We start from the raw sequence: 55,976 nt of genomic DNA on the forward strand, positions 1-55,976 counted from the left end.
ACACCATGATCGAGTCGCCTCGTACGACATCGCCGCCGACCACGGAGGCGCCGGCCACCTGGCACTCGTCGCGCAGACCGTCCATCAGCTCGGTCGCCCAGGTCACGGGGAGGTCGGCGGGCACGACGAGACCGAGCAGCAGGGCGGTCGGCACGGCGCCCATGGCCGCGATGTCCGCGAGGTTCTGCGCGGCGGCCTTGCGGCCGACGTCGTAGGCGGTGGACCAGTCACGGCGGAAGTGCCGGCCCTCCAGCAGGATGTCGGTGCTCGCCACGACCCTGCGGTCGGGCGCGGCCACCACCGCGGCGTCGTCGCCGGGGCCGACCCGGACCGCCGGGGTGGTGGTGAGACGGGAGGTGAGCTCCCTGATGAGCCCGAACTCCCCCAGCTCACCAACAGTGCCCTTCATTGCCCTTACGCCCCTTCTGTCCCTGTCCGTGCCCGGTCGCGTGTCTCTACTGTCCTCGATACGGTCGAGGAGACCGTCAACCACTGTCGTGCCTGCACCCCGGCGCGGGACCCCCGGCCCCCGCGGGTCTCCCCGCGACGAGCGACGACGCGATACCGTGGCGTTCCTTTTCCCCACATGATCCTCGTGGCCGCCCTGGAGGTTCCGTGGTACAGGCGTACATCCTGATCCAGACGGAGGTCGGCAAGGCGTCGACCGTCGCCGAGACGATCAGCAAGATCCCTGGAGTCATCCAGGCCGAGGACGTGACAGGACCGTATGACGTCATCGTGCGCGCGCAGGCCGACACCGTCGACGACCTTGGCCGCATGGTGGTCGCCAAAGTCCAGCAAGTGGACGGCATCACGCGCACCCTGACCTGCCCGGTCGTCCATCTCTAGCCCCCGTTTACCCTTGGCCGGTGAACTCTTCGCGTCACCGGCTCATCGGTCTGCCCGCGCTCGTGCTGTCGATCACCGTCGCGGGCTGCTCCTCAGCAGACGACGGCACGTCGGCGGCGGTTCCCTCGCCGGGGGCCGGGGCCACCGAGTTGTGTCAGAACCTGGACAAGGCGCTGCCTGCGAAGGTGGCCGGCAAGAGCCGCCAGGATCCCGAACCCGCGTCCGCGTTGACCGCGGGCTGGGGAAACCCGGAGATCATACTGCGCTGCGGTGTGCCGCAGCCGCCGAAGATGATCGATCCGAAGGTGGCCGAGGGGCGGGACGCCGACGCGGTGGCCGGTGGTGTGAACGGCGTCGACTGGCTGATGGAGCGGCAGGAGGGCGGGGCGTACCGCTTCACCTGCGCCAATCGCCAGGCCTACGTCGAGGTGAGGGTGCCGGAGGGGGTGGACAGCTCGGCGGCGCTGATCGATCTGGCGTCGGCCGTGAAGAAGGCGATCCCCGAAGGAATCGCCTCCTGAGACTGCCGGAACCGGCTCAGCGCAGGCCGGTCGAGCGGCGCAGCGCCGCCTGGATCAGCCGGTCCACCAGTTCCGGATAGCCGATCCCGCTCGCCTGCCACATCTGCGGGTACATCGAGATCGGCGTGAAGCCCGGCATCGTGTTGATCTCGTTGATCACGAACTCCCCGTCCTCCGTGAGGAAGAAGTCCGCGCGGACCAGGCCCTCGCAGGAGGCGGCCTCGAAGGCGTCCACGGCGAGGCGCTGGACCTCGGCAGTCTCCTCCGGCGTCAGCGGCGCCGGCACGATGCCCGGGGTCGAGTCGATGTACTTGGCCTCGAAGTCGTAGTACGCGTGCGCCTGCGGCGGCGGGATCTCCGCGGGCACCGACGCCCGCGGGCCGTCCTCGAACTCCAGCACCCCGCACTCGATCTCACGGCCGCGCAGGGCCGCCTCGACGAGGATCTTCGGGTCGTGCCGCTGGGCCTCGGCGATGGCGTCGTCCAGGCCGGACAGCTCGTCGACCTTGGTGATCCCGATCGACGAACCCGCGCGCGCGGGCTTCACGAAGAGCGGCCAGCCGTGCTCCCCGGCGAAATCGACGATCTTCTTGCGGGCGGCCGACTCGTCCTGCTCCCACTCGCGCGGCCGGATCACCACGTAGGGACCGACCTTGAGCCCGAAGGAGGTGAACACCCGCTTCATGTACTCCTTGTCCTGGCCGACGGCCGAGGCGAGCACGCCCGAGCCCACGTACGGGACGCCGGAGAGCTCCAGAAGGCCCTGCAAGGTGCCGTCCTCGCCGTAGGGGCCGTGCAGGACGGGGAAGACGACGTCGACCTCGCCGAGGGCCTTGGGCACCGAACCCGGCTCGCTGTAGACGACTTCGCGGTTCTGCGGGTCGACGGAGAGCACCACCCCGCCGTCGCTCGACTCGGCGAGCTCCGCGACGTTGGGCGTACGGCGCTCGGTGATCGCCATCCGCTCCGGTTCGTCGGCGGTGAGCGCCCAGCGGCCGTCCTGGGTGATGCCGATCGGCAGGACGTCGTACTTCGTCCGGTCGACGGCCTTGAGGACGGCTCCGGCGGTGACCACGGAGATCCCGTGCTCGGAGCTGCGGCCGCCGAACACGACGGCCACACGCGGCTTGCGAGGCGGCTGCTGAGGGCTCTGGGGGAGGTTCTCGGTGCTCATATCGCGTTGAGAGTACCCGTTGGTACTGGCCTGATACAGCGCCGTGGACCTGGCGTCGCTCAGCGTCGTTCCGGCTTCGCGCTGCGCGACATCAGCTCCTTCACCGCGACCACCGGGGGCTTGCCCTCGTGCACGATGGCCACGACCGTCTCGGTGATCGGCATGTCGACGCCGTGCCGGCGGGCCAGATCCAGCACGCTCTCACAGGACTTGACGCCCTCGGCGGTCTGCTTGGTGACCGCGATGGTCTCCTGCAGGGTCATGCCCTTGCCGAGATTGGTGCCGAAGGTGTGGTTGCGGGACAGCGGCGAGGAGCACGTGGCCACCAGGTCGCCCAGGCCCGCGAGTCCGGAGAAGGTCAGCGGGTCGGCGCCCAGCACGACACCGAGCCGCGCGGTCTCCGCGAGGCCACGGGTGATGAGCGAGCCCTTCGCGTTGTCCCCGAGCCCCATGCCGTCCGCGATGCCCACGGCGAGCCCGATGACGTTCTTCACGGCTCCGCCCAGTTCGCAACCGACCACGTCCGTCTCGGTGTACGGCCTGAAGTACGGCGTGTGGCAGGCCGCCTGGAGCCGCCGGGCCACGGACTCGTCGGTGCACGCCACCACGGCGGCGGCCGGCATCCGGGCGGCGATCTCGCGGGCGAGGTTGGGTCCGGTGACCACGGCGACCCGGTTCGGGCCGACCTTCGCGACGTCCTCGACGACCTCGCTCATCCGCATCGCGGAACCGAGTTCGACGCCCTTCATCAGCGAGACGAGGACGGTGTCCGGGGCGAGCAGCGGTCGCCACTCGGCGAGGTTGCCGCGCAGCGTCTGCGAGGGGATCGCGAGGACGGTGAAGTCGGCGCCGTGCGCGGCCTCGGCGGCGTCGGTGGTGGCGCGCAGGTTCTCCGGGAGTTCGACGCCGGGGAGGTAGTCGGGGTTCGTACGCGTGGAGTTGACCGCTTCGGCGAGTTCGGGGCGCCGCCCCCACAGGGTGACCTCGCACCCCGCGTCGGCGAGCACCATGCCGAAGGCGGTACCCCATGATCCGGTGCCGAAGACGGCCGCCTTGACGGGCTTGGTCACTTGGCGCTCTCCTCTTCGTGCCCTGTCTGCGCCTGGCTGCGACGGCGCTGCTCGATCCGCTCCTGACGGGGGTCGTAGGGCGTGACGGGCGCCTTCTCCCCGCGCAGTTCCTCCAGGTGGCGGGTGATGGCCGCCATGATGACCTCGGTCGCCTCCTTCAGCAGGTCCGGGGTCATCTCCTTGTCGTAGAAGCGCGACAGGTCCACGGCCGGGCCCGCGAGGACGTGGGAGGTCTTGCGGGGAAGGACGTTGAGCTTCTTCGCGTAGGGCGGCAGCAGTTCGTTGGCGCCCCACTGCGCGACCGGGATCACCGGGCACTTGGTCTGCAGGGCCACGCGCGCGGCACCGGTCTTGCCGGTCATGGGCCACTGGGCGGGGTCCCGGGTGATGGTGCCCTCGGGATAGAAGGCGACGCATTCGCCGCGCTCCACCGCCTCGATCGCGGCCCGGAAGGCGCTCAGCGCGTCCGTGGTCTCGCGGTAGACGGGGATCTGCCCGGTGCCGCGCATGAAGGCACCGACGAATCCCTTCTTGAAAAGTCCGCTCTTCGCGAGGAATCGCGGAACGCGGCCGGTGTTGTACTGAAAGTGCGCGTAGGCGAAGGGATCGATGTGCGAATTGTGGTTCACCACGGTGATAAATCCGCCGCGGGCCGGAATGTGCTCCATTCCGCGCCAGTCCCGCTTGATCAGTACCACCAGCGGTGGTTTGGCGATCACCGCTGCCAAGCGATACCAGAAGCCGATTCTGCGGCGGGGCACGCGGACACCTTCCTCTAGGGCCTGGGGGCCGCACAAGTGTCGCCCCGGACCGACCGTCTGTCGAGAACACCGTACGCCCCAGACCCCGGACCGCCAGATGGCCCATGTGAAAGCCGGGTGACAATGGCCGCGACAAGAGAGGTACGAACACTCGTGCAGTGGACCTTGGTCATCCCTCTGAAGCCTCTGGCGCGGGCCAAGAGCAGGCTCGCGGGCACCGCGGCCGACGGCCTGCGCCCTGCCCTCGCGCTGGCCTTCGCGCAGGACACTGTGGCGGCCGCGCTGGCCAGCGCCGCGGTACGCGATGTGGCAGTGGTCACGGACGACGCCCTGGCCGGCCGGGAGCTCGCGGCACTGGGCGCGCGCATCGTCCCCGACGCCCCCCTGGCGGGCCTGAACGCAGCCCTGGCGCACGGGGAGGCGGTCGTACGCGCCCACCGCCCGGATTGCGCCGTGGCGGCTCTGAACGCGGACCTTCCGGCGCTGCGGTCCATGGAATTGACTCGGGTCCTGGACTCGGCCGCGGAATTCCCGCGCGCATTCCTCCCGGACGCGGCGGCAATCGGCACGACTCTGCTGACCGCGACGCCGGGAAGGAAATTGCTCCCGGCATTCGGCTCCGATTCCCGGGCCCGCCATCACGCGTCGGGAGCGGTGGAACTCCGGCTTGCCGAGGTCGATTCGGTACGACAGGACGTGGACACCGGCGACGACCTGCGCGCGGCGCTGGCCCTCGGGGTGGGCCCCCGTACGGCGGCGGTGTCGGCCCGGCTGTCGACCGACAACGGATCCCGGCACGACCTGCGCGGCGTACGCTGACCGCTATGCAGGCAACCGCATACACGTACGACCCCGAAACCCGCAGCGGCCAGGTCCTCCTGGACGACGGGACCCCCGTCCCCTTCGACGCCGCGGCGTTCGACGCGGGCGCGCTTCGGCTGCTGCGCCCCGGACAGCGCGTGCGCATCGAGACCGAGGGACCGAAGGACAGGCTCCGCATCACCCTGGTCACGCTGCAGACCCTGTAGGACGCCCGGACACGCCGCGGGCCGGACTCCCCAGGGAGTCCGGCCCGGCGCGTGAGTACCCGTGCGCCCCTACCTCTTGCGGGCGGTGGTCTTCTTGGCGGTGGTCTTGCGGGCCGTCGACTTCTTGGCCGGGGCCTTCTTGGCGGTCGCCTTCTTCGCGGGGGCCTTCTTCGCCGTGGCCTTCTTGGCCGTGGTGGCCTTCGTCGCCGTGGTCTTCTTCGCGGCCGCCGTGGTCTTCTTGGCGGTCGTCTTCTTCGCCGTGGTCTTCTTCGCCGCGGCCGTGGTCTTCTTGGCCGTCGCCTTCTTGGCCGTGGTGGCCTTCTTGGCGGTGGTCTTCTTCGCGGCGGCCTTCTTGACCGTGGCCGCGGCACCACCGGTCAGGCTGCCCTTGGGGGCCTTCTTGACGGCGACCTCGCCGCCCCGCGGAAGCTTCTTCGTGCCGCTGACCAGGTCCTTGAAGCCCTGACCGGCGCGGAAGCGCGGAACGGAGGTCTTCTTGACCCGAACCCGCTCGCCCGTCTGGGGGTTGCGGGCGTAACGGGCCGGACGGTCGACCTTCTCGAACGAACCGAAGCCGGTGACCGAGACCCGGTCGCCCGCGACGGTCGCGCGGACGATGGCGTCCAGGACCGCGTCGACCGCGTCGGCGGCCTGCTGGCGGCCGCCCAGCTTGTCGGCAATCGCTTCTACGAGCTGCGCCTTGTTCACGTCTTCCCCTTCGGAGACATCGCCAGAACGAAAGTGTTCAAGCTTTTTCGCACGTTAGGCAGATATATACCGCAAATCAAACACGAAACGGGCTTATCACCCTTGTGCCGCAACGAACTCGACTGTCTCTGGAGCCCTTCAGCGTTCCTCGTCAGGGAATCGATCGGAGAATCGACCCGCGTCGAGGTCCGCGTTGAACGCCTCCAGACGCCTTGCCGCATCGGCGAGATCGTGCTTGGCCGCGGCCGTAATGACCAGCAGCTTCCGGGTCAGCGCCATCCGTACGCCCTCCGGGACTTGCAGTGCGCGCACTCTTGTGTGCGCTTCCTTGAGTTGGTCCGCGACCGCCGCATAGAGCTCGAGTTGGCCGTCGTGTTCCATGCACAGATTGTGCCATCTGGGGCGAGTTGTCGCCTGCTCAGGGTGCAACTGCCGCCTCAAACGGCCGTCCGGGCACCGGCGGGAGCCGTGGACACGAGAACCGGCTACCCCGACAACAGCCGTCCTAACGTGGGAAGTTGAGGTCACCGACCGAGGCCCGCGGGGGCCGTTCGGGTGCAGAAACGGCTGTACCCCCGATCGGGCTGATCGGGGGTACAGCGGGGGTGTTGGGGTGGCCGAAACTCGACCTGTTCAGTTGCTCCGGGGGGCTCCCGGGGTCACGCCTGGAGCGTCTGCGGCTTGTACGACGGCCGCTTGGCCTCGTAGGCGGCGATGTCGGCCTCGTTCTGGAGGGTGATGGAGATGTCGTCCAGGCCGTTCAGCAGCCGCCAGCGGGAGTTCTCGTCCAGCTCGAAGGAGGCGGTGACGCCCTCGGCGCGGACCTCGCGGTTCTCCAGGTCGACGGTGATCTCGGCCTCGGGGTTCTTCTCGGTGACCTCCCACAGCGCGTCCACGATCTTCTGCTCCAGAACCACCGTGAGCAGGCCGTTCTTCAGCGAGTTGCCGCGGAAGATGTCGGCGAAGCGGGAGGAGATCACGGCCTTGAAACCGTAGTTCTGCAGCGCCCAGACGGCGTGCTCACGGGAGGACCCGGTGCCGAAGTCGGGACCGGCGACCAGGACCGTGGCGCCCTGCCGCTCGGGCTGGTTGAGGATGAAGGTCTCGTCCTTGCGCCAGGCCTCGAACAGACCGTCCTCGAAGCCGTCCCGGGTCACCTTCTTGAGCCAGTGAGCAGGGATGATCTGGTCGGTGTCGACGTTGGAGCGGCGCAGCGGGACGGCCCGGCCGGTGTGCGTGGTGAATGCTTCCATGACTTCTCAGACTCCAGCGGGCGTACGGGTCTCGGCGTCGGACAGGTCGGCCGGGGAGGCCAGGTGGCCCAGCACGGCGGTCGCGGCCGCGACCTGCGGCGACACCAGGTGCGTACGGCCGCCCTTGCCCTGCCTGCCCTCGAAGTTGCGGTTGGAGGTGGACGCGGAGCGCTCACCGGGGGCCAGCTGGTCGGGGTTCATGCCCAGGCACATCGAGCAGCCCGCGTGCCGCCACTCGGCGCCGGCCTCCTTGAAGACCACGTCCAGACCCTCGGAGACGGCCTGCAGACCGACCCGGGCGGAGCCGGGGACGACCAGCATCCGTACCCCGTCGGCGACTTTGCGGCCCTTGAGGAGCTCGGCGGCGTTGCGCAGGTCCTCGATGCGGCCGTTGGTGCAGGAGCCTACGAAGACGGTGTCCACCTTGATGGAGCGCAGCGGCTGACCGGCCTCCAACCCCATGTATTCCAGGGCCTTTTCGGCGGCGAGGCGCTCCGAAGCGTCTTCGTACGAAGCCGGGTCGGGGACGGACGCCGAAAGCGGCGCGCCCTGGCCGGGGTTGGTGCCCCAGGTGACGAACGGCGACAGTTCGGCGGCCTCGATGACGACCTCGGCGTCGAACTCGGCGTCCTCGTCGGTCTTCAGCGTCTTCCAGTACGCGACGGCCGCGTCCCAGTCCTCGCCCTTGGGGGCGTGCGGACGGCCCTCGAGGTAGTCGAAGGTGGTCTGGTCGGGGGCGATCATGCCCGCGCGGGCGCCGGCCTCGATCGACATGTTGCAGATGGTCATCCGGGCCTCCATCGAGAGTTTCTCGATGGCCGAGCCGCGGTACTCCAGGACGTAGCCCTGGCCGCCACCGGTGCCGATCTTCGCGATGATCGCCAGGATCAGGTCCTTGGCGGTGACGCCGTCGGGCAGCTCGCCGTTGACCGTGATCGCCATGGTCTTCGGGCGGACCAGGGGCAGCGTCTGGGTGGCCAGCACGTGCTCGACCTGAGAGGTGCCGATGCCGAAGGCCAGACCGCCGAAGGCGCCGTGGGTGGAGGTGTGGGAGTCACCGCAGACGACGGTCATGCCCGGCTGGGTCAGGCCCAGCTGCGGGCCGACGACGTGCACGACGCCCTGCTCCACGTCGCCCAGCGGGTGCAGGCGCACCCCGAACTCGGCGGCGTTCTTGCGCAGCGTCTCCAGCTGGACCCGGGAGACCGGGTCGGCGATGGGCTTGTCGATGTCGAGGGTGGGGGTGTTGTGGTCCTCGGTGGCGATGGTCAGGTCGAGCCGGCGCACCTGGCGACCGCTCTTACGGAGGCCGTCGAAGGCCTGCGGGCTGGTCACCTCGTGCAGCAGGTGCAGATCGATGAAGAGGAGGTCGGGCTCGCCCTCGGCGCGCCGGACGACGTGGTCGTCCCAGACCTTCTCCGCGAGTGTCCTACCCATCGCTTTCCCTCCGGCCGGCATACGGTCCACCGGCCCAACTAGAGATCTTGAGGAAGCAGCGCCCGCCGCCCCTGTTCGGGCGTCCGCCACCGGGCCCGTTTGTCTGCGGGCCGCTTTGCCTTCGTGACATCCAGAGTGGCGCGTTCCACGGAAAATTGAACTTGCGTTTCACAGAGTGAGACGCGAGTATCGTTTCATGGACAACAGTAGCGGCGTCGGCGTTCTGGACAAGGCAGCCCTTGTCCTGAGCGCCCTGGAGTCCGGTCCGGCCACCCTCGCGGGTCTGGTGGCGGCGACCGGGTTGGCACGACCCACGGCCCACCGGCTGGCCGTGGCCCTGGAACACCACCGCATGGTGGCGCGCGACATGCAGGGGCGGTTCATTCTCGGCCCGCGCCTCGCGGAGCTGGCCGCGGCCGCCGGTGAGGACCGCCTCCTCGCCACGGCGGGCCCGGTCCTCACCCACCTCCGTGACGTCACGGGCGAGAGCGCGCAGCTCTACCGCCGCCAGGGCGACATGCGCATCTGCGTCGCCGCGGCGGAGCGCCTGTCCGGACTTCGGGACACCGTCCCGGTCGGCTCGACGCTCACGATGAAGGCGGGCTCCTCCGCCCAGATTCTCATGGCCTGGGAGGAGCCCGAGCGGCTGCACCGCGGCCTGCAGGGCGCCCGCTTCACGGCGACGGCCCTGTCGGGCGTACGACGCCGCGGCTGGGCCCAGTCGATCGGCGAGCGCGAGCCGGGCGTCGCGTCCGTCTCCGCGCCCGTGCGCGGCCCCTCCAACCGCGTGGTGGCCGCCGTCTCGGTCTCCGGCCCCATCGAGCGCCTGACGCGCCACCCGGGCCGGATGCACGCCCAGGCGGTCATCGACGCCGCCGCGCGCCTCTCCGAGGCCCTGCGCCGCACGGGCTGACCCCCGGGGCACGCCGAGGAGGGCCCGCCCCAACGCCGCGGCAGGCCCTCCTCGCTCCCCCGACTCCCCCGTTCACCTGGCTTCTTCGGCTACCGCCGCCTTCGAGCGGTAGGCGAACCGGTCCTTCGCGGAGCGCCCTCGCCGCTCCAGTGGCACCTGACCGTGCGCGGCCGCGAGTCCGAAGGCCGGCATGTCGAAGTAGATCGACTCGTACGAGCCCTCGGGCACGACGTACGCCTCGTGCCACAGCCCCACGTGCTGCCGGGCCTTCCCCGCCTTCTCCCTGCGGTTCAGAGCAGCCCAGGCCTTGCGGTGGAACATCTCCGGAGAGTGCGCGTAGGCGTAGAGCTTCTCCTTGGACTCCCAGTACTGCACGACGTAGTACGTCCGCGGCGAGGCCGTGAGCAGTACATGGCCGAGCAGTCCGCGCTCCGGGTCCTTCGCCAGTTCACGCAGCATGCGCGGCATGCCGAGCGCGACCGGCAGCCAGTGGCGCACCGCCCAGAAGGTGTTGATGCGCATCCCGATCAGCAGGACGACCACATCCCCCTCGGCGGACGCGGTGGTCCGGCCCGGCACCGGCTTGGCGAACATGACGGCCCCCTGGTTCCCCGATCGGATAGCGGCACTATCCTTTTAGGTGGTGCTTGGATAGTGGCACTTCCCAAGGAGAGGCGCAAGAGATGAGGCTGGCCGAACTCAGCGAGCGCAGCGGTGTGTCCACCGCGACGATCAAGTACTACCTGCGCGAAGGGCTGTTGGCGCCCGGCCACCAGATCAACGCGACGACCGCGGAGTACGACGAGGAGCACCTGCGCCGGCTGCGGCTGGTCCGCGCGATGATCCAGGTCGGCAAGGTGCCGGTGGCCACGATCAGGGAGGTGCTGGGGCATGTCGACGACGACTCGCTGCCCCGCGCGATCCGCCTGGGCTCGGCGGTCTGGGCGCTGCCGCAGGTGCCGGAGCCGGACGCGGAGGACGAGTTCGTCCAGGGCGCCAAGGCCGCGATGGAGGAGTTGCTGACCTCGTTGGGGTGGTCGCACGCGCAGGACATGACGACCGTCTCCCCCTCGTTCCGCTCCCTGGTGGTGGCGGCGGCCGCGCTGCGTCGCCTCGGCTACGACTGGAGTCCCGAAACCCTTGTTCCCTACGCCCGGTTGATGCACCAGGTGGCCGAGCTGGACATGGACTTCATGGAGTCGCACGTGTCGGAGGCGGAGAAGGCCGAGGTCGCTGTGCTGGGCGTGGTGCTCGTGGAGCCGATGCTCCAGGCACTGCACCGGCTGGCCCAGGAGGAGGAGACGGCACGGCGTTACGGCCTCGGGTAACGCCGAAGGCCCCCCACCTAAGTGGAGGGCCTTCGCCTTGTGGTACCCCCGACCGGATTCGAACCGGCGCTACCGCCTTGAGAGGGCGGCGTGCTAGGCCGCTACACAACGGGGGCGTGGAGCCTGCGTTTCCGCAGGTCCGAGCTGGTCTACCTGGACTCGAACCAAGACTAACTGAACCAGAATCAGTCGTGCTGCCAATTACACCATAGACCAATGTGGTTTAGACCAGTGCGTACCCCCGACCGGATTCGAACCGGCGCTACCGCCTTGAGAGGGCGGCGTGCTAGGCCGCTACACAACGGGGGCCCTAGCGATCATCCAGAAGAAGATCACCGTACCCCCGACCGGATTCGAACCGGCGCTACTGCCTTGAGAGGGCAGCGTGCTAGGCCGCTACACAACGGGGGCTTTGCAGATAAGCTCTGCGAGCTGGCCTACCTGGACTCGAACCAAGACTAACTGAACCAGAATCAGTCGTGCTGCCAATTACACCATAGGCCACTGGAACGCAAGCCCCGAAGGGGATCTTGTTCTAGCTTGCGCCTCCGGTTCCCGGCCTTTCGGCCCGCTCTCCGGCGGCGCAGGAAGAACATTACCCGAAGGTGGACGGGGCTCCAAAACGGGTATCCGCGCCGAGGATCGCGGGGAGTTCGGCGAGGGTGGCGATGCGGTGCGGGCCGACGGGGGCGTCGGCGCCCGGGGACAGGGTGCCCCGGTCGATCCAGACCGACAGCAGCCCGGCGTCGGCGGCGCCCCGTCCGTCGATCTCCGGGTGGTCCCCGACGTACGCCACCTGGTGCGGGGGCAGACCGAGCGCGTCGCAGGCGGCGAGGAAGGCGGCGGCCTCGGGCTTGGAGACCCCGAGCTCCGCGGCGCACAGGATCACCTCGAACCGGTCGTGCACCCCGAGCACCCGCAGCTTGCGGTCCTGGACGTGCAGGCTGGAGTTGGACAGCACGGCATGCCGGTGACTGCCGGCGAGGCCGTCCAGCACGGGCAGGACGTCGGGGAAGAGCGCCCAAGCGGCCTCGTAGTGGCCGATGTAGCGCTGGAACCACTCGTCGGCCTCGTCGTCGCTCAGCGGCTCACCCAGGAACGACCGCACGCGATCCCGCCGCTGCCCCTCGAAGGACGCCTCCCCGGCCGCGAACCGGGCCCAGTGCAGGGCCGTGAACTCCCGCCAGCACGCGAGAGCCTGCTCGACGCTGTCGTAACCGCTCAGGAGGCCCTCGGCGGCCAGGTGCGCCCGCATGCCGACCCGGTCGGCGGTGGTGTAGTCGAAGATCGTGTCGTCGACGTCCCAGACCACCGCGCGAATGCTCATGGTCCGACCGTATCCCGGGGGTGGAGCAGGCGTCCCGGGAACGCCGGAGGGGCGGTACCCGGAACCGCCGGGTACCGCCCCTCCGAACGCGTGGGACTTACGCCGCGAGCTTCGCCAGCGCCGCGTCGACGCGGGCCAGCGTCTTCTCCTTGCCCAGGATCTCCAGGGACTCGAACAGGGGGAGGCCGACGGTGCGGCCGGTGACGGCCACCCGGACCGGGGCCTGCGCCTTGCCGAGCTTCAGACCGTGCTCCTCGCCCGCGGTGAGGACGGCTTCCTTGAGGGACTCCGGGGACGTCCAGTCCGCCGACTCCAGCTTCTGCCTGGCCGTACGGAGAAGGGCGTCGCTGCCCTCCTTCATCGCCTTCGTCCAGCTCGGCTCGTCGAAGACCGGCTCGGGCAGGAACAGGAAGTCGACGTTGTCGGTGATCTCGGACAGGACCTTCAGCCGGGTCTGGGCGTGCGGGGCGATCGCCTGCCACTTGGTCTCGTCGAAGTCCTCCGGCGCCCAGGGGGCGAACGGGGCCTGCAGCCACGGCGCGCAGCGCTCGGTGAAGTCCTTCACCTCGAGCATGCGGATGTGGTCGCCGTTGATCGCCTCGCACTTCTTCAGGTCGAAGCGGGCCGGGTTGGGGTTCACGTCCGCGATGTCGAAGGCCGCGACCATCTCGTCCATCGAGAAGATGTCCTGGTCCGCCGAGAGCGACCAGCCGAGGAGGGAGAGGTAGTTCAGCAGGCCCTCGGGGAGGAAGCCGCGCTCGCGGTAGAGGTTCAGCGACGACTGCGGGTCACGCTTCGAGAGCTTCTTGTTGCCCTCGCCCATCACGTACGGCAGGTGCCCGAAGGACGGGATGCGCTTGGCCACGCCGAGCTCCATCAGCGCCTTGTACAGGGCGATCTGACGGGGCGTCGAGGAAAGCAGGTCCTCGCCGCGCAGGACGTGGGTGATCTCCATCAGGGCGTCGTCGACGGGGTTGACGAGCGTGTACAGCGGCGCGCCGTTGGCTCGTACGATCCCGTAGTCCGGGACGTTCTCCGGGGTGAACGTCAGCTCGCCGCGGACCAGGTCGGTGAAGGTGATCGTCTCGTCCGGCATCCGGAAGCGGACGATCGGCTCGCGGCCCTGGGCCTTGTACTCCTCGACCTGCTCGGCGGTCAGCGCGCGGCAGTGGCCGTCGTACCCGGACGGCTTGCCGGCGGCGCGGGCGGCCTCGCGGCGGGAGTCCAGCTCCTCCTGGGAGCAGTAGCAGCGGTAGGCGTAGCCGGCCTCCTGGAGCTGCTGGGCGATCTCGACGTAGACGTCCATGCGCTGGGACTGGCGGTACGGCGCGTGCGGGCCGCCGACCTCGGGGCCCTCGTCCCAGTCGAAGCCCAGCCAGCGCATCGAGTCCAGCAGCTGCTGGTACGACTCCTCCGAGTCGCGGGCCGCGTCGGTGTCCTCGATGCGGAAGACCAGAGTGCCCTCGTGGTGCCGGGCGAACGCCCAGTTGAACAGGGCGGTGCGGACCAGGCCCACGTGGGGGTTGCCGGTCGGCGACGGGCAGAAACGGACGCGGACGGGGGAGGCGGGTGCGCTAGCCACGCTTGACAACCTTGTTGGTGAGAGTGCCGATGCCTTCGATGCTGACGGAGACCTCGTCGCCGACAGCGAGGGGGCCGACCCCCGCGGGGGTGCCCGTGAGGATCACGTCGCCGGGGAGCAGCGTCATGGCCTCGGTGATGTTGACGATCAGATCCTCGATCGGGTGGATCATCTCGCTGGTGCGGCCGAGCTGCCGCTGCTGTCCGTTGACCGTGAGCTGGACGGTCAGGTCGGAGGGGTCCAGGTCCGTCTCCACCCAGGGGCCCAGCGGGCAGGACGTGTCGAAGCCCTTGGCCCGGGCCCACTGCTTCTCGCGCTTTTGGACATCGCGGGCCGTGATGTCGTTGGCGCAGGTGTAGCCGAGGATCACGTCCTTGACGCGCTCACGCGGGACCTCGCGGCACATCCGGCCGATCACGACGGCCAGCTCGGCCTCGTGGTGCAGTTCCGCCGAGAAGGAGGGGTACTGGATCTCGTCGCCGGGGCCGATCACCGAGGTCGACGGCTTGAAGAAGGCGAAGGGCGCGTCCGGGACCTCGTTGCCCAGTTCCTTCGCGTGCTCGGCGTAGTTGCGGCCGAAGGCCACGACCTTGTTGGGGAGCACCGGGGGCAGCAGCCGGACCTTGCTCAGCGGGACCTTGGTGCCGGAGAGCTCGAATTCCGCGAACGGGATGCCCTTGATGATGTCGAGGACGAGCTCGTCAGGCTTGTCGCCCTCGACCGCGCCGAAGGCGACGTTCCCGTCGATGGAGAATCTGGCGATGCGCACGGGGCCCCTTTGCAGCGGCTGGAGTCTGACGCTCCAGGCTAACGTGGGCCGGCCCTCACGCCTGTCGGTATTACTCCGCGACGGTGGCGGCGACCGGCATCTCGTCCAGGACCGTGCGGCGCGGGTTGGCCGTCTGGGCCGGAAGATCGACGGAGTGCTCCTGCTGGACCGCGGTCTGCAGCAACTCGGCGTCCTCGAGGTGGGCGAGCGTCGTGCGCCGCGGGTTGGCTATCGTGCGGATCATCGTCGTCTTCACGGTTGTACGTAACCCTGTCGTGTCCGGTGGGCAGAGAGTTGGCAGATCGCGCCCTCTTGTAAAGCGCCAGGCTAAACATCCGATTCCCCGGGGAAGACGTGAAGACTCCATGATCTCCGTGTGAGTTTGCTCACGAGCCCATACTCAAACCGGTCAAATCAGGCCCACAAGCCACCGCAACGAAACGGACATTGGCCCACTGAAGCCATCATTCCGCTCCTGATCATGGCGACTGGGACACCCCCCGCACCTTGGTGACTCGCTCAGATATGCCCGTTTTGGGGCAGATCACTTTCTACGTCCGGTGACCCACCCCTCACAAGGTGTCACCTAGGTCACGGCTCGGCTCACGGCCCTTGTTGGAGATCCTGCACTGTGCTGGAATTCCACGGACCGCCGCGGGATCGTGCCGGCGCACAGGGCGCAACAGAGCGCCGAGCGGCGGCGGAGGGGGGAGCCAGCGCCGGTCACTCACGACCATCAGGGGACGTAATTCAGGGCGTCCCCTAAAACGCCGACACCGTCCTCTCCGTTCACGCGGAAGGACGCCTGGTCCAGAGGTTGCGACGCTAGTGCAGGGACGTTTCAAGAGGGATGGCAGTGCTTCGGCGGAGCCGGAGCTGCACGGCGGGACTGGCCCCAATGCCGGCAGTCCCTCGCCCCAGCACGCCCAGAACCCGGGCCAGGGTCCGTCCGGTGACGGCACGGCCGCCGCGGGTCCGGCGGGCCCCACGACCCCGGCGGTCAAGCCGCCGAAGGGTGCCACCAACCCCGGCCCGCGAATAGCTCTGCGCAACTGGCGTATCTCCACGCGCCTGGTGTCGCTGCTCGCTCTCCCGGTCGTCGCGGCCACCTCGCTGGGCGCCCTGCGTATCAGCGACTCCATGGACGACATGCAGCAGCTCGACAACATGAAGCTGCTCACGGACATGACCAAGCAGGCCACCGAGCTGGCCGCCGCGCTCCAGGAGGAGCGCGACCAGTCGGCCGGTCCGCTGGCGCACGGCGCGAAGGCGACCGACTACACGGTCAAGGGCTACCGCGACAAGACCGACCGGCTGCGCGAGAACTTCATCGAGTCCGCCGAGGAGGTCGACACCTCCGACGGCAACCTCCAGGGCGTCCACGACACCCTCGTCGGTGTCGTCCGCGACCTGCGCACCCTCAGCAGCATCCGCCGCGACGCCTATCAGGCCGAGGACAACTCCACGCAGTCCGTCGAGGCCTACCACCGGCTGATCGAGCACCTGCTGGACCTCTCCCAGGACATGGCCGAGGCGACCAGCAACCCGGACATGATCCAGCGCACCCGCGCGCTCGCGGCCTTCTCCTCCGCCAAGGAGTACGCCTCCATCCAGCGCGCGGTGCTCGCCGCGGCCCTGCCGGTGAACACCAAGTCCTCCGGCAACCTCTCGGACAACGACCGGCTCTACGCCCAGTCGGCCCTGGCCAGCGGTACCTCCGAACTCGCCAGCTTCAAGGCCATCTACGGCGGCGAGGACGCCGCCGAGCTCCTGAAGCCGGTGGAGGCGGGCAACTCGACCATCCAGGCCACCGACACCTACGGCGACCGCGCCATCACCAGTGGCCTGGCCACGGTGGACCGGCGTTCGTACAAGGACTGGGTGGACGACAGCTCGATCAAGATCGAGCAGATGACCAACATCGAGCGCACCCTGCTCGAGCAGATGGAGCAGAAGGCCCGCGAGCTGCGCAACGAGTCCGAGCAGGACGCGATCATCTCCGGTGCGCTGATCCTCCTCGTGCTCGGCGTCTCGCTGGTCGGCGCCTTCGTGGTGGCCCGCTCCATGATCCGCTCGCTGCGCCGGCTGGAGGAGACCGCCACCAAGGTCGCCTCCGACCGACTGCCCGAGCTGGTCAAGCAGCTCTCCGAGTCCGACCCGCAGGACGTCGACACGTCCGTGGAGTCGGTCGGTGTGCACTCCCGGGACGAGATCGGCCGGGTGGCCGCGGCCTTCGACGACGTGCACCGCGAGGCGGTCCGCCTCGCCGCCGAGCAGGCCCTGCTGCGGGGCAACGTCAACGCGATGTTCACCAACCTCTCGCGCCGCTCCCAGGGCCTCATCCAGCGTCAGCTCTCGCTCATCTCCGAACTGGAGTCCCGCGAGGCCGACCCGGACCAGCTGTCCTCGCTGTTCAAGCTCGACCACCTCGCCACCCGCATGCGCCGTAACGGTGAGAACCTGCTGGTTCTCGCCGGTGAAGAGCCCGGCCGCCGCTGGACCCGCCCGGTCCCGCTGGTCGACGTGCTCCGCGCCGCCGCCTCCGAGGTGGAGCAGTACGAGCGCATCGAACTGGCCTCCGTGCCGACCACCGAAGTGGCCGGCCGCGTGGTCAACGACCTCGTGCACCTGCTCGCCGAGCTGCTGGAGAACGCCACCTCCTTCTCCTCGCCGCAGACCAAGGTCAAGGTCACCGGTCACGCGCTGCCCGACGGCCGCGTCCTGATCGAGATCCACGACACCGGCATCGGCCTCTCCCCCGAGGACCTCGCGGCGATCAACGAGCGGCTCGCCTCGCCGCCCACCGTGGACGTGTCGGTCTCCCGCCGCATGGGTCTGTTCGTGGTCGGCCGGCTGTCCCAGCGACACGGCATCCGCATCCAGCTGCGCCCGTCCGACTCCGGTGGTACGACCGCGCTGGTCATGCTCCCCGTCGATGTCGCCCAGGGTGGCAAGAAGCCCGCTCCCGGCAAGCCCGGCCAGGGCCCCGGTGCCTCCGGCGGTCCCGCCGCCGCGCAGGCCGCCGCCGGTGCCGCCGCCGCCCGCCGCTCGGGCGGTGCCGTCGGCGCCGGTGCCGCGAGCGCCGGTGCCCTCGGTACCGGTGCCCCCGCCGGAGGCCGGCTCGGTGCCGGTCAGGGTCCGCGGGCCGCGCTGCCCGGACGGGACGGTGACGGCCGGCCCGGCGCCCCGCGCGGACCGCAGGCTCCGGCCGGGCCCCCGCAGAACCGCCAGGCTCCGCCGTCCCCCGCGAACTTCGGCCAGGCGCCCGGCGCCCCGCAGGGCATGCAGCCCACGGGCCCCGGTGCGCCGCAGGGCCAGGACGCCTTCGGTGGCGGCCGACCGGCCCAGGCCGCGCCCAAGGAGCAGAGCGGCGGTGGCCGCCGGGCCCGTCGTCCGCAGTTGCCGGGCGGCCGCGGTGGTCCCCGGGCCGAGCTGCCGGGCGCCGGTGCCGGACAGCAGCGGACCCCGAGCTGGAGCGACGAGAACGCCCAGCCGCCGGTGCCGCGCGCCTCGCTGGACACCCCGCGCGGCCATGACGAGCAGGACCCGGCGCAGACCTCCCGGATGCCGCGGATCGACGACCGGCAGGGCCCGGCCCACACGGCCGAGATGCCCGCGGTCCCGCGTGACAACGGCCGCCAGGTCCCGTCGTACGACTCCCCGCAGAACACCGGCCAGTTCCCGCGGCCGAACGTTCCGCAGGGTCAGAACTCCGGCGACTTCGCGCGTCCGGACGTCTACGGATCGGCGGGCAACCAGTCCACCGGCCAGTACCCGGCTCCGCAGGGCTACGACAACGCCGGTCACCAGACCGGGCAGTTCCCCGTCCCGCAGGGCTACGACAACGGCTCGACCGGACAGCACGCCGTGCCGGGTCGGCAGAACCCCTCCGGCCCGGGGCAGTTCGAGCGGCCCCAGGGCGCTCAGCGTCCGCAGGCTCCGCAGCGTCCGCAGCAGCGGCCGAACCGTCCCGAGCCCGAGGCGCTGCCGCCGGCGGCAGGTCCCGGCGACGGACGGACTCCGCTGTACGACACGCTGGAGACCAACTGGTTCCACGGCCAGCAGGGACAGCAGGGTCAGCAGACCCAGCAGCAGGCCCCCACGCCTGCCCCGCCGGCCCAGGCACCGCAGGCTCCCGCTCCGCAGCGGTCCTCGAACACCGGTACCTGGCGCAGCTCGCCGAACGACGACCTCGTACGGCAGGCAGAGCGGGTCCGGCAGCCGGCCGCGGGCGGAGTCACCACCTCCGGCCTGCCGCGCCGAGTGCCCCGGGCGAACCTCGTCCCGGGCACGGCTCAGCAGCAACAGCACCAAAGCGGTCCGCAGGTCTCGCGCGCGCCTGATGACGTGCGTGGGCGGCTGACCAATCTCCGTCGGGGTATCGCGCAGGGTCGCCAGGCCGGCACCGGCCAGACCGGCAGCTTCCCGAGCCCCACTCACCAGCAGGAGCGTTAGTTGAGCCCGATGAGCCAGGCGGCACAGAACCTCAACTGGTTGATCACCAACTTCGTGGACAACACCCCCGGGGTGTCCCACACCGTCGTCGTGTCCGCCGACGGTCTCCTGCTGGCGATGTCGGAGGGATTCCCGCGCGACCGTGCCGATCAGCTCGCGGCCGTCGCGTCCGGACTGACCTCGCTCACGGCCGGCGCCTCCCGGATCTTCGAGGGCGGCAACGTGGCACAGACGGTCGTGGAGATGGAGCGAGGGTTCCTCTTCCTCATGTCCGTCTCCGACGGCTCGTCCCTGGCCGTGCTCGCGCACCCCGAGTGCGACATCGGCCTCGTCGGCTACGAGATGGCGCTGTTGGTCGACCGGGCGGGTGCGGTACTCACACCCGACCTGCGTGCCGAGCTGCAAGGCAGTCTGCTCCACTGACCCACCTCGGATCCACCCGCCTCACCAAATCACCGTCAGGCCGACACAGTCCCCCCACCGGCCCCCGTCAGACGGCACGACTGACCAACTTGCTGTCCCGCCCGGAGGATTCATGACCCCGCCCAACGCCTCTCATGATCCGTACGCGGAGCCGTACGAGGATGAGGGCGACCAGCCGCTGGTACGTCCTTACGCGATGACCGGTGGCCGGACCCGGCCGCGCTACCAGCTGGCCATCGAGGCCCTGATCAGCACGACGGCCGACCCGGCAGCGCTCATGGGGCTGCTCCCGGAGCACCAGCGCATCTGCCATCTGTGCCGTGAGGTCAAGTCGGTCGCCGAGGTCTCGGCGCTGCTGGCGATGCCTCTCGGTGTGGCCCGGATCCTCGTCGCGGACCTCGCGGAGGCCGGCCTGGTCGCCATCCACCAGCCGGGCGGCGACGAGAACAACGGCGGCGCTCCGGATGTGACGCTGCTCGAAAGGGTGCTCAGTGGACTTCGCAAGCTCTGACGGAGGCCGGGCCACCACCTCCGCGAAGATCGTGGTGGCGGGCGGATTCGGCGTGGGCAAGACGACCTTCGTCGGCGCCGTCTCCGAGATCAACCCGCTGCGCACGGAGGCCGTCATGACGTCCGCGAGCGCGGGCATCGACGACCTCACCCACACCGGGGACAAGACGACCACGACGGTCGCCATGGACTTCGGTCGCATCACTCTGGACCAGGACCTGATCCTGTACCTCTTCGGTACGCCCGGCCAGGACCGCTTCTGGTTCATGTGGGACGACCTCGTGCGCGGCGCCATCGGCGCGGTCGTCCTGGTCGACACCCGCCGCCTGGCCGACTGCTTCCCCGCGGTCGACTACTTCGAGAACAGCGGGCTGCCGTTCGTCGTGGCCCTCAACGGGTTCGACGGACACCAGCCGTACGCGCCCGAGGAGGTGCGCGAGGCCCTGCAGATCGGCCCCGACACCCCGATCATCACGACGGACGCCCGGCACCGCTCCGACGCCAAGAGTGCGCTGATCACACTGGTCGAGCACGCCCTCATGGCACGGCTGCGATAGTCGATCAAGTAAGCACTCGCGTACGGCAGTTGTCGTAGATGTCCCGGAGCCGGCTGTGGCCTTTGACACGGTCGGCTTCGGTGTTCATAACGTTTCGGCAGAGGAATCGGGTGGTACCGCCACGCGTCGCGGTCATCCGGTCTCGCTGCGCGCACGAAGGCCCCGCCTTTTGGCGGGGCTCGCTCTTTATGACCGTTTTATCTGGGGCTTACATCACGTCCAAACAGCGCTTTCCAGTGTTTGGAAGTGCGCAGGTCCACGTGCTGGAATGCCTGAACTGCCCAATAGTCAATGACGTACTCATCAGTCGATCAGGTACTGGGCTCTGAGACACTGCGGCACAACGTAGGTGCCGACCGCCGGAAGGTTGTTGGTCGAGTGAGGCGAAGCAAGAACGGTCCCGAGCCGTCGGCCCGGGGCAACTTCACCCCGCCGCCGCGCGGAGCGGCGCCCGCCCCTGTGCCCGGTTCGGAGCCGACGGCCACCCCCGCGCCGAGCGGCGGCCGTCTCTCCCCGCGCAACTGGCGGGTGCCGACCCGGCTGAACGCGATCCTGCTCATACCCGTGCTGGTCGGCCTGGTCATGGGCGGCTTCCAGGTGAAGAGCTCGATCGACACCTGGCAGGAGGCCGAGGACGCGGAGAAGACCGCGCGTCTGGTCCGGGCCTCCCTGAACTACGCGGACGCCCTGTACAAGGAACGCGACATCACCGCCGCGCCGCTGCTGAAGGGCTCCGCCCAGACCAGCGAGGACAAGGCCACCGTCGCCGCGGCCCGCAAGGCCACGGACGAGGCCGCCGACGCCTTCGACGAGGCGGCCCAGAGCACGCCCGACAAGCCGGGTCTCGAACGCCGTCTGTCGCAGTTCCGCAAGGTCGAGCCCGACCTGGCGACCCTGCGCGAAGAGGCGTACACCACCAAGCGTCCCGGTGTGGAGACCGAGGAGGGCTACGTCGACGTCGCCCACCCCCTCACCGAGTTCGCCAACGAGCTCGGCCTCGGCACCGGCAACATCACCTCCTACGGCCGCACGGTCTACGCGATCGAGCTGACCAAGGGCGCCCTGTCGCTCCAGCGCTCCATCGGTATGCACATGCTGGTCAACCCCGGCCCCGGCGCCGGCAGCTTCGCCAGCCAGAAGGTCGCCCTGTCCTCGTACGCCTACCTGGAGGGCATCGCCGTCCAGGAGTACATCGGCGGTGGCACCGAGGCCGACGTGCAGAAGCTGAAGGACGCCGAGGCCGACGTGAAGGCCAAGGGCGCGGCCATGGCCAAGGAGGCCGCCCAGAAGGCCGCCGCCGCGGGCGAGACCTACGTACCGCCGCCGTCCAAGTCCACCGACATGGTCCGGGGCATCGCGGGCCTGAAGACCACCGACCCCGCCGAGCGCCAGGCGCTCGCCGCGGACGGCATCACCGCCGAGAACTGGTGGGCGGTCAACACCCTCAAGTACGACGCCTACGGTCAGATCGAGTCGGACATGGCCGACAGCGCGGTGAGCGAGGCCGCGACGATCGCCGACGACGCCAAGCGTGACGCCTTCATCGTGGGTGCCGCGGTCGTGGTCGCCCTGCTCGCCGCGTTCATCCTGGCCGGCATGGTCGCCCGCCAGATGAGCCGCTCGATGCGCCAGCTGCGCAACGCCGCCTTCGGCATCGCCGAGCAGCGGCTGCCGATGCTGGTCGACCAGCTCTCGCGCACCGACCCCGGCCGGGTCGACACCCGGGTGGCGCCGATCCCGATCACCACGACCGACGAGATCGGCGAGGTCGCCCGCGCCTTCGACCAGGTCCACCGCGAGGCCGTCCGGCTCGCCGCCGAGCAGGCCCTGCTGCGGGGCAACATCAACGCGATCTTCACCAACCTCTCGCGCCGCAACCAGTCGCTGATCGAGGGCCAGCTGACCCTCATCACCGACCTGGAGAACAACGAGGCCGACCCGGACCAGCTGGAGAACCTCTTCCGCCTGGACCACCTCGCGACCCGTATGCGCCGCAACGGCGAGAACCTCCTGGTCCTCGCCGGCGAGGAGCCCGGCCGCCGCTGGGACCAGCCGGTCCCGCTGGTCGACGTGCTGCGCGCCGCCTCCTCCGAGGTGGAGCAGTACGAGCGCATCGAGCTCTCGGGCGTCCCGGAGGCCGAGATCCACGGCCGCGCCGTGACCGACCTCGTGCACCTGCTGGCCGAGCTGCTGGAGAACGCCACCACGTTCTCCTCCCCGCAGACCAAGGTCCGCGTCACCGCGACCCGTCTTCCCGACGGCCGCGTGATGATCGAGATCCACGACAAGGGCATCGGCCTCACCGCCGAGGACTTCGCGGACATCAACCACAAGCTGGCCAACCCGCCGACCGTGGACGCCGCGATCTCGCAGCGCATGGGTCTGTTCGTGGTCGGCCGACTGTCCGACCGGCACGGCATCCGCGTCCAGCTGCGCCCCTCCGGCGAGCAGGCCGGTACGACCTCGCTGGTCATGCTGCCCGACGCGATCACCCACGGTGGTGGTGGCGAGGCGGCCCCGCTGCAGGACGAGTTCACGGTCTCGCAGATCATCCCGGAGCAGCAGTTCCAGGGTGAGGACTTCAACCGGCAGCCGATGCGGACGGCGGCCGAACTCGGCTTCGACGACAGTCGCTACACCGAGGTCCCGGACGACGCCCGCGAGCTGGACCCGGTAGGCCGCTCGCTCATGCGCGAGGAGCGCCGCGCGGCCCTGGAGGCCCAGACCCACGGCCAGGAGGCCCCCGAGGGCCAGGGGTACGACGAGTTCACCCCTCAGGGCGGCTACGACAACGCCGGCCCGAACGGCCACGGCGGCTTCCCTGAGCAGCAGGGGGCGTACGACCCGCAGACGACGTACGAGGAGCAGCAGCGTCCGTCGTACGAGGAGCCGTACTACGCCCAGAACGGCGGCCTGCCGCAGAACGACACGTTCTCGTCCGGCGGCGGTTACCCCGAGCCCTCCTATGCGGAGCCCGCTCAGGAGGAGCCCGCGGCCGCGCACGCCTCCGCCCCGGAGTCCTTCCCGGCCTTCGAGGAGCGGCGCTACCAGGACGACTGGCCGCAGCAGGACGACTACCGCAACGGCTACTCGGACCAGTACGCTCCGGAAACGGAACCTGTGCAGGCCGCTGACGCAAGTGAGCGCGACCGCGTAGGCTTCGACCGTCCGGGACCGGCCCCCTCCGCCGCCCACGAGCTGACCGACGCCGGGCTCCCCCGCCGCGGATCCACCGCGAGCGGCACGAACGGCGACCGGCCCGTGCGCCAGGAAACGCCGGCCCCCGCGGAGAACCCCGCCGACAACGGCTGGCGCTCGGCGAACGACGATCGCTGGCAGCAGGCGGCGCAGCTCCGCAAGCCCAAGGCGGGCGGAGTCACCTCCTCCGGTCTGCCCCGGCGGGTGCCCAAGGCCAACCTGGTCGAGGGAGCCGCCGAAGCCACCCCCCAGGGCGGCCCACAGGTCTCCCGCGCTCCCGAGGACGTCCGGGGCAGGCTGAGCAACCTGCGCCGCGGTGTCCAGCGGGGTCGCAGTGCGGGAAGTGAAACGAACGGCCAGGGCTTCGGTCCTGACAGCACCTACAACCAGGAGCGTTAGTGTGAGCCCGATGAGCCAGGCGGCACAGAACCTGAACTGGTTGATCACCAACTTCGTGGACAACACCCCCGGGGTGTCCCACACGGTGGTGGTCTCCGCCGACGGACTCCTTCTGGCGATGTCCGAAGGCTTTCCCCGCGACCGCGCCGACCAGCTTGCGGCCGTCGCCTCCGGTCTGACCTCGCTGACCGCCGGTGCCTCGCGCATCTTCGAGGGCGGCAGTGTGAACCAGACGGTTGTGGAGATGGAGAGGGGATTCCTCTTCATCATGTCCATCTCCGACGGTTCGTCGCTCGCGGTTCTCGCCCACCCCGAGGCGGACATCGGCCTCATTGGGTACGAGATGGCCCTCTTGGTGGACCGCGCCGGTACGGTCCTGACGCCGGATCTGCGTGCGGAGCTCCAAGGGAGCCTTCTCAACTAACAGACAGACGGTGCGTTTTGGCGTCCCGGGGCCGTAAGGTTTCGGGACGCGGCTTCCACGTGATGGGTGCCAGGCACAGTCGGAGGAGGAGAGAAAGTGGCAACACCCCCAGACGGTTCGTCATCGGGCAATTGGTCGTACGGCCCTGCCCAGGGCCAGAACGACGGTTCCCAGAACCGGTACAACTTCCCCTCCGCGCCGAGCCAGCGGCGCCAGCAGCCGTACGCGCCGCAGGGCCCCGGGCCGTACGACCAGCCGCAGGCACCGCGCATCCAGCCCGTGCAGCCGCACCGACGTGCCCCTGAGCCGACGCCCGCCGGGGCGTCGAACAACCCCTTGGTGCGCCCGTACGCCATGACCGGCGGCCGGACGCGCCCGCGCTACCAGCTCGCCATCGAGGCACTGGTGCACACCACCGCGCAGCCGCACCAGATGCAGGGCCAGCTGCCCGAGCATCAGCGGATCTGCAACCTCTGCCGGGAGATCAAGTCGGTGGCCGAGGTCTCGGCCCTCCTCACGATCCCTCTCGGCGTGGCCAGGATCCTCGTCGCCGACTTGGCGGAGGCGGGCCTGGTCGCCATCCATCAGCCCGGCGGCGACGAGAACGCCGGCGGCCAGCCAGACGTGACACTGCTCGAAAGGGTGCTCAGTGGACTTCGCAAGCTCTAGCGGCGGTCCTTCCCGCTCCACCACCTCGGCGAAGATCGTGGTGGCGGGTGGCTTCGGCGTGGGCAAGACCACGTTCGTCGGGGCCGTCTCGGAGATCAACCCGCTGCGTACCGAGGCCGTCATGACGTCTGCTTCGGCAGGCATCGACGACCTCACCCACACCGGAGACAAGACGACCACGACGGTCGCCATGGACTTCGGTCGTATCACCCTGGACCAGGACCTGATCCTGTACCTCTTCGGTACGCCCGGCCAGGACCGCTTCTGGTTCATGTGGGACGACCTCGTGCGCGGCGCCATCGGCGCGGTCGTCCTGGTCGACACCCGCCGCCTGGCCGACTGCTTCCCCGCGGTCGACTACTTCGAGAACAGCGGCCTCCCCTTCGTCATCGCGCTGAACGGCTTCGACGGCAACCAGCCGTACAACCCGGACGAGGTCCGCGAGGCCCTCCAGATCGGCCCGGACACCCCGATCATCACCACGGACGCCCGCCACCGCGCGGACGCGAAGTCCACCCTGATCACGCTGGTGGAGCACGCGCTGATGGCGCGTCTGCGGTAGCCCTCCGGCACGAATCGCTTACGGCCCCCGTTCCTCCTGTGGGAGGGATGGGGGCCGTAGCGCGTTGTGCGGACGGGGTACGGAGATGACCACGGAAGTGGCGGCCTTATGGCTCGGCGGGAGGCGACGCGAACAGGAACGGCACCTGTCCCTGGAGGAGCTGGCACGGACGCCCAGCCGGCCGAGCTGATCCGGCGGATCACCCGGACGGTACGGCCGCCGGTGGGCCTCAACGAGGTCGAAAGCAGCCTGTAAGAGCGGCTGTTCACCGAGTGCGTGGAGTACTACGTCCGGATCGTGCGCACTCTGCCGGTGTTCGAGGAACGGGCGGCGGCACACCCTGAGCCGCGCAGCCTCACGCTGTCCGGCGACATGGCGTTACGGCACGCGGACGTACTCGGCGAGCTGGCGGAGTTGAGGCAACATGATCGCCGCGAGGCCCGGACTGCGCCTGGCCCTTCATGGCGTCGACGTCGCCGCCTGGCTCGCCTCCCCGGACTTCGTACCACCCGAAGTCCGCAGCCTCGGCCTCTACGGCTGCCTGATGCCGGACGACCCCGGCGCCCTGGACTTCCCAGGTACCGAGGTCGTCGTCGAATGAGGCCCGTCGGGCTCAGCGCCAGCTGTGTGGGGCCCTGAAGCCGGGCTCGCGTTCCAGGCGGCGCCAGCCGGCGCGGGGGCGGGCTCGGTGGGTGGGGTCGGGGGCGCCCTGGGCGGCCGCTCGGGCCAGCAGGATGGCCGTGAGGGCGGCTACTTCCTCGGGTTCGGCGTGGCCCTTTTCGACGCGGATGTCAGGCACGTTCATGGGTGTCAGTCTCCGTGAGAGAAGTTTCCGCAGCGGTACCTGTGGGTTACTGCGGGGGGTTGCCGTGCTTGCGGGACGGCAGGTCGGCGTGCTTCGACTGCAGCATCGCCAGCGAACGGATCAGCACCTCGCGGGTCTCCGTCGGGTCGATCACGTCGTCCACGAGGCCGCGCTCGGCCGCGTAGTACGGGTGCATCAGCTCGGACTTGTACTCCTTCACCATGCGGGCCCGCATGGCGTCGGGGTCCTCGGCCTCCGCGATCTGACGCCGGAAGATGACGTTGGCGGCACCTTCGGCGCCCATGACGGCGATCTCGTTCGTCGGCCACGCGTACGTCAGGTCCGCACCGATGGACTGGCTGTCCATGACGATGTAGGCACCTCCGTACGCCTTGCGCAGGATCAACGAGATCCGGGGCACGGTCGCGTTGCAGTAGGCGTACAGCAGCTTCGCGCCGTGGCGGATGATTCCACCGTGCTCCTGGTCTACACCAGGCAGGAAGCCGGGCACGTCCAAAAGGGTGAGAATCGGGATGTTGAAGGCGTCGCACATCTGAACGAAACGGGCCGCCTTCTCGGAGGCCTCGATGTCCAGGACGCCCGCCAGGGTCTGCGGCTGGTTCGCCACGATGCCCACCACCTGGCCGTCCAGCCGGGCGAGCGCGCAGATGATGTTCCGCGCCCAGCGCTCGTGGACCTCCAGGTAGTCGCCGTCGTCGACGATCTCCTCGATGACCTTGGCCATGTCGTACGGCCGGTTGCCGTCGGCCGGGACCAGGTCCAGCAGGACGTCACCGCGCCGGTCCGCCGCGTCCGTGGCCTCCGCGCGAGGCGGGTTCTCCCGGTTGTTCTGCGGGAGCATCGACAGGAGGTAGCGCACCTCCGCGATGCACGTCTCCTCGTCGTCGTACGCGAAGTGGCAGACGCCGGAGGTCTCCGCGTGGACGTCGGCGCCGCCGAGGCCGTTCTGGGTGATCTCCTCGCCCGTCACCGCCTTGACCACGTCCGGACCGGTGATGAACATCTGCGAGGTCTCGCGGACCATGAAGACGAAGTCCGTCAGGGCGGGGCTGTAGGCCGCGCCGCCCGCGCACGGGCCCAGCATCACCGAGATCTGCGGGATCACCCCGCTCGCCTTGGTGTTGCGCTGGAAGATGCCGCCGTATCCGGCCAGGGCGGAGACGCCCTCCTGGATACGGGCGCCCGCGCCGTCGTTGAGCGACACCAGGGGCGCGCCCGCCGCGATGGCCATGTCCATGATCTTGTGGATCTTCGTGGCGTGGGCCTCGCCCAGCGCGCCGCCGAAGATGCGGAAGTCATGGGCGTAGACGAAGACCGTGCGGCCCTCCACCGTGCCCCAGCCGGTGATGACACCGTCGGTGTACGGCTTCTTGGCCTCCAGGCCGAAGCCCTGGGCCCGGTGCCGGCGCAGCTGCTCGACCTCCTGGAAGGTGCCCGGGTCGAGCAGCAGCTCGATCCGCTCCCGGGCGGTCAGCTTGCCCTTGGCGTGCTGCGCCTTGGTCGCCTTCTCGCTGGGACCGGCCAGTGCCTGGGCACGGATCTCGTGCAGCTCGGCGACCCGGCCGCGCGCGTCCGTGGGCTCACCCGTCGTCTCTTCCAAAACGGTCATGTAGTGACCTTACGAAGCCCGCGAAGGAAAGCGGGCCGTCGACTCCGTACAGTCTCCGACCCGTTTTCCTGGTACCCCTGAACAGAACCGTGACGGCATGCAGCCGTTCCGACTGCTCAGGGGGCGTTGGGCTTGTAGAGGTCACACAAAGCCGTCAGCTGAGAGCCACCTCACATATATGGCTGGCACATGCCATCCCAGGAGTGACACGTACGCGCAGACGGCGGCCTGTGGAGATCACCTCGACCGACTCGTCGGCCCGGATCACCGAGCGCACCGGTCGGTCCCAGACGATCTCCAGGGGTGTTCCGGTGCGGGGCGGCTCGCTCACCGAGAGGGTAGCGGTACGGCCGTGGCGGCGGACCAGGACGGCGGCCGGCGCGGAGGCCGTGAGCGGGCCCGCGGTGCCGGCCCGCCAGAAGTTCGCCGCCGTCAGGCCGAGGGAGGGCACCCGGACCGCCTGGCGGCCGGCGTCGTTGGCGAGGACGGACAGCCAGTGCCGGTCCGCGGCGCGGGCGGCGACCGCTCGGCGGGAGGCACCGGGCATCAGGACGTACCGGTATCCGGCGTCCCTGGGGTCCGTGCCGTGGTCCAGCCAGAGCGTCTGCCAGCGCCGGGTGCGCCGCTCGGTCGTACTGGTGCTGTTGATGTCGGACCAGGCGCCGGAGCGGTCCTCGCGCAGGGTCCGCAGGCTTGCGTCGGCAACCAGCCATCCCCCGTGCCCCTCCAGATGGGCCCAGCCGCCTCCTCGTACGAAGGTCCGCTCGCCGCCCTCCCCCAGGTTCCGGTTGTCGACGACCGTCTCGACGGGGACGCCGTCGGCGCAGGTGATCCCGGCGCCCAGGCAGATGACGGCGTCCGCGACACAGAACCACGACTTGCGGGCCTCCAGCGTCGAACCGAGCCCTTTGAGGTGCTGCCCGAGCGCCGCGTACTCGCCATCGGTCACACCACCCACCCAGCGCGCGTCAGGTCTGGGCTCGCCCCACTCGCCGCCCGCGCGGTCGGGCAGTCGCCTCGTCGAGACCGTCGTCCCCGGAAGCCGGTACCAGTCCGCGGTCGGCCAGTACCAGTCGGTGTACTGGTCGCCGAGCCCGGGCGCCCACCAGGAGAGCATCCCGGCGCCGGTGTGCCAGCCGCGTGGGTTCTCGCCGTTGCCGCACTCGTAGTGCGCGATGCGGTCGCTCGCCATGGCGATGTTCGCGACGAAGCCGGGGCGGCGGTGGACGGCGCGGTCCATAGCGGCGAAGAGGTGGTGGCCGACGGGGTCGGAGGCGGCGGGTACGGCGGAGTCGGCGACGGTGTGCAGGCGCGCGAGGTCGGCGACCCCGAACTGCCGCCCGGTCAGGATCGGGGAGACGGTGTCCCGCTCGATCCAGCCCTTGATACGGCCGTACCAGCGCTCCCCCTCCGCGCCGCTCGCGCCGCCCGCGAGCAGCGCGACGGCGGCGATGACGGCCTGCCCGTGGAAGTGGTCACTGCGCATGACCTGCCGGTCGTCGCTCTTGAGGTGGCCGCGGCTGACGGCCCGCCCGTTGACGCTGTCCATGATCAGCCCGTCGTGGAGGAGCGGAGCAAAGGCCCGCTCGACACTGTCGAGGACGATCTGCCGGTTCGGATCGGTCACCTCCCACTCCGACCCGGCGAGCAGCGCGAAGAGCCGCCCGAGCCCGTCGAGCAGGACCTGCCCGTAGGTCCCCGAGTAGGCGACCCAGGTGTGCTGCACGAACGACCCGTCCGCGTACAGCCCGTCCCCCTCGGTCACGTAGGGGAAGACCGGTGAGAGCGCGTCCCGGGCGAGGGCGATCCTGGCGGGTTCCCGGCCCACGATCCCGCGCAGGGCGACGGAACGGCACAGGTCGACACGGTTGGCCCCGGTGGAGGTGCCGGAGTAGTCGGTGAGCGCGGAGTCCGGGACGAAGTGGTCGACGGCGGCACAGGCGGCGGCGCGCCGGTCGGCGCCGAGGTGGTCGTGGAGCGCGACGGCGATGTCCATGAGCAGCCTCGGGCTGCCGATCTGCCACTCCCACCAGTTGCCGTAACGGGTGGTGGAGGGGTTGTAGACGGTGGTGGAGAGGTGGTCCAGCCCCCGGACGACGTCCGCGAGCATGCCCGCGCCACCGGTCGATCCGGTGCCGGGTTGGACGTAGGCCTGGGTCATGGTCCAGAGCCGGCTGTAGCTCTGGGTGATGCCGGAGGGCGGGTCGAAGCGGTGGCCGGGCCAGAGGGAGTCGCCGGCCGGCGCCATGGAGGCCTGGAACCCCCGGGCGAGCACTCCGGTCTCCGCGAGGCGCGACGCGTACGGCTCGGCCGCGGGGTCGTAGCCGGCACCGAGGGCGAGATCGAGCCAGCGGCGCCGCAGGACGTCGTACGCGTCCTCGGTCCCTCGGGGGGCCGCCGCCGTAAGGCTCAGCCCGGTGGCGAACAGCAGGGCCCGGCGAGTGAGGTGCATGGGTTCTCCCTCCCCTCAAGTGCCGCAGCCAAAGCGTGCGTTGCCCCAGTCGGCGTGATCGTTGCCGTCGCGAGTGCAGGCGATGGACTCGCCGGGCTGTACGCGGCCCAGGGGGTGCTGCCGGTGAGGCGGGCTCCGGTGGCACGGTCGGTGCAGGACGGCACGCGCGAAAAGTCGTCGGCGACGTGACGGAGAGCTGCGGGGAGGCGATGACCCGGCAGGGTGACGGCGGTTGCGGCTCAACGAAGTCGGCGGGCTCCGGGCCACCGCAGTCCAGGACCACCGCACGGACGTGCGTGCGGTGAACACTCGGAGTCGCCGGAAAACTACTTTGGGGATGTTGTTGAAATCCGAACGGAATAGGTCTACATTCATCGGTGTTGGTTAGTTCAACGTTCAACATCGTCCCCCAAGGAGAGCGTCATGAGCATCTTCGGCCGCAAGAACACCGTCGAGACCACCACCGCCGTCACCCCGGAGCTGGCCGCCCTGACCGGCGACTACACCATCGACGCGGCCCACACCACGCTCGGTTTCGTGGCCCGGCACGCCATGGTCACGAACGTCAAGGGCAAGTTCCTGGACTTCTCCGGCTCGCTCAGCCTGGACGGCTCGGACCCGTCCAAGTCGACCGCCTCCCTCGACGTGAAGATGGACAGCATCGACACCGGTTCCGCGGACCGTGACGGCCACCTCAAGAGCGCGGACTTCTTCAGGACCGACGAATTCCCGACCATGACCTTCCGCTCCACCAAGGCGGAGGCCCTGGGCGGGGACGACTACCGGATCACCGGTGACCTGACGATCCTCGGCACGACCCGGCCGCTCACGATCGACCTGGAGTTCAACGGCGCCGCGAAGGACCCGTTCGGCAACGAGCGCGTCGGCTTCGAGGGCAAGGCCGAGATCCTGCGCTCCGAGTGGGGCCTGACCTGGAACGCGGCGCTGGAGACCGGCGGCGTGCTGGTCTCCGACAAGATCAAGCTGAACTTCGACATCTCGGCGATCCGCAACGCGTGACCCGTCCGCCCCTGAGCCGCCACGCGTGACCCTCCGCCTCTGAGCGGCCCCCCTGAGCGCGCCCGCCCTCCAACTCCCCCGAACGGGAGGGCGGGCGCTCGGCTGTCTACCGGCCCTCGAGCTTCGCGATCGCCGCGGCGAGCCTGGCCGCCCGGGCCTTGGGCGTACGAGCCTGCAGCAGACCGAGGACGACCTGGTACCGGTCGGTCTTCCCCAGCCCCTCGAAGGCCTCCCGGGCGCGGGGACTGCGCTCCAGCTCGGCGGTCAGGTCCTCCGGCACGGCGGCGTTCCGCTGCGACTCGTACGCCGCCGCCCACCGCCCGTCCGCCTGGGCCGCCTCGACCTCGGCGACCCCGGCGGGCCGCATCCGCCCGGCCGCGCTCAACTCCGCGACCCGCCGCACGTTGACCATCGACCACAGGCTCCCGGGCCGGCGTGGAGTGATCCGCTGCAGGAAGTACGCCTCGTCCAGCGCCTTGCGCTGCCCGGTGATCCACCCGTGGCACAGGGCCACGTCATTGACGTCGAGCCAGTCGACGGACACGATCCCCGACCCCTTCTTGGCCACCTTCACCCACACCCCCGGATGCGGGGCGGGATGCTCGGCGAGCCAGGCGTCGAGGGCGTCCACGGACGCGAAGAAGACGGGGCCCGGGCTGTCGGTCGTGTCGGTCATGTGGAGACCGTAGGCGAGCAATAGGTCAGTTTCTGTCCTCTCCTGCCCTCTCCTGTCCTCCGCCTCGGTGGCGCACGGGCCTGGCCGGATATCCCCTCTTGTGCTCCCGCTCACAGCGTTCTCATAATCCGAGCACGGAGTTGACGTGTCCGCGACAACATCGCGGAGCATCGTCCCGCACGCCTCCACCAACCCCCCACGGAAGGCATCCCGTTGAAGTCTCTCCTCAAGGCGCTCAAGAGATGCGCCGTCGCCGCCACGGCCGCGCTCGCCGTCGTCAGCCTTCAGCCCGTGTCCGCCGCGCAGGCGGCTCCCGCGCCCGTCGTCGGCGGAACCCGTGCCGCGCAGGGTGAGTTCCCGTTCATGGTGCGGTTGTCGATGGGCTGCGGCGGCGCGCTGTACACGCAGCAGATCGTGCTCACCGCGGCGCACTGCGTCGGCCGCACCGGCGCCAACACCAGCATCACGGCCACCGCCGGTGTCGTGGACCTCCAGTCCAGCAGCCGGATCCAGGTCCGCTCCACGTACGTCTACCGCGCCCCCGGCTACAACGGCGACGGCAAGGACTGGGCACTGATCAAGCTCGCCCAGCCGATCAACCTGCCCACGCTGAAGATCGCCACGACCACGCAGTACAACACCGGCACCTTCACCGTCGCCGGCTGGGGCGCGGCCACCGAGGGCGGGAGCCAGCAGCGGTACCTGCTGAAGGCGACCGTGCCGTTCGTGAGCGACGCCACCTGCCGCTCGTACAGCGGCTACGGCGGTCTCATCGCCGGCGAGGAGATCTGCGCCGGGTACACCGCCGGTGGTGTCGACACCTGCCAGGGCGACTCCGGTGGCCCGATGTTCCGCCGGGACGCGGCGAACCAGTGGATCCAGGTCGGCATCGTGAGCTGGGGCATCGGCTGCGCCCGCCCCAACGCCCCCGGTGTCTACACCGAGGTCTCCACCTTCGCCTCCGCCATCGCCTCGGCGGCGGCCGGGCTCTGAGCGGTACGGCCGGGCTCTGAGCAGTACGGCCGGGCTCTGAGCGTTACGGACGGACGAGGGGCGCGTACGGCTTCGTACGCGCCCCTCTGCGTGGTCCTCGCGACGGTCCTCGCAGCGGTCCTCGGGAACCGCCCCTCAGAAGCCTCCGCCGAAGTCCCCGCCGCCCCCGAAGCCCCCGCCCCCGAAGTCGCCGCCGCCGAAACCACCGGTGAAGTCGTCCGAGGCGAAGTCGGCGCCGGAGACATCGCCGCCCTCGTAGCCGCCGCCGAAATCGCCGTAACCCGAGCCGTAGTCGGCGGCGTAGGCGGGGCCGGCCATCATGCTGCCGAGCATCGTGCCGATGAGCAGGCCGGGGAGGATGCCGCCGCCGAAGTACCCGCCGGCCCAGGGGCCGTAGGCGGGTCCGGCGTCCCAGTACGGGCGGCGGGCGCCGCTGTCCGTGGTGACCTCGCGGATCATCGGGTCCTGGCCGTCCGCGAGCCGGGCCCGGTCGGCCGCGCACACCGGGACCTCGCGGGTGGCGCTGCCGGTCGGGGTCCAGCTGACGTCGGCCACCGACGGGCCGTGCCGGGGGTCGAAGAAGCAGGGCGGCCGGCGCTCGGGCAGCGGGCGGCCCTCGCGGCGGGCGGCGAGCAGCGCCAGCGAGTGGCGGCCGTCCTCCAGAGCCTGGGTGACGGCCCGTACGTCCTCGGGTTTCGTCGCCCCGTCCATCAGGCGCTTGGCCTGTTCGTAGGAGTCGAGGGCGTGTTCGTAGTCGGTGCGCATCGCGTCGTCGGCGCCGGGTTCGCCGGGGTGGAAGTCCAGGCGCTCCAGTTCCTCGCCGAACGCGGTGATGTCCTCGTCCACCACCACCCGCAGCTTCGCCAGCGCGGCCCGCTGTTCCTGCTCGTGCTGGAGGCGCCGACGCCGCACCAGCGCGTACGCGCCCGCGCCGCCCGCGGCCAGGACCACGCCGGTGGTGACCAGACCGGCGACGGGCACGCCGTCGTCCGTCGTGGAGCCCCAGGACGACGGGGCCGAGCCGCCCACGTTCTGCAGCGCGGCGTCGACGAAGTCGTTCAGCTGGGCCTTGACGTCGTCGATGCCCTGCACGGACGAGACCAGGTTGCCCACGGCCTCGTTGCTCATCACGGAGGAATCGGCGGCGGCACCGAAACCGTCACCGCTGCGCACCGCGTACAGACCCGTGACGCCGGTCTCGGTGCGGAGGTTCTTCAGCAGGTTCTGCTCGGGCTGGTCCGCCGGGAGGACCGCCACGAAGACGGGCTTGTCGGCGTCCCTGATCTTGTCGGCGAGCGCCTCGGCGTCCGACGACGACAGCTGGTCGGAGGCGGCGGGATCGACGTACACCGGATCCTCGCGCAGCGACTCGGCGACCGTCGACAGATCCGCGGCCGCGAACGCGCCGGGCGCACCGGCGGTCAGCACCGCCAGTGTGGCGGCGACCGGAACGAGGGCCCAGCGCACAAGGCCCCTGAGCAACGGAGTCCTCATACCTCGACGCTACCTGACGAATCGGACAAACGGACCGGGCCCGGCGGAGCGAATCCGCCGGGCCCGGCGTCGTACGGCGGTCGGGCCGTCCGGCGATCGGCCCTGCGCCGCACGACGTCCTGGGCCGCCGGGGGCGGCCTCACGTCGTACGGGCGTTCAGTCCGCCCGGTAGGCGGCCGTCAGCTTCTCCACGGCCGCCCCGTACCTCCCCTGTGTCAGCAGGCGGTCGGCCTCCGCGAAGGGCCCCGCGAGCCCCGGTGTGACCGCCTTCCGCTGGACGATCAGCCGCGCCTTCGTGACCAGCGCGCGGCCCGCCTCGTCCGCCCCCGCCCGCTCGGCCGCCGCGGCGGCCACGCCCAGTGCCCTGAGGGTCGTCGTACCGCCCTCCGGCACCTCGGTCAGCGTGGTCAGGCCCCAGCCGTAGGGGAACTGCGGATCGTACGAGGCGTCCCCGACGTTGATCGGCAGCTGCGTCTCGGACTTCGGCCAGGTGACGGGGAGCTGCCCGGTGAAGGGCCGCTTTCCGTAGAGCACGTCCGCGACGCCGTCGCCCTCGGTGCCGGGCAGCCAGGAGGCGACGAGCGCGTCGATGTCGGCGAGCCGGTCGCCGAGCAGTTGCGGGCGTCCGGAGACGATCAGCACCGCGCACTTCATGGCGGCGCACACCGTGTCCACGGCCGCCTGGTCCGCGGCCGACAGCCGCAGGTCATGGCCGTTGCCGACATCCCCGACGCCCTCGGCGTACGGCGTCTCGCCGACGACGACCACCCCGACGTCGTGCCCGTCCGTCGGGGCGGAGGCGTCCTTGGAGTACGTCAGCCGCGGCGCGTTCTTCCGCATCGCCTCCAGGATCGTGGTGCCGGGGGTGATGTCGCCGGAGGAGCCCTGCCAGGTGATGGTCCAGCCGCCGCTCTGGTTGCCGATGTCGTCGGCGTTGGATCCGGCGACGTACACCTTCTGCGACTTCCTCAGCGGCAGCACGCCCTGCGCGTTCTTCAGCAGCACCTGCGACTCGGCCGCCGCCTGCCGTGCGACGGCGCGGTGCGAGGCGGAACCGATCTCCGAGGCGCCGCTGGTGTCGGCGTACGGCTGCTCGAAGAGACCGAGCCTGAACTTCTGGGTGAGGATACGGGAGACGGCGTCGTCGATCCGCCGCTCGGTGATCCGCCCGGCCCGCGTCTCCGCGACGAGGGCGGAGTGGAAGTCCTTGTAGGAGTACGGCGCCATGACCATGTCGACTCCGGCGTTGACCGAGGTCCGCACGTCGCTCACGTAGTCGCCCGGGATCTGGTCGATGCCGTTCCAGTCACTGATCACGAAGCCGTCGAAGTCCAGCCGCCCCTTGAGCACGCCGTTGATCATGTCGCCGCGGGCGTGCATCTTCACCGGGCCCTGCCCGTCGCCGATCAGGTCGAGCGAGGAGTAGGACGGCATGACCGTGCCGACGCCCCGGTCCACGGCCTCCTCGTACGGCGCCAGGTGCACGGCCTCCAACTGCTGCCGGGTGACCTTGGTGACGCCCTGGTCGATCGTGTAGGTGCCGGTGGTGGAGGAGCCGTACTCGGTGCCGCCGTCGCCGACGAAGTGCTTGGCGGTGGCGAGGACCTTGTCGTCGCGGTCCAGGTCCCGTCCGTCCGCGCGGCCCTGGAGACCCTGGATCACCGTCTCCATGGACTCGACCAGCGCCGGGTCCTCGCCGAAGGCCTCGTAGGAGCGGCCCCAGCGCTCGTCGCGGGTGACGCAGAGGCAGGGCGCGAAGTCCCAGGGGACGCCGGTGGCGCGGACCTCGGCGGCGGTCACGGCGCCTGTGCGGTAGGCGAGTCGGGGATCGCGGGTGGCCCCGATGCCGATGTTGTGCGGCATGACGGTCGCGCCGGTCAGGTTGTTGTGGCCGTGGACCGCGTCGACGCCGTAGATCAGCGGGATCTGGAAGCGGGTCGCCTGGGCCCTGAGCTGGAAGAAGTCGATCATCTTCGCCCAGGCCCCGGCGGTGTTGGGCGTCGGGGTCGAGCCGCCGCCGGACAGCAGTGAGCCGAGGTCGTAGGCGGCGATGTCACCGGGATCGGCCATCGCCCCGCGCTCGGCCTGGGTCATCTGACCGGCCTTCTCGGCGAGGGACATCCGCCCGACGAGATCGGCGACGCGCTTCCGCACCGGCAACTGGCTGTCCAGGTACGGCAGTCCGTGCGCGTCCACGACGACCTGCGGGGTCTCCTTCGGAGCCTTCGCCCCGGTGACCGCCAGCTTCAGCGGAACGGTCTCGGCGGTCTCGGCGGACCGGTCCTTCAGGGTCGGTACCCGGAGGGTACGGGTGGCACCGGAGGCGGTACCGGCCGGGAAGGTGATCGTGCCGCTGACGGGGGTGTAGTCCTCGCCGGAGTCGGCGGTGCCGCCGCCGGTCTCGTAGGCGACGGTGACGGGCTCGTCGATGGGGGCGGAGCCGGTGGTGACGACGGAGACCCGCACGCTCGCGGTGCCGCCCTCCCGCACCGGGTACACGGCGGCGTCGGTGCTCACGGAGGCGCGCAGCGCCTGGTCCGCTCTGCCGTACAACTCCACGCCGTCCATGGCGAATTCGCCGGGTGCCCCGACCGGGAGCGTGACGGCGTAGCCCCACGTCTCGGTGAGCCCGAGGACCTGGTCGATGCCGCCGACGGGCTGGTAGTCGGTGCGGTAGACGAAGTCGGTGAAGGGGATCTCGATCTGTTTCCAGCCGCTGAAGTCGTCGGTGAAGGAGGTCGTCCACAGCTCGGAGGCCTCGCCGTTGGCGCCGCCGTCCTTCAGCTCGAAGGCGATCTTCTTGCCGTTGTTCCGGCCGTCCCACCAGAAGCGGATGCCTTTGCTCGCCGACCAGTCGTGGGCGGGCTTGTCAAAGGCGAAGTCGTGGGTGAAGCCGCCGTAACCGCTGATGTCGTAGCTGCCGGAGAGCACCTTCTCGCCCTCGGGCGCGTCGGCACGAGCGCTGAGCCGGAGGGTGGGCGGATCGTCGTGGTCGCTGCCCCAGGTGAAGATGCCCTCGGCGGGCGGGTCGGCGAAGGGGACTTCGCCTTCGAAGCGGTCCACGGGGACGGGTGCGGGTTCCTCCGCCGCGCGGGCCGAGGTGAGCGGCACCAACGCGGCGAGCAGGGCGGTGGAGACGAGCAGGGCGGTTCTCGGCATGGACCTTCCCTCGACTCTCATGGTTCACTCAGGACTTAGATCACGCCGTGAGTTAACTAACGGCCCGCAGACCCGTCAAGACGTCACGTCAGACATCTCGGGAAGGTGAGGCACTGTGAGAACGACCCCCCACGCACTCCGGCTCCTCCTGGCCACGCTGCTCATCACGGCCGGCTTCACCGCGGCCACCGCCCCCGCGCAGGCGGCGGGCGAGCAGGTCACCGCCTATCTCACCACCACGGACGACTCCGGCGGACGCCATGTCGTGCGCGGGCTCCAGGCCCAGGCACCCTTCAGCTTCCAGGCGGGAAGCGGTGGTTCGGGCGAGAACATCTCCGTCGACGAGAACACCCGCTACCAGACCTTCACCGGCGGCGGCGCCTCCTTCACCGACACCGCCGCCTGGCTGATGGACGGCAGCGGGGCGCTGTCCCAGGCGACGCGGGACGACACGATGCGCAAGCTGTTCTCCCCGACGGAGGGCATCGGTCTGTCGTTCCTGCGCAACCCGATGGGCGGTTCGGACCTCGCGCGGTTCGGCTACACCTACGACGACGTGCCGGCCGGACAGACGGACCCGGATCTGTCGGAGTTCTCCATCGCGCACGACCTCCAGGACGTGGTGCCGCTGACGAAGCAGGCGCGGCAGCTGAACCCCGCGCTCACGGTGATGGCCTCGCCGTGGACGGCACCCGCCTGGATGAAGGACAGCGGACAGCTCAACGGGGGCTGGCTGAAGGCGGAGAACTACGGGACGTACGCGTCGTACTTCGTGAAGTACGTGCAGGCCTACCAGGCGCAGGGCATCCCGATCTCGTACGTGACGGCGCAGAACGAGCCGACGTGCTGCGCCGGGTATCCGTCGATGAGCTGGAACGCCTCGGGGCTCGCCTACTTCACGAAGAACGAGCTGCTGCCGAAGCTGGCGGCGGCCGGGCTGTCGACGAAGGTGCTGGCCCACGACTGGAACTGGTCCGACTACGACGCGTACGCGGCGCAGACCGTGGACGACGCGGCGATCCGATCGCACCCGAACTTCGGGGGTATCGCCTGGCACGGCTACGGCGGTGACGTGGCCAAACAGACCGTGGTGCACGACAAGTACCCGCAACTGGACGCGTTCGGCACCGAGCACTCCGGCGGCACCTGGATCGCCAACCAGCAGCGCGAGGACATGATGAACATCGTCGACTACACCCGCAACTGGGCGAAGTCGGTGACGAAGTGGTCGCTGGCGGTGGACCAGAACCGGGGTCCGCACAACGGTGGTTGCGGGGTCTGCGACGGTCTCGTCACGGTCCACAACGGCGACTCGCGGCACGGCCAGGTCGACTTCACGATCGAGTACTACACGATGGGCCATCTGACGAAGTTCGTGAAGCCGGGCGCCCATCGCATCGCTTCCACGGCGTCCTCCTCCGTGCCGAACGTGGCCTGGCGCAATCCCGACGGTTCGAAGGCGCTGATCGCCTACAACGACGCGTCGACACCGAGGACGGTGACGATCAACTGGGGCTCGCAGCACGCGACGTACTCCCTGCCGGGCAAGACGTCGGCGACCTTCACCTGGACCGGTACGCAGTCGGGGGGCGGCGAGCGGTCGGGGGCGCTCGTGGGACTCGCGGGCAAGTGCCTCGACGTGGCGGGGGGTTCGAGTGCGAACGGCACGGCGGTGCAGCTCTACGACTGCAACGGTACGGCGGCACAGAGCTGGACGGTGGGGACGGACGGGTCGGTGCGGGCACTGGGCAAGTGCCTCGATGTGACGGGCGGTTCCACGGCCGACGGGCCGAAGGTGCAGCTGTACGACTGCAATGGCACGGGGGCGCAGCGGTGGACGTACGACTCCGCCACCGGTGACGTGGTGAACACGGCCGCGAACAAGTGCCTGGACGTCACGGACAACTCGTCGGCGAACGGGGCCCGGGCCCAGATCTGGTCCTGCACCGGCGCGCCGAACCAGAAGTGGCGGCTGACGTAGACCCCGGGGGCGGCCTCCCCGGACCCCCGCTTCTCTCGCGGAGCGGGGGTCCAGGGGCGGGCCCCCGGAGGGACCTACTGCGCCGGGGTCACACCCGCCCGCAGCAGCCCGTACGTGTAAGCGTCCTCCAGTGCCTGCCAGGACGCCGCGATCACGTTCTCCGCCACGCCCACCGTCGACCACTCCCCCGCGCCGTCGGACGTGGAGATGAGGACCCGGGTCGTGGACTGGGTGCCGTGGACGCCCTCCAGAATGCGGACCTTGTAGTCGACGAGGTCGAGCTTGGCGAGCTGGGGGTAGATCTTTTCCAGGGCCACGCGCAGGGCTCGGTCCAGGGCGTTCACCGGGCCGTTGCCCTCCGCCGTCGCGACGATGCGCTCGCCCTTGGCGAAGAGTTTCACCGTGGCCTCATTGGCGTGGCTTCCGTCCGGCCGGTCCTCCACGATCGCCCGCCAGGACTCGACCTGGAAGTAGCTCAGCGGCTTGCCCTCGACCTCGGCCCGGAGCAGCAGTTCGAACGACGCGTCCGCCGCCTCGTACGTGTAGCCCTTGAGCTCGCGCTCCTTGACCCGCTCCACGACCCGGCCGACCAGCTCCCGGTCGCCGCCCAGGTCGACGCCCAGTTCCTTGCCCTTCAGCTCCACCGACGCCCGCCCCGCCATGTCGGACACCAGCATCCGCATGGTGTTGCCGACCTGCTCGGGGTCGATGTGCTGGTACAGATCCGGGTCGACCTTGATCGCGGAAGCGTGCAGGCCCGCCTTGTGGGCGAAGGCCGAGACACCGACGTACGGCTGGTGCGTCGACGGGGTCAGGTTCACGACCTCCGCGATCGCGTGCGAGATCCTCGTCATCTCGCGGAGCTTGCCCTCCGGCAGCACCTGCTTGCCGTACTTCAGCTCCAGCGCGGCCACCACCGGGAACAGGTTCGCGTTGCCCACCCGCTCGCCGTACCCGTTCGCCGTGCACTGGACGTGCGTCGCACCCGCGTCGACCGCCGCGAGGCTGTTCGCGACCGCGCACCCCGTGTCGTCCTGGGCGTGGATGCCGAGCCGGGCACCGGTGTCGGCCAGCACCGTCGAGACGACCGCCTGCACCTGCGCCGGGAGCATGCCGCCGTTGGTGTCGCAGAGGATCACGACGTCCGCGCCGGCCTCCGAGGCCGTACGGACGACGGCTTTGGCGTACTCGGCGTTCGCGCGGTAGCCGTCGAAGAAGTGCTCGCAGTCCACGAAGACCCGGCGGCCCTGTTCCGTCAGGAAGGACACCGTGTCGCGGACCATCTCCAGGTTCTCGTCCAGCGTGGTCCGCAGCGCGAGTTCGACGTGCCGGTCGTGGGACTTCGCCACCAGCGTGATCACCGGGGCACCCGAGTCCAGGAGCGCCTTGACCTGCGGGTCCTCCGACGCCTTCGCTCCCGCGCGGCGGGTCGCTCCGAAGGCGACCAGCTGGGCGTGCTTGAAGTCGATCTCCTGCTGGGCGCGGGCGAAGAACTCGGTGTCCCGCGGGTTGGCGCCGGGCCAGCCGCCCTCGATGAAGCCCACGCCGAAGTCGTCCAGGTGCCGTGCGATGGCCAGCTTGTCCGCGACGGTGAGGTTGATGCCCTCACGCTGGGCGCCGTCGCGCAGGGTCGTGTCGAAGACGTGGAACGAGTCGTCGAGCTCGCTGGTTTCCGTCATGGTCTGAAGGCTCCTGATGTATGGATCTCGGTCTGTACCGGAATGACCGGCTCCACCGTCCCCCAATGATCCCTCGCGCTGCGCACCCGGCTGCAGGTGGGCCAGAAACGCGAAAAACCTCTCGCGGGTGCGAGAGGTCTGCGCGCGGGTCGAGGACGACGGTGTCCGCCCGTACCTGGTCGTACGTGGCGGTCACTGCGGACCGGCGCGCCTGCTGCCAATAATCATGGCGAACGAGAGCACGGGGGCAGTCTGGCACAGACCGCCCCCGCACTCACCGCTGTCTCAGAATGCGAACCCCGCGGTGGTCACCCGCGGCGCACCACGAAGCCGTCGGAGAAGCCGTTCGCATCGCCCGGGACGAGCTGGGCCGAGCGTCCGCCGAGGCCGATGACCTTGGCGCCCCGGCTGAGCGAGGACAGGGAGACGTAGTCGTCGGTGACCGGGCCGCCGCCGGTCGAGCGGCTGATCAGGCGGGTGGACCCGGTGCGCAGGTCGTGCAGATAGACGTTGGTGGGGCCGTGGCCACCGTCCGGCAACCGCGGGGAGGCCGTGTAGGCCAGCCAGCGGCCGTCCGGGCTGAGCTCGGGGCTTTCGCCGGACTCGGTGCCGACCTCGACCCTGCGGGTCACGTCCCGGTCCAGATCCCGGACGTAGAGGTCGGACGTGCCCGGGTCCGGGACCAGGTCCTCGTCCCAGTTCTCGAAGGCGATGCTCCGGCCGTCCGCCGAGAGCGAGGCGGGCATCGCGTACCGCTGCGCCGGGCTGCCGTCCGCCTTGACGTTGACCCGTTCCTCGGTGCCGGTACGGCGGTCGTGCACCCAGGTGGCCCCGTATGAGCTGCGCGGCACCGTCTGCGCGTACGCCACGAAGCGGCCGTCGTCGCTCAGGTCCTGGAGGAGCGCCGGGTTGGTGGGACGGTCGCGGTTGCTGATCCGCTCGGTGGTGCCGGTGCGGTGGTCGAAGAGGTAGACCGCGCCGAAGAGGTCGCCGGGGTTGTCCTCCATGCGGTCGGCCTTGGCGTTGAAGGCGATGTAGCGGCCGTTCGGCGACATGACGGCGCCGCCGGCGTAGGCGGAGCCGCCGTCGCGGGCGACGCTCAGCCGGGTCGTGCGATCGGTCCGGCGGTCGTGCAGGTAGATGTCGTGGACCCCGGTGACGTCCGGCGGGGTGTCCCAGTGGACCAGGTTCCTCGCCTGGGAGCGGAAGAGGACGTACCGGCCGTCCGCGCTGATGCCGGCCGCCGAGGAGACACTGTCGGCCTGGGCGCCGTCCGAGGCGACGCTGACCCGCTCGACGGTTCCCCGGCGCAGGTCGCGGACGAAGACGTCCTCCGCGGCGTTGGTGTCGCCGGGCACCAGGTTGGTCGCGGCCGAGGTGAAGACCGCGAACCGGCCGCCCGCGCTGACCTGGGCGCCGTACGAATCGCCGTCGCCCTGTTCACCCGTGGTCGAGCGGGTGACCAGGTCGGTCGACGGTACGGACGGTGCCGGAGCCGCGGATACGGCCGACAAGGCGACCATCGCCCCCGCGAGCACGGCGACGGACACCCCACGCATGGTTCTGAGCACTGAACAACCCCCGTATGACGCTCGAATCCCCCGGCCCCGCGCCGAGGGCTCCTCCCGAGGCAAACGCACCGCGCGTCACCGCGTCAATCCCCCGAATTGAGTACAACCCGGGCGTGTTCTCAGGTGTCCGCGAGGAGACTGTCGTGGAGGAACTCCCGTACGTGGCCGAGAATTTGCGCTCGGTCCGTGCCCTTGAGGCCGATCGCGACATGGATGGAGAAGCCGTCGAGGAGCGCCCGGAGGCGGGCGGCGAAGCGGTCCGGGTCGACCGGCCGGAACTCACCGCGCGAGATCCCCTCCGCGAGCAGGGCCACCAGGTCGCGGTGCCAGGCCCCCTCGATCGCGGCCTGCCGGTCGCGGGCAGCGTCGTCGGCGTTCTGCGAGCGGTTCCAGACCTCCAGCCACAGCGTCCAGTGCGGGTCCCGGTGGCCGTCGGGGACGTAGAGGTCGACGTAGGCGTCGAGCCGTTCCCGGGCCGACCCGGTCCGGCTCAGCAGCCGGGCGCGCTCGGCGCCGAGCCGGCCCTCGCTCCACTCCAGGGCCTGGAGGAGCAGTTCGTCCTTGGAGCCGAAGTAGTAGAGCAGATGGCCGCTGCTCATCCCGACCGCGCGGCCGAGCGCCGCCATGGTCAGCTTCTCCAGACCGCGCTCGGCGATCATCTGCATGGCGGCGACGAGTACGTCCTCCCGCGGCGGCGCGTTCCGGCGCGCACCGGCCATCCGTCGGCTCCTAGCTCCTGGGCTGCTGCTGGGTGATGCAGTGGATGCCTCCACCGCCCGCGAAAATGGTACGGGCGTCCACCAGCGTCACCGTCCGGTCGGGGAACAGCCGCCGGAAGATCCCGGCCGCGATCTCGTCGTTCGGGTCGCCGAAGGAGCACAGCACGACGCCGCCGTTGCAGAGGTAGTGGTTGATGTAGGAGTAGTCCACCCACTCGCCCTCCTCGTCCCGCAGGACGGTGGGCGCCGGAATCTCGACGACCTCCAGGCGGCGCCCCTTCGCGTCGGTCTGCCCGCGCAGGAGCTCGACGTACCGCTGCGAGCGGACGTGGTCCGGGTGGGCCGGGTCGCGCTGGCTGTGCACCAGCACGGTGCCGGGCCGGGCGAAGGCGGCGACGATGTCGACGTGGCCCTGGGTGCCGTACATGCCGTAGTCGCCGGCGAGGCCGTTCGGGAGCCAGATCGCCTTGGTGGTGCCGAGTCTGGCGTGGATCTCCGCCTCGACCTGCTCACGGGTCCAGTCGGGGTTGCGCCCGGAGCCGAGCTGGACGGTGTCGGTCAGCAGGACCGTGCCCTCGCCGTCGACGTGGATGCCGCCGCCCTCGTTGACCAGGGGTGACGACAGCACCGGCACCCCGGCCAGGTCCGCGACATGGCGGGCGATCTTGGCGTCGTGCTCCCAGCGGGCCCAGTCCTGGGCGCCCCAGCCGTTGAACACCCAGTCCACGGCGGCCAGTCGGCCCTCCTCGTCCTTGACGAAGGTCGGGCCGATGTCGCGCATCCACGCGTCGTCGAGCTCCCGCTCCACCAGGTCGATGTCCGGGCCGAGCAGGTCCCGCGCCGACGCGCCCTGGCCGGGGCCGTGCACCACGGTCACCGGCTCGAAGCGGCGGACGGCCCGGGCGACGGACGCCCACGCGGTACGGGCCTCGGCCAGTTCCTCGTCAGTGGTGAAGGTGGGGTTGGGGCCGGGCCAGGCCATCCAGGTGCGCTCGTGCGGGGCCCACTCGGGGGGCATGCGGAAGGTCATGAGCAGGTCCTAGAGGAAGTAGAGGCGGTTGAGGGAGACCGAGTCGGCCGGCTGCGAGCGCAGCGGCTCCCCGTCCAGCGTCACCAGGCCCGTGCGCTGGTCGACGTCGACGGCTCCGGTACGGGAGTTCAGCCGCAGGTCGGCCGGGCCGATCCCGCGGGTGCCGCGGACGGCGACGCGGCGACGCCGGGTCGGCATCGTGTCGTTGCCCTGGTCGAGGGCGGCCTGTGCGACGAAGGCGACGGAGATCTCGGCGGGGGTGGCGCCGTGGGCGCCGAACTGCGGTCCCAGGACGAGCGGTTCGCAGGTGTCGGTGGCGGCGTTGGGGTCGCCGACGACGCCGTAGGCGGGGAAGCCGGACTTCAGCACCAGCTGCGGCTTGGCGCCGAAGTACTCGGGGCGCCACAGCACGATGTCGGCGAGCTTGCCGACCTCCAGCGACCCCACCTCGTGCGAGAGTCCGTGGGCGATGGCGGGGTTGATGGTCAGCTTGGCCATGTAGCGCAGGACGCGCTCGTTGTCGTGGCCGACTCCGGGGTCGCCGAGTTCGGCCTTCATCTTCCCGGCCATCGCGAAGGTACGGCGGACGGTCTCGCCCGCGCGTCCCATGCCCTGCGCGTCGGAGGAGGTGATGCCGATCGCGCCCAGGTCGTGCAGCACGTCCTCGGCGCCCATGGTCCCGGCGCGGATGCGGTCCCGGGCCATGGCGGCGTCGCCCGGCAGGTCCGTCTTGAGATCGTGGACGGAGACGATCATGCCGTAGTGCTCGGCGACCGCGTCCCGCCCGAAGGGCAGCGTGGGGTTGGTCGAGGAGCCGATCACGTTCGGGACGCCCGCCATCTTCAGCACGTTCGGGACGTGTCCGCCGCCGCAGCCCTCGATGTGGAAGGCGTGGATCGTACGGCCCTCCAGGACCCGGAGGGTGTCCTCGACCGACAGGCACTCGTTCAGCCCGTCGCTGTGCAGGGCGACTTGGACGTCGTGCTCCTCGGCGACCCGCAGGGCGGTGTCCAGCGCCCGGGTGTGGGCGCCCATGTCCTCGTGCACCTTGAAGCCACTGGCCCCGCCCTCGGCCAGCGCCTCCACCAGCGGAGCGCCGTCGGAGGACGACCCCCGGCCCAGGAAGCCGATGTTGACCGGCCAGGCGTCGAAGGCGCCGAAGGCGTGCCCCAGCGCCCAGGGCGAGTTGACCCCGACGCCCCACACAGGCCCGAACTCCTGCCCGATGACCGTGGTCACGCCGGAGGCCAGCGAGGCCTCCATGATGCGCGGCGAGAGCAGATGGACGTGCGTGTCGACGGCACCGGCGGTGGCGATGAGCCCCTCGCCGGACACGATGGAGGTGCCGGTGCCGACCACGACGTCGACCCCGTCGAGGGTGTCCGGGTTCCCGGCCCGCCCGATCGAGCAGATCCGGCCCGCCCGGATGCCGATGGACACCTTGCGGACGCCCTGCACGGCGTCGATCACGACGACGTTGCTGATGACGACGTCACAGGTCTCCCGCACGGCGGCGGCCTTGAGGTGCAACCCGTCGCGCGCGGTCTTGCCGAAGCCGGCGAGGAACTCGTCGCCGTAGCGCTGGGAGTCGGACTCGACCCGGACGGTCAGACCGGAGTCGCCGAGCCGGATCCGGTCGCCCGCGCGCGGGCCGTGGGTGGCGGCGTACTCGTAGGGGGTGAGCCGGCGGGCTTGCGCCGGGTGGCCTCCGGGACGGCTCATCGTTCGTCCTCCTCAGGTCGGATTCCCAGGTAGCCGCAGGCGGCGGCCCGACGCAGCGCCTCCTCGCGGGCGCCGGGGGCGTCCAGCGGTCCGTCGACCAGACCGGCGAAACCGATGGCGATCCGGGCGCCGCCCATCGGCACGAGGCCGACCTCCGCCGACTCCCCGGGGCCGAACCGGACCGAGGATCCGGCGGGCACGGCGAGCCGCATGCCGTAGGCGCGCTCGCGGTCGAAGTCGAGGCGCGGGTTGGCCTCGAAGAAGTGGAAGTGGGAGGTGACGGAGACCGGCACGGTGGCGGTGTTGGTGACCGGAAGGCGCACCGCCGCCTCGGGCTCGGCGTGCTCGGGGCCGGGCAGCAGCGCGCCGGGCGCCTCGGCGCCGAGGCCGCCGCCGATCGGGTCGGTGACGACCGCGAGCCGGGAACCGTCGTCGAAGACGGCCTCCACGTGCACCTCGGTGACGACGTCCGCGACACCGGGCAGGACGTCGGCCGGGCCGAGCACCGAGCGGGCCCGGTCGATCGCCTCGGCGAGCCGCAGCCCGTCGCGGGCGGCCTCGCAGACGGTGTCCGCGATGAGTGCCGTGGCCTCCGGGACGTTCAGCCGGAGCCCTCGGGCGCGCCGGGCCCGGGCCAGTTCGGCAGCCCCGAAGAGCAGCAGCCGGTCGCGTTCGGTCGGCGTGAGCCGCATATCGTTCCCTCCTTTTAGAACGTCACTCTAAGCCAGCATCTCCCCGAAATAAACCCTTGACGTCCGACTCCGAGTGACAGACATTGAGTGGCGTTCTAATCACTGGGCAAGGTGAAGGAGATCAGGTATGCGGATGGAGCAGCGGGGCGTCGACACCATCCCCGAAGGGGAACGCACCAGCGGACCCCGTGACCTCGTCTCGATCCTGCTGGGGTCGAACCTCTGCCTCGGCGTGATCGTCTTCGGCTGGCTACCGCCGTCGTTCGGTCTCGGCTGGTGGGCGTCGGTCAGCTCGATCCTGGTGGGCACGGCGGTGGGCATCGCCCTCACCGCCCCGCTCGCCCTGATCTCGCTGCGCACGGCGACCAACCTGTCCACATCCTCCGGCGCCCAGTTCGGCGTGCGCGGCCGGCTCGTCGGCTCGGTCGTCGGCCTGCTGCTCGCCCTCGGCTACACCGCGCTGACCGTCTGGATCGGCGGGGACGTGATGCTCGGCACCCTGAACCGCCTGTTCGGCCTCCCCGCGAACGATCTCTCCTACAGCGTGGTCTACGGCCTGCTCGCCGCGGCGACGGTCGCGGGCGCGGTGTATGGCTACCGCGTACTCCTCGCCATGTCCCGCGTCCTCGCGGTCGGCATGACGGCCCTGCTGCTGCTCGGTGTCTTCGCCTACGCCCCGGACTTCACCACGGCCGCGCTCCCCGACGCGGGCGGTTATCTGCTCGGCGGCTTCTGGCCGACGTGGCTGCTGGCGACGGTGGCCGCCGGTCTGTCGGGCCCCATCGCCTTCATCACGCTGCTCGGCGACTACACCCGCTACATCTCCCCGGCCCGCCACTCCTCGCGCCGGGTGCTGCACGCGACCTGGCTGGGCCTCGCCGTGGGCCTGCTGATCCCCCAGCTCTTCGGCACCTTCACGGCGTACGCGGCCCGCGCGGCGCTCGACTACGCCGGACCGCTCGTCGACGCCGCCCCCGCCTGGTACCTGGTGCCGCTGCTGCTCGCCGCCTCCGCGGGCTCGGTCGGCAACGCGGGTCTGATGCTCTACTCCATGGGCCTCGACCTGGACGCCATCCTGCCGCGCGCCTCCCGGGCCACGGCCACGTACACCGTCGCCGTGGTCGCCACGGGCTGTGTCTTCGTCGGCCACTACGCCTCCACGGCCCAGGACGCGATGACGTCGTTCGTGCTGCTGCTGACCGCGATCGGCACACCGTGGGCGGTCATCACCCTCATCGGCTTCGCCCGCTGCCGGGGGGAGTACGACGCGGAGGCCCTCCAGGTCTTCAACCGCCGCTCGCGGGGCGGGGTCTACTGGTACCGCGGCGGCTGGAACATCCCCGCGACCGTGTCCTGGGCACTCGGCGCGACGGTCGGCGTCCTCGCGGTGGCGCTGCCGTCGTACGAGGGTCCGCTGCTGTCGCTGACGGGCGGAGTGGACTGCAGCTTCCTGCTGTCGGGGCTGGTCGGCGGGGTGCTGTACGTCGTGCTGACGGGCCGGCGAAGCGGCAGGGCCGCCACGGACACGGAGTCCACGGCGGCCCTGGCCACGAGCGAGGTCCGGACCGGCGTCTAGCCCAGCGGGTGCATCCAGCCGTGCTTGTCCTCGGCGATGCCCCGCTGGATGTCCAGGAGAGCCCGGCGGAGTCGCAGGGTGACCTCGCCGGGCTCTGCGCCGCTCTGCTGCCACTCGGCACCGGTCCGCTTCACGGTGCCGACCGGCGTGATCACCGCCGCCGTACCGCAGGCGAAGACCTCGGTCAGCGAGCCGTTCTCGGAGTCGCGCTGCCACTGGTCGACGGAGATCCGCCCCTCCTCGGCCTCGTAGCCGAGGTCACGGGCGACGGCGAGCAGGGAGTCGCGCGTCACGCCCTCCAGGATGGACCCGGTGAGGGTCGGCGTGACGATCTTGTCGCCGTACACGAAGTACAGGTTCATGCCGCCGAGTTCCTCGACCCACTTGCGCTCGACCGCGTCGAGGTAGCAGACCTGCTGGCACCCCTTGGCCGCGGCCTCGGCCTGCGGCAGCAGGGACGCGGCGTAGTTGCCGCCGGTCTTGGCGTCGCCCATGCCACCGGGCACCGCGCGGACGTGGTCCTCGGAGACCCAGATGGAGACCGGCTTCACGCCGCCCGGGAAGTAGGCGCCGGCCGGGGAGGCGATGACGAGGAACAGGTACTCGTTGGCCGGCTTCACCCCGAGCCCGACCTCGGTCGCGATCATGAACGGACGCAGGTAGAGGGACTCCTCACCACCGTGCGCCGGGACCCAGGCCGCGTCCTGCCTGACCAGGGCGTCACAGGCCTCGATGAAGGTCTCGACCGGCAGCTCGGGCATGCCCAGGCGCCGGGCGGAGGCCTGGAAGCGCTTGGCGTTCTGGTCCGGGCGGAAGGTGGCGACGGAGCCGTCGGGCTGACGGTAGGCCTTCAGGCCCTCGAAGATCTCCTGCGCGTAGTGCAGGACCATGGTGGCCGGGTCGAGGGAGAGCGGCGCGTACGGGACGAGCTGCCCGTCGTGCCAGCCGCGGCCCTCGGTCCACTTGATGGTCACCATGTGGTCGGTGAAGTGGCGGCCGAACCCCGGGTCGGCCAGGATCGCCGCGCGCTGGGCGTCGGCGAGCGGGCTGGCGGAGGGCTTGAGCTCGATCGTGGGCGTCGTCATGAGTGGTTGTCCTTCACCGGTTTTGGTTGTGGCGGGCCGCGCTCGCGCCAGTACTGTCAGTGGCCAGTGCTAGGACGTCCGAGCATTCCCTCATTCCGCGGCTCCACGTTCGATTATCGCAAGCGGGAGCCGTGGAAGAAATCGGCGTGAATCGCGACCCAGGAGTCGATGGTGACACCCGGCGGCGGACATGCGAAAGCCGCCGGGGCCTCGGACCCGGCGGCTTCGACGGAGCGACGGGTCAGCCGGCTACGCGTACGGCCAGCGCGTCGCCGATCTCCGAGGTGCCGCGGGCGGGCTTGCCCACGCGCTCGGTCAGGTCGGCCGCGACCGCCTCGTCGATCCGGCCGGCCTCGTCGTCGTAGCCGAGGTGACGCAGGAGCAGCGCGACGGACAGGACCGTGGCGGTGGGGTCGGCCTTGCCCTGGCCCGCGATGTCGGGCGCGGAACCGTGGACCGGCTCGAACATCGAGGGGAACTCACCGGAGGGGTTGATGTTCCCGGAGGCCGCGACGCCGATGCCGCCGGAGACGGCCGCGGCGAGGTCGGTGATGATGTCGCCGAAGAGGTTGTCGGTGACGATGACGTCGAACCGCTCGGGCTGGGTGACCAGGTAGATGGTCGCCGCGTCGACGTGCATGTACTCGGTGGTGACCTCGGGGAACTCCGTGGCCACCTGGTTGAAGATGTTCGTCCACAGGTGACCCGCGAAGGACAGCACGTTGTTCTTGTGGATCAGCGCGAGCTTCTTGCGGGGGCGGGCCTGGGCGCGGGCGAAGGCGTCCCGGACCACGCGCTCGACACCGAACGCCGTGTTGACGGAGACCTCGGTGGCCACCTCGTGCGGGGTGCCCTGGCGAATGGCGCCGCCGTTGCCCGTGTACGGGCCCTCGGTGCCCTCACGCACGACGACGAAGTCGATCGACGGCTCGCCCTTCAGCGGCGTCTCCACACCCGGGAGGAGCTTCGACGGACGCAGGTTGACGTGGTGGTCGAAGAGGAAGCGGAGCTTGAGCAGGAAGCCGCGCTCCAGGACTCCGGAGGGGACCGACGGGTCGCCGATGGCACCGAGCAGAATGGCGTCGTGCTTCTTCAGCGCGTCGACGTCGGCGTCGGTGAGGGTCTCACCGGTGGCGTGGTAGCGCCGGGCGCCGAAGTCGTACTCCTTGGTCTCCAGCTTCACATCCTGCGGAAGGACGGCGGAGAGGACCTTGAGACCTTCGGCCACGACCTCCTGGCCGATGCCGTCACCGGGGATCACTGCGAGATTGAGGCTGCGAGACATGTCGGCACCCTACTCCTCGTCCCATGGGATGACACACGATGTCCGCGATTCGGACAGCCGGCCAGCGGCAACCCCATCGCGTCGCATGCCGTTCACCCGTATGTACGAGGGGCGTTGGGGATCGCTGGGAAGTTCTCCGTCATGGACCTCCCCGACGTAGGCATTCCGCCGCGGCTCGCGCGCCGGATGAGCATGGCCGAGCAGTACGAGTACGCGCGCACGAAGCTGACCAGGCGCCGCGCGCTGGTGACGGTGGGCGCGGTGGCGGGCGGACTGCTGACGGGCTGCTCGGAGTCGGGGACGCCGGCCGCACGGCCCTCCGCGTCGGCCACGGACAAGGTGCCCGGCTCGGCCGTCGTCCCCTTCGGCCGCCATCTCGCGTTCGGCGCGGATCCGCGCACCCAGATGAGGGTCTCCTGGCAGGTGCCGGCCGCGGTCAAGCGGCCGTACGTGCGCGTGGGTTCACGGCCCGACGACCTCGGCCGGAAGGTGGAGGCCGAGATCCGCGATCTGCACACCCCGGGCGTGGAGGGGGTGCGGCTCGCCCTGGAGCAGTACTACGTGCACGCGGCACTGGACGATCTGCTGCCGGACACGACGTACTACTACGGCGTGGGCCACGACGGCTTCGATCCGGCCGAGGTACCGCACCGCGCGACGATCGCCTCCTTCCGTACGGCCCCGGCGAGCCCGAAGTCCTTCGTCTTCACCGCCTTCGGCGACCAGGGCGTCAGCGACGCGGCCGAGGCGAGCGACCATCTCCTGCTCCGCCAGGACCCCGCGTTCCATCTGCACGCCGGTGACATCTGCTACGCCGACGTCAAGGGCCGGGGTGAGGAGTCGGACGGCTACGACCCCGGGTTCTGGGACCTGTTCCTCAAGCAGAACGAGCAGGTCGCGAAGACCGTGCCGTGGATGGTGACGACCGGCAACCACGACATGGAGGCCTGGTACTCGCCGGACGGCTACGGCGGCCAACTGGCCCGTTTCAGCCTCCCGGAGAACGGCTTCGACCCGCGCACGGCACCGGGGGTGTACTCCTTCGTGTACGGCAACGTCGGCGTCGTGGCGCTGGACGCGAACGATGTGTCGTACGAGATCCCTGCCAACCTCGGCTACACGGACGGCCGCCAGACGAAGTGGCTGGACGCACGCCTGCGCGAGCTACGGGCGTCGGCCGGGGTGGACTTCGTCGTCGTCTTCTTCCACCACTGCGCGTACTCGACGTCCTCGCACGCCTCGGACGGCGGCGTGCGCGCCGAGTGGCTGCCACTGTTCGCCGAGCACCAGGTCGATCTGGTGATCAACGGCCACAACCACGTCTACGAGCGGACCGACGCCGTCAAGAACGGCGAGGTGGGCCGCCCGGTGCCGATCGGCGGCGCCACCGACCCGACCCGTGACGGCACCGTGTACGTCACGGCGGGCGGGGGCGGCAAGGATCTGTACGGCTTCCCGGCGGGCGTGGAGGAGAGCTACGAGGGCCATGTGAGGGACCGCGAGTCGGTGGACACCTTCCAGTGGACCAGGTCACGGTCCGCCAAGAAGGAGACCGTCGAGTGGTCGCGGGTGCGCTACCGGGGCTTCTCGGTCCTCAGGGTCGAGGTGGAGCGCGCCCGGTTGAAGGTGTCGGCACTGGCCCACGACGGCGGGCGCATCGACCATTTCGAGGTGCGGCGCGGCGCTTGAGTCCGCGCCGCACCTCGCGCGGGTGCGGCTCCCGGCGTCTGGGGTTTCCGGCTCAGTGGCCGGTGGCGCCGCCGTTGTCACGCCGGTCGAGGGCGCGCTGAAGAGCGGCGGCGGCGTTCTTGCGGTCGGACTCGCTCGTACGGGAGAGGTGACGGACTCGGCGGGCGGTCGTCTCGGCCATGAGAGATCGACTCCTTCGGCAAACCTGGAGCGGAGGGGGTTACGAGACGCCGGATGGGGCGGGGAGCACGGGCCGCAGGGGTTGCCTGCACGGGGCCTGGCTCACGACCGCCATTCGCTTGGTCGAGCGAGACGTTCGGCTCCTACAAAGTTAAGGGAGGGTGGCACTCCTGTCTCCACAATTACTCGGACTTCCTACTATCTGAGACGGCAGCCCTCCGTGGGCCGTCCTACCGTGGGGAGAAAGGGGAAGGAGAGGACATGAGCGGCACGGAGAAAGTGGTTCTCGACGGCGGTCCGGACGATCTCCCCGAGCGGGTCGTCCCGGTGCCCGAGCCCGGGCCGGACGTGAAGATCAAGCTCCGCGGCGGCTACGAGCACTTCAGGCCGACCTCGCGGTCCGAGGAGACCTCGTCCGGGAAGCTCCCGGTCTACGAGTGGTGGGAGCGGACGGAGATCGCCGAGTAACGCGACGGGCCGGGCCCCGTGAGGGAACCCGGCCCGTGATCACCCGCTGTGGGCTCAGCCCATGTGGGGGTAGGCGTAGTCGGTCGGCGCGACCAGCGTCTCCTTGATGGCGCGGGTCAGCGTCCAGCGCATCAGGTTCTGCGGGGCGCCGGCCTTGTCGTTGGTGCCGGAGGCCCGGCCGCCGCCGAAGGGCTGCTGGCCGACGACGGCGCCGGTCGACTTGTCGTTGATGTAGAAGTTGCCGGCCGCGAAGCGCAGCTTCTCCATCGTGTACGCCGCCGCCGCGCGGTCCCCGGAGATGACCGAGCCGGTGAGGGCGTAGTCGGACACCGACTCCATCTGGGTCAGCATCTCGTCGTACTTGTCGTCCTCGTAGACGTGCACGGCGAGGAAGGGGCCGAAGTACTCGGTGGTGAACACCTCGTTCTCCGGGTCGGAGCACTCGACGACGGTCGGGCGGACGAAGTAGCCCACCGAGTCGTCGTACGAGCCGCCCGCGACGATCGTGCAGGTCGGGTCCTGCTTGGCCCGGTCGATCGCCGCCTTGTTCTTGGCGAAGGCCCGCTCGTCGATGACGGCGCCGATGAAGTTCGACAGGTCGGTGACGTCGCCCATGGTGAGGTAGTCGACCTCGGCGGCGAACTCCTCCTTGAAGCCGGAGTTCCAGATCGACGCCGGGATGTACGCCCGGGAGGTCGCGGAGCACTTCTGGCCCTGGTACTCGAAGGCACCGCGGGTCAGCGCGGTCTTCAGCACCGCGCGGTCGGCGCTCGGGTGGGCGACGACGAAGTCCTTGCCGCCGGTCTCGCCGACCAGCCGCGGGTAGGAACGGTACTTCTCGATGTTGGCGCCGACCGTCTTCCACAGGTACTGGAAGGTCTTGGTCGAGCCGGTGAAGTGGATGCCCGCGAGGTCCCGGTGCTCCAGGGCGACCTTGGAGACCTCGATGCCGTCGCCGGTGACGAGGTTGATGACGCCCTTGGGCAGCCCGGCCTCCTCCAGCAGCTGCATCAGCAGCACGGCGGCGTGGGTCTGCGTCGGGGACGGCTTCCACACCACGACGTTGCCCATGAGGGCCGGGGCGGTGGGCAGGTTGCCCGCGATGGCCGTGAAGTTGAACGGCGTGATCGCGTAGACGAAGCCCTCCAGCGGGCGGTGGTCCAGTCGGTTCCACACGCCCGGGGAGTTCGCCGGCGGCTGCTCGGCCAGGATCTGGCGGGCGTAGGCAACGTTGAAGCGCCAGAAGTCGACCAGCTCGCACGGGGTGTCGATCTCGGCCTGCTGGGCGGTCTTGGACTGGCCGAGCATGGTGGAGGCGGCCAGCGTCTCGCGCCAGGGGCCGGCGAGCAGCTCGGCGGCGCGCAGGATGATCGCGGCGCGGTCGTCGAAGGACATCGCCCGCCAGGCCGGCGCGGCGGCGAGGGCCGCGTCGATGGCGTCCTGGGCGTCCTGCTGGGTGGCGTTGCCGTAGGTGCCGAGGCGGGCCTTGTGGTTGTGCGGCTGCACGACGTCGAAGCGCTCACCGCCGCCCATCCGCTTCTCGCCGCCGATCGTCATCGGCAGGTCGATGGGGTTCTCGGCCAGCTCCTTGAGCTTGACCTCGAGTCGGGCCCGCTCGGGCGAGCCGGGGGCGTAGCCGTGCACCGGCTCGTTGACGGGGGTGGGGACCTGGGTCACAGCGTCCATGAGATCCGTAACTCCTTGTACGTGAGCGGGTGTTCGGTTTCAGCCCTTGGTGACCATCGAGCGGACGAAGAAGCGCAGGTTCGCCGGCTTCTCCGCGAGCCGCCTCATGAAGTAGCCGTACCAGTCGGTGCCGTAGGCGGTGTAGACGCGCATGCGGTGGCCCTCGGCGGCCAGGCGCAGGTGCTCGTCGCTGCGGATGCCGTACAGCATCTGGAACTCGTACTCGTCCAGCTTGCGCCCCGCGCGGTGCGCGAGCTCCTGGGCGATGGAGATCAGGCGTGGATCGTGGGACCCGATCATCGGGTACCCGGAGCCCTCCATGAGGATGCGCATGATCCGGACGTACGCCTTGTCGATCTCGCCCTTGTCCTGGTAGGCGACCGCGGCGGGCTCCTTGTAGGCGCCCTTGACGATGCGCACGCGGCTGCCGTCGGCGGCGAGCCGGCGGGCGTCGGCCTCGGTGCGGA

At 70.2% G+C, this 55,976-nt stretch carries 51 protein-coding genes and 5 tRNA genes (2 of these 56 only partly in view); 21 read left to right on the plus strand and 35 right to left on the minus strand.

All coding sequences use genetic code 11. The features are described 5' to 3' along the window. A protein-coding gene (locus ACWDRW_RS09390; RefSeq protein ID WP_451721698.1) for a thiamine-phosphate kinase crosses the window boundary here: on the minus strand, positions 1–409 show its 5' end (the start). The gene continues 560 nt to the left of window position 1, outside the view; the window shows 409 of its 969 coding nt (coding positions 1–409); the start codon lies at positions 407–409; its stop codon lies beyond the left edge, outside the window. Between the two features lie 206 nt (positions 410–615). Here ACWDRW_RS09390 and ACWDRW_RS09395 point away from each other — a divergent pair, with 206 nt between their 5' ends. Then, positions 616–849, plus strand: a complete 234-nt coding sequence (locus tag ACWDRW_RS09395; RefSeq protein ID WP_003997603.1) for an Lrp/AsnC family transcriptional regulator — start codon at positions 616–618, stop codon at positions 847–849. Between the two features lie 20 nt (positions 850–869). Next, on the plus strand, positions 870–1,370 hold the full coding sequence (locus tag ACWDRW_RS09400; RefSeq protein WP_451721699.1) for a DUF3515 domain-containing protein: 501 nt from the start codon (positions 870–872) through the stop codon (positions 1,368–1,370). Positions 1,371–1,386: 16 nt separating this feature from the next. Here the strand turns inward: ACWDRW_RS09400 and ACWDRW_RS09405 are convergent, their stop codons facing one another. Genes ACWDRW_RS09405 through ACWDRW_RS09415 form a run of 3 tightly spaced genes read right to left on the minus strand, consistent with a single transcriptional unit; the run spans position 1,387 to position 4,375 of the window. After that, entirely contained in the window at positions 1,387–2,544 is a 1,158-nt protein-coding gene (locus ACWDRW_RS09405) for a D-alanine--D-alanine ligase family protein (RefSeq protein ID WP_451721700.1), read from the minus strand. Positions 2,545–2,603: 59 nt separating this feature from the next. Further along, complete coding sequence (locus ACWDRW_RS09410) at positions 2,604–3,614, minus strand: NAD(P)H-dependent glycerol-3-phosphate dehydrogenase (protein ID WP_451721701.1); 1,011 nt, start codon at positions 3,612–3,614, stop codon at positions 2,604–2,606. Beyond that, entirely contained in the window at positions 3,611–4,375 is a 765-nt protein-coding gene (locus ACWDRW_RS09415; RefSeq protein WP_451721702.1) for a lysophospholipid acyltransferase family protein, read from the minus strand. Before ACWDRW_RS09415 ends, ACWDRW_RS09410 begins: the two co-directional genes overlap by 4 nt. Before the next feature lie 153 nt (positions 4,376–4,528). On the opposite strand from ACWDRW_RS09415, the gene cofC reads away from it, so the two are divergent. Then, positions 4,529–5,194 carry a 2-phospho-L-lactate guanylyltransferase gene (gene cofC / locus ACWDRW_RS09420; protein WP_451721703.1) on the plus strand — a complete coding sequence of 222 codons (666 nt, stop codon included), beginning with the start codon at positions 4,529–4,531 and terminating at the stop codon, positions 5,192–5,194. A gap of 5 nt (positions 5,195–5,199) precedes the next feature. Then, entirely contained in the window at positions 5,200–5,403 is a 204-nt protein-coding gene (locus ACWDRW_RS09425; RefSeq protein WP_451721704.1) for a hypothetical protein, read from the plus strand. 69 nt (positions 5,404–5,472) lie between these two features. On the opposite strand, the gene ACWDRW_RS09430 is transcribed toward ACWDRW_RS09425, so the two are convergent. From ACWDRW_RS09430 to leuC, 4 genes are all read right to left on the minus strand, one after another. Continuing rightward, positions 5,473–6,111 (minus strand): HU family DNA-binding protein, encoded by a 639-nt coding sequence (locus ACWDRW_RS09430; RefSeq protein WP_451721705.1) that lies wholly within the window; start codon positions 6,109–6,111, stop codon positions 5,473–5,475. A 138-nt stretch (positions 6,112–6,249) separates the two neighbouring features. Then, a complete protein-coding gene (locus ACWDRW_RS09435; RefSeq protein WP_451721706.1) occupies positions 6,250–6,492 on the minus strand; it encodes an SCO5555 family protein in 243 nt (80 codons plus the stop codon). A 278-nt stretch (positions 6,493–6,770) separates the two neighbouring features. Continuing rightward, the gene (leuD, locus tag ACWDRW_RS09440; RefSeq protein ID WP_451721707.1) at positions 6,771–7,364 is read right to left on the minus strand and encodes a 3-isopropylmalate dehydratase small subunit; all 594 of its coding nucleotides are present in this window, start codon (positions 7,362–7,364) and stop codon (positions 6,771–6,773) included. 6 nt (positions 7,365–7,370) lie between these two features. Further along, on the minus strand, positions 7,371–8,801 hold the full coding sequence (gene leuC, locus ACWDRW_RS09445) for a 3-isopropylmalate dehydratase large subunit (protein WP_451721708.1): 1,431 nt from the start codon (positions 8,799–8,801) through the stop codon (positions 7,371–7,373). 196 nt (positions 8,802–8,997) lie between these two features. Between leuC and ndgR the strand changes: the two genes are divergently transcribed. Next, positions 8,998–9,714 (plus strand): IclR family transcriptional regulator NdgR, encoded by a 717-nt coding sequence (gene ndgR / locus ACWDRW_RS09450; protein ID WP_015036427.1) that lies wholly within the window; start codon positions 8,998–9,000, stop codon positions 9,712–9,714. Between the two features lie 72 nt (positions 9,715–9,786). Here the strand turns inward: ndgR and ACWDRW_RS09455 are convergent, their stop codons facing one another. Further along, the gene (locus tag ACWDRW_RS09455) at positions 9,787–10,308 is read right to left on the minus strand and encodes a DUF4188 domain-containing protein (RefSeq protein WP_451721709.1); all 522 of its coding nucleotides are present in this window, start codon (positions 10,306–10,308) and stop codon (positions 9,787–9,789) included. Between the two features lie 89 nt (positions 10,309–10,397). On the opposite strand from ACWDRW_RS09455, the gene ACWDRW_RS09460 reads away from it, so the two are divergent. Beyond that, the gene (locus ACWDRW_RS09460; RefSeq protein ID WP_451721710.1) at positions 10,398–11,042 is read left to right on the plus strand and encodes a MerR family transcriptional regulator; all 645 of its coding nucleotides are present in this window, start codon (positions 10,398–10,400) and stop codon (positions 11,040–11,042) included. A 40-nt stretch (positions 11,043–11,082) separates the two neighbouring features. Here ACWDRW_RS09460 and ACWDRW_RS09465 read toward each other — a convergent pair. The 9 genes from ACWDRW_RS09465 to ACWDRW_RS09505 form a co-directional block, all read right to left on the minus strand. Next, positions 11,083–11,158: transfer RNA gene (locus ACWDRW_RS09465), tRNA-Glu, on the minus strand. A gap of 28 nt (positions 11,159–11,186) precedes the next feature. Beyond that, positions 11,187–11,258, minus strand: a tRNA-Gln gene (locus ACWDRW_RS09470). 20 nt (positions 11,259–11,278) lie between these two features. Beyond that, positions 11,279–11,351: transfer RNA gene (locus tag ACWDRW_RS09475), tRNA-Glu, on the minus strand. A gap of 29 nt (positions 11,352–11,380) precedes the next feature. Continuing rightward, positions 11,381–11,453: transfer RNA gene (locus tag ACWDRW_RS09480), tRNA-Glu, on the minus strand. 21 nt (positions 11,454–11,474) lie between these two features. Continuing rightward, a tRNA-Gln gene (locus ACWDRW_RS09485) sits at positions 11,475–11,546 on the minus strand. A gap of 91 nt (positions 11,547–11,637) precedes the next feature. Beyond that, on the minus strand, positions 11,638–12,369 hold the full coding sequence (locus ACWDRW_RS09490; RefSeq protein WP_451721711.1) for an HAD family hydrolase: 732 nt from the start codon (positions 12,367–12,369) through the stop codon (positions 11,638–11,640). A 97-nt stretch (positions 12,370–12,466) separates the two neighbouring features. Beyond that, entirely contained in the window at positions 12,467–13,951 is a 1,485-nt protein-coding gene (gene gltX, locus ACWDRW_RS09495; protein WP_451721712.1) for a glutamate--tRNA ligase, read from the minus strand. After that, positions 13,944–14,720 carry a fumarylacetoacetate hydrolase family protein gene (locus tag ACWDRW_RS09500; protein ID WP_451721713.1) on the minus strand — a complete coding sequence of 259 codons (777 nt, stop codon included), beginning with the start codon at positions 14,718–14,720 and terminating at the stop codon, positions 13,944–13,946. The genes gltX and ACWDRW_RS09500 overlap by 8 nt, the downstream gene beginning before the upstream one ends. Before the next feature lie 70 nt (positions 14,721–14,790). Then, positions 14,791–14,976 (minus strand): hypothetical protein, encoded by a 186-nt coding sequence (locus ACWDRW_RS09505; protein WP_451721714.1) that lies wholly within the window; start codon positions 14,974–14,976, stop codon positions 14,791–14,793. 572 nt (positions 14,977–15,548) lie between these two features. On the opposite strand from ACWDRW_RS09505, the gene ACWDRW_RS09510 reads away from it, so the two are divergent. The 9 genes from ACWDRW_RS09510 to ACWDRW_RS09550 all read left to right on the plus strand — a co-directional run bounded on the left by ACWDRW_RS09510 (position 15,549) and on the right by ACWDRW_RS09550 (position 26,518). After that, complete coding sequence (locus ACWDRW_RS09510; RefSeq protein WP_451721715.1) at positions 15,549–19,175, plus strand: nitrate- and nitrite sensing domain-containing protein; 3,627 nt, start codon at positions 15,549–15,551, stop codon at positions 19,173–19,175. A 9-nt stretch (positions 19,176–19,184) separates the two neighbouring features. Continuing rightward, a complete protein-coding gene (locus tag ACWDRW_RS09515) occupies positions 19,185–19,598 on the plus strand; it encodes a roadblock/LC7 domain-containing protein (RefSeq protein WP_003973453.1) in 414 nt (137 codons plus the stop codon). A 112-nt stretch (positions 19,599–19,710) separates the two neighbouring features. Then, on the plus strand, positions 19,711–20,109 hold the full coding sequence (locus tag ACWDRW_RS09520; protein WP_285513623.1) for a DUF742 domain-containing protein: 399 nt from the start codon (positions 19,711–19,713) through the stop codon (positions 20,107–20,109). Further along, complete coding sequence (locus ACWDRW_RS09525; RefSeq protein WP_015657619.1) at positions 20,090–20,665, plus strand: GTP-binding protein; 576 nt, start codon at positions 20,090–20,092, stop codon at positions 20,663–20,665. Before ACWDRW_RS09520 ends, ACWDRW_RS09525 begins: the two co-directional genes overlap by 20 nt. Positions 20,666–21,043: 378 nt before the next feature. Continuing rightward, a complete protein-coding gene (locus ACWDRW_RS09530) occupies positions 21,044–24,262 on the plus strand; it encodes a sensor histidine kinase (protein ID WP_451721716.1) in 3,219 nt (1,072 codons plus the stop codon). 10 nt (positions 24,263–24,272) lie between these two features. Further along, positions 24,273–24,686, plus strand: coding sequence for a roadblock/LC7 domain-containing protein (locus tag ACWDRW_RS09535; RefSeq protein WP_004983065.1), 414 nt, complete (start codon positions 24,273–24,275; stop codon positions 24,684–24,686). Positions 24,687–24,782: 96 nt separating this feature from the next. Further along, positions 24,783–25,355, plus strand: a complete 573-nt coding sequence (locus ACWDRW_RS09540; protein WP_451721717.1) for a DUF742 domain-containing protein — start codon at positions 24,783–24,785, stop codon at positions 25,353–25,355. After that, entirely contained in the window at positions 25,336–25,917 is a 582-nt protein-coding gene (locus tag ACWDRW_RS09545) for a GTP-binding protein (protein ID WP_031224757.1), read from the plus strand. The genes ACWDRW_RS09540 and ACWDRW_RS09545 overlap by 20 nt, the downstream gene beginning before the upstream one ends. A gap of 424 nt (positions 25,918–26,341) precedes the next feature. Next, complete coding sequence (locus ACWDRW_RS09550) at positions 26,342–26,518, plus strand: hypothetical protein (RefSeq protein WP_451721718.1); 177 nt, start codon at positions 26,342–26,344, stop codon at positions 26,516–26,518. 12 nt (positions 26,519–26,530) lie between these two features. Here the strand turns inward: ACWDRW_RS09550 and ACWDRW_RS09555 are convergent, their stop codons facing one another. The 3 genes from ACWDRW_RS09555 to ACWDRW_RS09565 all read right to left on the minus strand — a co-directional run bounded on the left by ACWDRW_RS09555 (position 26,531) and on the right by ACWDRW_RS09565 (position 30,804). Next, on the minus strand, positions 26,531–26,722 hold the full coding sequence (locus ACWDRW_RS09555) for an acyl-CoA carboxylase subunit epsilon (RefSeq protein WP_451721719.1): 192 nt from the start codon (positions 26,720–26,722) through the stop codon (positions 26,531–26,533). A 46-nt stretch (positions 26,723–26,768) separates the two neighbouring features. Continuing rightward, the gene (locus ACWDRW_RS09560; RefSeq protein ID WP_451721720.1) at positions 26,769–28,352 is read right to left on the minus strand and encodes an acyl-CoA carboxylase subunit beta; all 1,584 of its coding nucleotides are present in this window, start codon (positions 28,350–28,352) and stop codon (positions 26,769–26,771) included. Between the two features lie 154 nt (positions 28,353–28,506). Continuing rightward, entirely contained in the window at positions 28,507–30,804 is a 2,298-nt protein-coding gene (locus ACWDRW_RS09565; RefSeq protein WP_451721721.1) for a polysaccharide lyase 8 family protein, read from the minus strand. A 423-nt stretch (positions 30,805–31,227) separates the two neighbouring features. Here ACWDRW_RS09565 and ACWDRW_RS09570 point away from each other — a divergent pair, with 423 nt between their 5' ends. Next, positions 31,228–31,824 (plus strand): YceI family protein, encoded by a 597-nt coding sequence (locus tag ACWDRW_RS09570; RefSeq protein ID WP_451721722.1) that lies wholly within the window; start codon positions 31,228–31,230, stop codon positions 31,822–31,824. Positions 31,825–31,930: 106 nt separating this feature from the next. On the opposite strand, the gene ACWDRW_RS09575 is transcribed toward ACWDRW_RS09570, so the two are convergent. Next, positions 31,931–32,500 carry a YdeI/OmpD-associated family protein gene (locus tag ACWDRW_RS09575; RefSeq protein ID WP_451721723.1) on the minus strand — a complete coding sequence of 190 codons (570 nt, stop codon included), beginning with the start codon at positions 32,498–32,500 and terminating at the stop codon, positions 31,931–31,933. A gap of 213 nt (positions 32,501–32,713) precedes the next feature. Here ACWDRW_RS09575 and ACWDRW_RS09580 point away from each other — a divergent pair, with 213 nt between their 5' ends. Next, complete coding sequence (locus ACWDRW_RS09580; protein WP_451721724.1) at positions 32,714–33,493, plus strand: serine protease; 780 nt, start codon at positions 32,714–32,716, stop codon at positions 33,491–33,493. Positions 33,494–33,628: 135 nt separating this feature from the next. On the opposite strand, the gene ACWDRW_RS09585 is transcribed toward ACWDRW_RS09580, so the two are convergent. Both ACWDRW_RS09585 and ACWDRW_RS09590 read right to left on the minus strand, forming a co-directional pair. Further along, positions 33,629–34,987 carry a hypothetical protein gene (locus ACWDRW_RS09585; RefSeq protein WP_451721725.1) on the minus strand — a complete coding sequence of 453 codons (1,359 nt, stop codon included), beginning with the start codon at positions 34,985–34,987 and terminating at the stop codon, positions 33,629–33,631. A gap of 156 nt (positions 34,988–35,143) precedes the next feature. Then, the gene (locus ACWDRW_RS09590) at positions 35,144–38,146 is read right to left on the minus strand and encodes a glycoside hydrolase family 3 protein (RefSeq protein WP_451721726.1); all 3,003 of its coding nucleotides are present in this window, start codon (positions 38,144–38,146) and stop codon (positions 35,144–35,146) included. 115 nt (positions 38,147–38,261) lie between these two features. On the opposite strand from ACWDRW_RS09590, the gene ACWDRW_RS09595 reads away from it, so the two are divergent. Continuing rightward, positions 38,262–40,127: a lectin gene (locus ACWDRW_RS09595; RefSeq protein ID WP_451721727.1), complete on the plus strand. Its 1,866-nt coding sequence runs from the start codon at positions 38,262–38,264 to the stop codon at positions 40,125–40,127. A gap of 74 nt (positions 40,128–40,201) precedes the next feature. Here ACWDRW_RS09595 and cimA read toward each other — a convergent pair whose 3' ends face one another. From cimA to ureA, 6 genes are all read right to left on the minus strand, one after another. Continuing rightward, on the minus strand, positions 40,202–41,806 hold the full coding sequence (gene cimA / locus ACWDRW_RS09600) for a citramalate synthase (RefSeq protein WP_451721728.1): 1,605 nt from the start codon (positions 41,804–41,806) through the stop codon (positions 40,202–40,204). A 308-nt stretch (positions 41,807–42,114) separates the two neighbouring features. After that, complete coding sequence (locus tag ACWDRW_RS09605; protein WP_451721729.1) at positions 42,115–43,356, minus strand: hypothetical protein; 1,242 nt, start codon at positions 43,354–43,356, stop codon at positions 42,115–42,117. Between the two features lie 140 nt (positions 43,357–43,496). After that, positions 43,497–44,096: a TetR/AcrR family transcriptional regulator gene (locus tag ACWDRW_RS09610; protein WP_451721730.1), complete on the minus strand. Its 600-nt coding sequence runs from the start codon at positions 44,094–44,096 to the stop codon at positions 43,497–43,499. Between the two features lie 10 nt (positions 44,097–44,106). After that, the gene (locus ACWDRW_RS09615) at positions 44,107–45,126 is read right to left on the minus strand and encodes an agmatine deiminase family protein (protein ID WP_451721731.1); all 1,020 of its coding nucleotides are present in this window, start codon (positions 45,124–45,126) and stop codon (positions 44,107–44,109) included. A gap of 9 nt (positions 45,127–45,135) precedes the next feature. Then, entirely contained in the window at positions 45,136–46,848 is a 1,713-nt protein-coding gene (locus ACWDRW_RS09620; RefSeq protein WP_451721732.1) for an urease subunit alpha, read from the minus strand. Then, positions 46,845–47,540, minus strand: coding sequence for an urease subunit gamma (ureA, locus tag ACWDRW_RS09625; protein WP_451721733.1), 696 nt, complete (start codon positions 47,538–47,540; stop codon positions 46,845–46,847). Before ureA ends, ACWDRW_RS09620 begins: the two co-directional genes overlap by 4 nt. A 127-nt stretch (positions 47,541–47,667) precedes the next feature. Here ureA and ACWDRW_RS09630 point away from each other — a divergent pair, with 127 nt between their 5' ends. Next, complete coding sequence (locus tag ACWDRW_RS09630; protein ID WP_451721734.1) at positions 47,668–49,116, plus strand: cytosine permease; 1,449 nt, start codon at positions 47,668–47,670, stop codon at positions 49,114–49,116. Here the strand turns inward: ACWDRW_RS09630 and ACWDRW_RS09635 are convergent. Then, positions 49,113–50,201, minus strand: a complete 1,089-nt coding sequence (locus ACWDRW_RS09635) for a branched-chain amino acid aminotransferase (protein ID WP_451721735.1) — start codon at positions 50,199–50,201, stop codon at positions 49,113–49,115. The two genes, ACWDRW_RS09630 and ACWDRW_RS09635, sit on opposite strands and share 4 nt — an antisense overlap. A gap of 241 nt (positions 50,202–50,442) precedes the next feature. Then, positions 50,443–51,486 carry a 3-isopropylmalate dehydrogenase gene (locus ACWDRW_RS09640; protein ID WP_451721736.1) on the minus strand — a complete coding sequence of 348 codons (1,044 nt, stop codon included), beginning with the start codon at positions 51,484–51,486 and terminating at the stop codon, positions 50,443–50,445. 141 nt (positions 51,487–51,627) lie between these two features. Between ACWDRW_RS09640 and ACWDRW_RS09645 the strand changes: the two genes are divergently transcribed. Next, positions 51,628–53,175 (plus strand): purple acid phosphatase family protein, encoded by a 1,548-nt coding sequence (locus ACWDRW_RS09645; RefSeq protein ID WP_451721737.1) that lies wholly within the window; start codon positions 51,628–51,630, stop codon positions 53,173–53,175. Between the two features lie 52 nt (positions 53,176–53,227). Here the strand turns inward: ACWDRW_RS09645 and ACWDRW_RS09650 are convergent, their stop codons facing one another. Then, positions 53,228–53,356, minus strand: a complete 129-nt coding sequence (locus tag ACWDRW_RS09650; protein ID WP_015657642.1) for a hypothetical protein — start codon at positions 53,354–53,356, stop codon at positions 53,228–53,230. A gap of 260 nt (positions 53,357–53,616) precedes the next feature. Between ACWDRW_RS09650 and ACWDRW_RS09655 the strand changes: the two genes are divergently transcribed. After that, complete coding sequence (locus ACWDRW_RS09655) at positions 53,617–53,823, plus strand: DUF5988 family protein (protein WP_451721738.1); 207 nt, start codon at positions 53,617–53,619, stop codon at positions 53,821–53,823. A 54-nt stretch (positions 53,824–53,877) separates the two neighbouring features. Here the strand turns inward: ACWDRW_RS09655 and pruA are convergent, their stop codons facing one another. Next, positions 53,878–55,509, minus strand: coding sequence for an L-glutamate gamma-semialdehyde dehydrogenase (gene pruA, locus ACWDRW_RS09660; RefSeq protein WP_451721739.1), 1,632 nt, complete (start codon positions 55,507–55,509; stop codon positions 53,878–53,880). Positions 55,510–55,548: 39 nt separating this feature from the next. Continuing rightward, a protein-coding gene (locus ACWDRW_RS09665) for a proline dehydrogenase family protein (RefSeq protein WP_451721740.1) crosses the window boundary here: on the minus strand, positions 55,549–55,976 show its final stretch. The gene runs 499 nt beyond the window's last position; only the last 428 of its 927 coding nucleotides appear in the window; its start codon lies beyond the right edge, outside the window — the gene reads right to left on this strand; it ends in the stop codon at positions 55,549–55,551.

It is taken from the genome of Streptomyces sp. NPDC003635 (assembly GCF_053587635.1).

What these genes read in the sequence shown, in the direction of transcription:
- ACWDRW_RS09455 (WP_451721709.1), bottom strand. Translation starts at nt 10,308, where the DNA reads ATGTTCGCCAAGCCGGTGCCGGGCCGGACCACCGCGTCCGCCGAGGGG.
- ACWDRW_RS09490 (WP_451721711.1), bottom strand. Translation starts at nt 12,369, where the DNA reads ATGAGCATTCGCGCGGTGGTCTGGGACGTCGACGACACGATCTTCGAC.
- ACWDRW_RS09520 (WP_285513623.1), top strand. Translation starts at nt 19,711, where the DNA reads ATGACCCCGCCCAACGCCTCTCATGATCCGTACGCGGAGCCGTACGAG.
- ACWDRW_RS09460 (WP_451721710.1), top strand. Translation starts at nt 10,398, where the DNA reads ATGAGGCTGGCCGAACTCAGCGAGCGCAGCGGTGTGTCCACCGCGACG.
- ACWDRW_RS09655 (WP_451721738.1), top strand. Translation starts at nt 53,617, where the DNA reads ATGAGCGGCACGGAGAAAGTGGTTCTCGACGGCGGTCCGGACGATCTC.
- ACWDRW_RS09575 (WP_451721723.1), bottom strand. Translation starts at nt 32,500, where the DNA reads ATGACCGACACGACCGACAGCCCGGGCCCCGTCTTCTTCGCGTCCGTG.
- ACWDRW_RS09435 (WP_451721706.1), bottom strand. Translation starts at nt 6,492, where the DNA reads ATGGAACACGACGGCCAACTCGAGCTCTATGCGGCGGTCGCGGACCAA.
- ACWDRW_RS09585 (WP_451721725.1), bottom strand. Translation starts at nt 34,987, where the DNA reads ATGAGGACTCCGTTGCTCAGGGGCCTTGTGCGCTGGGCCCTCGTTCCG.
- ureA (WP_451721733.1), bottom strand. Translation starts at nt 47,540, where the DNA reads ATGCGGCTCACGCCGACCGAACGCGACCGGCTGCTGCTCTTCGGGGCT.
- ACWDRW_RS09620 (WP_451721732.1), bottom strand. Translation starts at nt 46,848, where the DNA reads ATGAGCCGTCCCGGAGGCCACCCGGCGCAAGCCCGCCGGCTCACCCCC.
- ACWDRW_RS09650 (WP_015657642.1), bottom strand. Translation starts at nt 53,356, where the DNA reads ATGGCCGAGACGACCGCCCGCCGAGTCCGTCACCTCTCCCGTACGAGC.
- pruA (WP_451721739.1), bottom strand. Translation starts at nt 55,509, where the DNA reads ATGGACGCTGTGACCCAGGTCCCCACCCCCGTCAACGAGCCGGTGCAC.
- ACWDRW_RS09535 (WP_004983065.1), top strand. Translation starts at nt 24,273, where the DNA reads ATGAGCCAGGCGGCACAGAACCTGAACTGGTTGATCACCAACTTCGTG.
- ACWDRW_RS09645 (WP_451721737.1), top strand. Translation starts at nt 51,628, where the DNA reads ATGGACCTCCCCGACGTAGGCATTCCGCCGCGGCTCGCGCGCCGGATG.
- ACWDRW_RS09590 (WP_451721726.1), bottom strand. Translation starts at nt 38,146, where the DNA reads ATGCCGAGAACCGCCCTGCTCGTCTCCACCGCCCTGCTCGCCGCGTTG.
- ACWDRW_RS09570 (WP_451721722.1), top strand. Translation starts at nt 31,228, where the DNA reads ATGAGCATCTTCGGCCGCAAGAACACCGTCGAGACCACCACCGCCGTC.
- ACWDRW_RS09560 (WP_451721720.1), bottom strand. Translation starts at nt 28,352, where the DNA reads ATGACCGTTTTGGAAGAGACGACGGGTGAGCCCACGGACGCGCGCGGC.
- ACWDRW_RS09565 (WP_451721721.1), bottom strand. Translation starts at nt 30,804, where the DNA reads ATGCACCTCACTCGCCGGGCCCTGCTGTTCGCCACCGGGCTGAGCCTT.
- ACWDRW_RS09610 (WP_451721730.1), bottom strand. Translation starts at nt 44,096, where the DNA reads ATGGCCGGTGCGCGCCGGAACGCGCCGCCGCGGGAGGACGTACTCGTC.
- ACWDRW_RS09425 (WP_451721704.1), top strand. Translation starts at nt 5,200, where the DNA reads ATGCAGGCAACCGCATACACGTACGACCCCGAAACCCGCAGCGGCCAG.
- ACWDRW_RS09635 (WP_451721735.1), bottom strand. Translation starts at nt 50,201, where the DNA reads ATGACGACGCCCACGATCGAGCTCAAGCCCTCCGCCAGCCCGCTCGCC.
- ACWDRW_RS09615 (WP_451721731.1), bottom strand. Translation starts at nt 45,126, where the DNA reads ATGACCTTCCGCATGCCCCCCGAGTGGGCCCCGCACGAGCGCACCTGG.
- ACWDRW_RS09555 (WP_451721719.1), bottom strand. Translation starts at nt 26,722, where the DNA reads ATGAACGTGCCTGACATCCGCGTCGAAAAGGGCCACGCCGAACCCGAG.
- cimA (WP_451721728.1), bottom strand. Translation starts at nt 41,806, where the DNA reads ATGACGGAAACCAGCGAGCTCGACGACTCGTTCCACGTCTTCGACACG.
- ACWDRW_RS09630 (WP_451721734.1), top strand. Translation starts at nt 47,668, where the DNA reads ATGCGGATGGAGCAGCGGGGCGTCGACACCATCCCCGAAGGGGAACGC.
- leuD (WP_451721707.1), bottom strand. Translation starts at nt 7,364, where the DNA reads ATGGAAGCATTCACCACGCACACCGGCCGGGCCGTCCCGCTGCGCCGC.
- ACWDRW_RS09515 (WP_003973453.1), top strand. Translation starts at nt 19,185, where the DNA reads ATGAGCCAGGCGGCACAGAACCTCAACTGGTTGATCACCAACTTCGTG.
- ACWDRW_RS09640 (WP_451721736.1), bottom strand. Translation starts at nt 51,486, where the DNA reads ATGTCTCGCAGCCTCAATCTCGCAGTGATCCCCGGTGACGGCATCGGC.
- ndgR (WP_015036427.1), top strand. Translation starts at nt 8,998, where the DNA reads ATGGACAACAGTAGCGGCGTCGGCGTTCTGGACAAGGCAGCCCTTGTC.
- ACWDRW_RS09405 (WP_451721700.1), bottom strand. Translation starts at nt 2,544, where the DNA reads ATGAGCACCGAGAACCTCCCCCAGAGCCCTCAGCAGCCGCCTCGCAAG.
- ACWDRW_RS09550 (WP_451721718.1), top strand. Translation starts at nt 26,342, where the DNA reads ATGATCGCCGCGAGGCCCGGACTGCGCCTGGCCCTTCATGGCGTCGAC.
- leuC (WP_451721708.1), bottom strand. Translation starts at nt 8,801, where the DNA reads ATGGGTAGGACACTCGCGGAGAAGGTCTGGGACGACCACGTCGTCCGG.